This is a genomic window from Gemmatimonas sp., assembly GCF_031426495.1.
Taxonomy (GTDB): Bacteria; Gemmatimonadota; Gemmatimonadetes; order Gemmatimonadales; family Gemmatimonadaceae; genus Gemmatimonas.
In genome coordinates this window covers 1-57671 of record NZ_JANPLK010000009.1, presented here as the reverse complement: position 1 = coordinate 57671, position 57671 = coordinate 1, and the positions used below count along the sequence as shown (strand labels likewise).

Below are 57671 nucleotides of genomic sequence, written 5' to 3'. Positions count from 1 at the left end.
GTCGATCCGAACGTCGGCATGGTCGAAGTGCCCGACGCCCGTCTGGCGAAGCTCTCGGACATTGTGCAGCCCAAGCGCACGCTGCCGGCGGCGGTACAGTTTGTCGACATCGCCGGGCTCGTGAAAGGCGCGTCGCAGGGCGAGGGACTGGGCAACAAGTTCCTGCAGAACATCCGCGAAACGGACGCGATCGTGCACGTGATCCGGTGCTTTGCGGACGACGACGTCACGCATGTCATGGGCTCGCCTGATCCAGCGCGGGACAAGGAAACGATCGAGCTCGAACTCGCGCTCGCCGACTTGGCCGTGGTGGAGAAGCGCCTCGACAAAGTGAAGCGCGCGGCCAAGGCGAACGACAAGGACGCGTTGGCGGAGTTACCGGCGCTGGACGCCGCCTTCGCGACGCTGTCTGAGGGCATGCCGTTGCTTCGTGGCGGACTGTCGTCGGAGCACATGCTCTCGTTGGCCGGGCTGCAGCTCATCACGGCGAAGCCGGTGCTCTATGCGGCGAACGTGACCGACGCCGAGTTGGCGGGTGACGAAGGACCGTATCTCAAGGCGTTGCGCGCGGCCGTGGCGGCCACCGGTGAACACGCCGAAATCGTGGCGTTCTCGGCCAAGATCGAAGCCGAGCTCTCCGAGCTCCCCCCCGAAGAGCGGAGCGAGTTCCTCGCCTCGCTGGGCATCGAAACGGCGGGTTTGGATCGCTTGATTCAGGGCGGCTATCACCTGCTCGGACTGCAGACGTATTTCACGGCGGGCGAGCAGGAAGTGCGCGCCTGGACGATTCATCGCGGGGATACCGCGCCGAAGGCGGCGGCCGTCATCCATACCGATTTTGAGAAAGGCTTCATTCGGGCCGAAACGGTGTCGTACGTGGACTTCATCACGCACGGCGGATGGAAGAACGCGCGCGAGAAGGGCGCGGTGCGCTCGGAAGGCAAGGAATACGTGGTGCACGACGGCGACGTATTGCTGTTCCGCTTCAACGTCTAGCCGACCTTTTTCGCGAAACATGGGTAGCACGTCGCCATGAGTCTCGTATCGAAAGGCACGGCACTGGTCGCCGCGGTGGTGCTCGCGTGCGGTTCGTCCCCGATCGCCGCCCAGGCCCCGGACATCGCGGAGAGTCGCGTCATCCAGCGACTCCCCGCGGGAGCGCTGTCGGTGCCGTTCAAGGTCGGTGAACGACTCGACTACGAGGTGCGTTTCGGCTCGCTCAAGGTCGGCAACGGCAGCATGGAGGTGCGCGAGATTACCGAAGTGCGCGGACGCGCCGTGTGGCACACGGTGTTCAAAATCAATGGCGGCATTCCGCTGTATCGGGTGAATGACTTGTACGAGTCGTGGTTTGACGTCACGACGCTCAACTCGTTGCGCTACCATCAGGATGTCGACGAGGGCAGCTACGAGCGCACACGTCGCTACGAGATCTTCCCTGAGCGCGGCATGTTCAAGGAAAATGACCGTCCCGAGGAGCCCACGGTGGCGAGTCCGCTCGACGACGGCTCGTTCCTCTATTTCGTGCGCACCTTGCCGCTCGAAGTGGGCAAGTCGTACGAATACGCCCGCTACTTCAAGGCGGCGGGCAATCCCGTGCGCATTCGCGTCGTGCGCCGAGAGACGATCACGGTGCCCGGTGGCACGTTCAAGACCGTCGTGCTGCAGCCCACGTTTCAGACGAAGGGCATTTTCAGTAAGAACGGCAAAGCCGAGGTGTGGATCACCGACGACGATCGCCGGATGATGGTGCAGATGAAGTCGAAGCTGAGCTTCGGCTCACTCAACTTGTACCTGCGCGGCTCAAGCGGCACCAAGTAGTCAGTCGTCGAAGAACTGTTCGCTGCGGTGCGCGTCCGAGCGCACCAGCGGGGTGGCACACTGTGGGTCGTCGTTCCGCGTGGCGTTCACCCAGGTCTTCACCTGATACGCATGTAGTGGCCCCTCGTACGGCCGAAGCAGTCGCGCCGCGTCGGCCGGTGCGGTGGCAGGATCGAGCCACGCATCGACGTCAGTGAGCGGCAGAATCACCGGCATGCGATGGTGAATCGGCTCCATCGTGGCGTTCGCGTCGGTGGTGATGACGCAGCACGTCAGCACCGGATCGGCGATGGGATCATGCTTCGGCTGCCATAAATCCCAGAGCGCCGCCATCACGAACGGCGCGTCGTCGGGCAACCGGATGCACCACGGCTGCTTGCCCTGATGCCCGGGCACCACCTGCCATTCGTAGAACAGGTCGGCCGGCATCAGGCCGCGCTGCGTCTTGAAGGCCGCGCGAAACGCCGGCTTCGCGGCGATGCCGTCGGCGCGCGCGTTGGCGAGCTTGTGGCCAATGCCCGGGTCGTCGGCCCAAAATGGGATCAGCCCCCACTTGGCCGTGCGGAGCTCGCGCGCCCGGCCCTCCTGCAGCACCAACGGCACCGCCTGCGACGGCGCCAGGTTGTAGCGGGGAGCGAGCGCAGGGAAGGTGACGCCCAGAGGGAGCGTCCCGAGCCGCGCGGGGTTGCCGAAGCCGTATCTGCCACACATATGCCCGCAATGTACGGCAGGCCTCCCTTCCCTTCCATCCCCGCTCGGGCTAGGCTTAAAGGCTCATCTGGAACTGATCACCGTTCCTCTGACCCTCCTCCCGCGGATCGGCACTTCGGGGGGCACCTTAGACCACAGGGAGGATTGCCGAGTGGCAAAGCTCAAAATCCGCCGCAACCCTACGCGGCGTTACGAAGCCGTGTATATCGTCGATAGTGCTATCGAAGATGCGGCCATTCTGGAAAAGTTGGACAAGTTGCAGAGCCTTCTGAATCTCGCCGCGCCGGCTGAGATCGAGCATTGGGGCCGTCGCCAGCTCGCGTACAAGATTGGTCGCCACGACACCGGCTACTACGCGATCGCCCGCTTTGAAACGACCCCCGCCGTGCTTCCCGAGTTCGAGCGTGCGCTCAAGCTCGACGAAGGGATCATCCGCTATCTCATCTCGCTGGCCGAGCATGAGTTGGGTGCCCCGAAGCTCAGCGATGAAGAGCTCGCTTCGCGCCGTCGCGCGGGCGATGACGACGACGACGACGAGGATTAAATCATGCGCCGCCAAAAGAAGCCCTGCCCGATCACGGAAGCGGGCATCCGCTACGTCGATTACAAGGATGACCGTCTGCTCGCCCGTTTCATCACGGACTACGGCAAGATTCTACCGAGCCGCCTGAGCGGTGTCGACGCGCGTCACCAGCGTCAGCTGTCGAAGGCCGTCAAGAAGGCGCGGTTCCTCGCGCTCCTGCCGTACGTGAAGGGACAGACGGGCTGAGTATGACCGGAGCGTTCGCGTCGGAGCTCGCCGCGACCGCTCCTCAGGAGCGTGGGTGGCGGTGGTTCGTGTTGGCGCTGGTGCTGATGGTGCTGGTCACCGCAGCCCCGGCCTGGCCCGCCTCACTGTCGCTCCTTGCCGGAGCGATCCGGCTGTTGCTCCCGGTTGAGCAGTTTGCCCTGCTGGTGCTGGTCGCGATCGCGTCTTGCGCGGTCATCGGCTGGTGGTCGGGTGGCCGGCTCGTGGTGGCGCTTCTCTGGGCCGCCGGAGCCGGATACGTGATCTGGAAAGTACCGCTTCCCTTCTCAGGCTACGGTGCGTTCGGACGCGGATGGGCGCTCACATTGGGCGCCGCCTTCGGACTCGTCTGTTTGGTGTCGCCCCGTCGGGCGCTCCTGATGAGAGCCCTTGGTGCGATTGGCGTGGCGGCCATGATCACGGCCGCCGGCTTCACCACCCGCACCAACGGTGGCAGTACGCTGTTCGACGGACCGGCGCAGATGCTCTCCCGGGAGTATCAGCGTCGACTCGGCGAGTCGTTGCAAAGCTGGCGCAGTCGGTCGGACACGGAGTCGTGGCGCGCGTTCGCGCAGCGCTTCCCCGAGGCCGCTGATCGCGCCAACCGGATGGAAAACCTGCTGGTCATCTTGGCTGAACCGCTCTCCGGAGCCGGGTCGGCGCGAGGACTGATCCCGGGTCCGCTGGTATCGATCGCGCCGGCCTTATTGGCGCTCGAGTCGCTGTTGGCGTTGGCGTTGGGGTGGGCGGCGTATCATCGCTTGTCGAGGGTACGTATAGGTCCGCCGCTCGGTGCGCTGCGCGATGTGCGATTCAACGATCAGCTGGTTTGGGGATTGGTGGTTGGTGTGACCGTGCTGCTGTTGCCGACGCTCGCCGAGTGGCGAACGGTTGGTGCCAATCTGGTCTGTTTTTTCGGGTCGCTGTACGCCTTTCGGGGCGCCGGCGTACTCACGTGGTGGACCCCCGACCGACTCGCCGTTCCGGCGCTGCTCGCGTTGGTGGTGTTGGTCCCGATCCTGGGTCCAGTCTGGGTCGTGGTCGCCGTGTTGGCGGTCACCTTCAGCTTGGGACTGGGTGACACCTGGCGTGACTTCCGAGCCGGCGCGCAACCGCGCCGATCGTCGCCCCGCTGAATTCACACACCTTTATCGCAGGACCCGGAGCTCCCATGGAAGTCATCCTTCGTAACGCCGTCGACAAGCTCGGACATCCTGGTGACATCGTCTCCGTGTCCGCCGGTTTCGCCCGCAATTTCCTGATTCCCCGCGGCTTCGCGTTTGAAGCCACGACGGGCAATCGCAAGCGCATTGCGCTGGAAAAGGGCCGTCTCGAGGCGCTCGAGTCGGAGCGCGTCGCCGCCGCCCAGACCATCGCCGACAAGCTGGCCGAGGTCTCGGTGACCTTCGCCGCGCGCGTCGGAGAAGAGGGCAAGCTGTTCGGTTCCGTCACCACGGCCGACATCGCTCATCAGCTGGAAGCGCAGGGCTTCCACATCGAAAAGCGCCAGATCGAACTCAACGAGCCGATCAAGACCCTCGGCGTTTACCGCGTTGGCATCCGCCTGCACGCCGACGTGAAGCCCGAAATCAAGGTCTGGATCATCAAGCAGTAATCGGCATCACATTGCCGGCATGGGGGGAGTCCGGACTCGGACTCCCCTTTTTTTGCCCCTGTCCGAGTCACTGTCCAGCGCGCAACCTTCATTCACACGATGGGGTACCGCATTCAGACGGTGGCTTTCCATCACTCGCATTCTCCCGACTCCATACATGGCAGAACGTCCGCCAAGCCCCGGCGAATCCATTGCGCGCCGCGCCGCCGCACTCGCCGGTGACATGAAGGCCAACGATATCCTCGTCCTCGATTTACGCGGAGTGACGGATATGACCGACTTCTTTGTTATAGCCAGTGGCACATCCGACACCCACGTCCGCGCCGTAGCAGAACACATCCAGGCAGGGTTGAAGGACGGTGGGGTGTCTACCACTATGACCGAAGGCCTCACACAGGGACGCTGGGCGCTGCTCGACTATGCGCACACTGTCATTCATGTATTTCATCCGACGCTGCGTCAGTACTATCAGCTGGAACGGCTGTGGGGCGACGCAACACCGGTACCTCTGAACACCGAAGCCACGCAGGGAGCCCGGTAAATGCCGCAGGCGCAGCGCTGGACACGATGGGGAGCGACTCTGGTTCTCGCGATCATGTCGATCGCCTCGCCGCTCCATGCTCAGAACTTTGGGCAGAATCAGGTCCAGTACGATCGGCTGCGCTGGCGCGTCATTGAAACCGAGCATTTTCAGATTCACTACTATCCGCAGATCGCGGATGTGGCGCCTGATGCGGCGCGTATGGCCGAACGGTCGTACGCGCGACTGTCCCGCCTGATGGCCCACCAGTTCCGCGAAAAGAAGCCGGTCCTCATTTTCGGGTCCTCGGGCGACTTCGCGCAAAGCAACGTCTTCGGCGACCTCGGCGAAGGCACCGGCGGCGTCACTGACCCGCTGCGTCAGCGTATGGCGCAGTTCTTCAGTGGCGATTGGGCCAGCTTCGAACACGTGCTCATGCATGAAATGGTGCACGTGTTCCAGTTCGACATTTTTTCGCGTGGTCGTGCCGGCGCCGGTTTGCAGAATCTGGCGATGGTCAATCCTCCACTCTGGTTCATGGAAGGTCTCGCCGAGTATTTCTCGATCGGCCCCGTCCACCCGTGGACCGACGCCTGGGTACGCGACGCTGTGACGAACAACTCGCTCCCCACCATCGCGCAGATGACGGAGCGCCCTGACAAGTACTTCCCGTATCGCTACGGGTTGTCGGTATGGCAGTACGTGGGCGCGCGGTGGGGCGACGAAGTGATCGGTGAGATCATGAACGCGGTGCCGAGCGTCGGGATCGATCGCGCGTTCCGTCGGGAAATCGGATTGTCACTCGACGAGCTGAGCGCCGAGTGGAAGCAGGCGATGCAGAACAAATACCTGCCGACGGTCGCGGAATTGCAGCGTCCGCGCAGCTTCGCTGAGCCGCTGCTCTCGCAAAACCGCTCGGGCAGCATCGCCAGCCTGTTCGTGGCGCCCGCGCTGTCCGACGACGGCAAGTACATCACGTACATCGCCTACGGCAGCTTCCTGCGCGGCGAAGTGTTCCCCGAGATGTATCTCGCCAACGGCGAGACAGGCAAGCGCATCGCGCGCCTCGTCAAGACGACCACCAATCCCGACTACGAGCAGCTGCGCTACATCTACTCGCAGCCGTCGTTCTCGCCGGACGCGAAGCTGCTCGCCTTCACCGGGCAGAGCGGTGGACGCGACGTGCTGTACGTGATGGACGTGAAATCGCGGAAGATCCTGAAGAAGTTCGATTTCGAACTCGATCAGGTGCTGAGCCCCAGCTTCTCGCCCGATGGACGTCGCATCGTGTTCAGTGGCATGCGGCACGGCATGAGCGATTTGTATATCGCGTCGCTCGATGCCGGCGGTTATACGCAGGTCACCAAGGATCCGTTTGGCGATCTGCAGCCGCAGTGGTCGCCCGACGGGCGCACCATCGCGTTCGTGAGCGATCGTGGTGACGATACGGATCTCGACATCCTGAAGATTGGCAAGTGGAAGCTGTCGCTGCTCGATCTCGAGACACAGAAGGTGTCGATCATCGAAGGGCAAGGCGGACGTGCACTCAATCCGCAGTGGGCGCCCGACGGCAAGTCGCTCGCCTACATCACGGATCGCACCGGCATTGCCAACATCTTCCTGTACGATTTCGAGGCGAAGCAGCACTATCAGCTCACAAACGTATTGGGAGCGGTCACGGCGGTGGCGGAGCAGTCGCCGGCGATCACGTGGGCGCGCGGCGCCGACGTGTTGGCCTTTGTGTACTACGAAAAGACCGACCACGCGATCTGGAAGATCAAGAATCCGCGGTCGCTGAAGAAGGAGCCGTATCGCGATCCCGTCGTCGTGGCGCAGGGTGCGACGCCCGTGAAGCCCACCACCGGGCCAACCACACCGGTCAAGGTCGACCCCACGGCGCACCTGAATCGCGCTACGCTCACGGATACGGCCGCGGCCCGTCAGTCGTTCTACCGCCCTACCGTGGGCGCGACAGCGCGCGCGTCAGACGATCTGCCGGTGTCGGTGGCCGCCCGTCTCGCCGAGACGGTGAGCGTGCGCGCGCTGATGGACAGCTTCGATTTCAATCTGCCCGACTCCACCAAGTTCCGAGACTATCGCTACAAGGCTCGTCTCACGCCCGAGTACGTGGCGCAGCCGTCCATCGGCTATCAGCAAGGCGGATTCGGGCAAGGCACGTTCGGCGGTACCACCGTGGTGCTCAGCGACCTGCTTGGCGATCGGCGTCTCGCGCTCTCGGGCTCGATCAACGGGCAGCTCAGCGACGCGCAGGTGTTTGTCGGGTACACCAGTCTCGGCCGGCGACTGCAATACACCACCGGAGTGATTCAACAGCCGATCTATCTGCTGTCGAACTACACCCAGGAAAACCTCGGTAACGATCAGTTCTCAGAGTCGCAGGAGATCACGCGGCTCGTCGTGCGTCAGGTGTTCGCCGCCGGCCTGTATCCGCTCAATCGCTTCACGCGATTCGAGCTGGGGGCGCGCTTCCAGAACATCGATCAGCAGGTGTTCCCGTTCACGCGTCTGGTCGACACCCAGCAAGGGTACGCCACGGGCTTCGAGCGCGGGCCCACGCGCAACGTCGCGTCGGCCAATACGATTTCGCCGTATCTCGCCTTCGTCACCGACAACACGCTGTTCGGGTACACCGGGCCGATCTCCGGCCGTCGCATGCGTCTCGAGGTGGAGCCGAGTGTCGGCACGTGGAAATGGACCGAGTATGTGGCCGACATCCGCGGCTACTACCCGATCCTCTTTAACTACGTCACCTTCGCCACCCGCTTCTCCACCAGCATGTCGGTGGGTCGCGACGAGTTACGATTCCCGAAATGGATCGGTCGTCCCGACTTCATCCGCGGCTATAATCGCGAGGATCTGGGCGCGATTGCCTGTACGGGCCTGCCCACCGACGACGGCAGCTCGTGCAACTCGGTCGAGTTGATCGGCAGCCGGGTGGCTTTCGCCAACGCCGAACTGCGCTTCCCGATCATCCGGAGCTTCGGTGGCGGTCGCCTCCCGATCGGCCTCCCGCCCATCGACGGCCTCTTCTTCTACGACGCCGGTGTGGCCTGGTCGAAGGGGCAGCAGGTCATCGCCAGCCGTCCCGAGGGATACGACTTCTCGAAGCAGCGGGCGCTGTTGCAGAGCTATGGCTTCGGTGTGCGCCTGAACCTGTTCAACATCGCCATCGTGCGCTGGGACTGGGCGGTGCCGATCAGCCGCCCCGGCACGAAGGGCTTCGGGACCTGGTTCTTCGGCGCCAGCTACTGAGCCACCGCCCCCGTCGGGTTGGGGGCTGAGAACAAGGGGGGACGATAGGGGATTTCCCCTGCCGTCCCCCCTCCCTGCTCCTGCCTCTGACAGGTACTTTTCGCCCGTGCGCACGCTCATAGCGACGGCGCTCGTGCTCCTCGCGTGCGGTGTTGCCGGCGGCTGTGCCGATCGCTCGTCCCGCCCTTCCGGAGCCGACGCCACTCCTAGTATCCCCGGTGGTCCGGACCCGATCGTGTTGCGCGTTTCGCGCGACGGCGGTGTCATGACGGCTACCCGCTACCCGGACCTCGATTCCACACTGTGGCGGTCGAGTGCCCGGCTTCCGGCGCTCGATCGCATCATCGGATTCGGTGCGGAAGACGGTTATCTCGCCGCCGTCGATACCAGCGGCGCGCCCGTGCGCATCGACATCCGCTTGGGCACCGTGACCACGTCGCGAAAGGATGACGTGGCCGTGGCCTCGTCGGCCGATGGCGGCGCGATCTACGCGCTCACGACCGACGGCGAGATCACGCGCTACACACCGAGTGGCGGCGACTGGCGCTTCACTCCCACGCTTCCCGCGCATGCGCTCTACGCGCAAGCCGACGGTTCACTGATCGTGGCCGGCGCCAAGGGAGATCGCGCCATCGTGTGGCGTGTGCGACCTCCCGGACAGGACGTCACCGACAGTTTGTCATTCAATATCGGCGGCGACGAAACCACGTTGCGCAAGTCCCTTGGCGCGACGGCCGGTGCCGTCGGTGATCGCGTCTTCTTCGGCGGCAACGACGAAGTCATCGCCGTACGCACGCGCGATCTCGCCAAGGCGCTCGAAGTCGATATCGGTGATCCGGTCACGGCTATCGCCGCCACGCCAAGCGGTGACCGCTTGTTCGTGGCGATCGAGCATGAAGAACTGCTGCGCGTCGTGGATCGCTTCGAGGAAGGCGTGAAGGGCAAGATCACGCTGCCCGGCGTACCGCGTGCGCTGCGCATGGACCCGATGGGTCGCGTGCTGCTGGCGCGTGGCGGGGCCGACTCGGTGTATGTCATCAGTCTTGGCAGCGATGCCGTGATCGGCGTGGTGCGCAGCGAGTGGCGCGGCGACCTGCCGCTCGTGTTACCCGATGGCGCGATCGCCACCACGCGCGGCGAGGACGTCGTGTTCGCGCATCCGTCGACGTTAGCCGACATGCGCACGGTAGACGGTGGGGCGAATCAGTTCTGGTACACGCTGCGATGGAACGGCTTCCGCCCGCGTGCCGCCGGCCTCGATCAGCCTGTACAGTTCCGCACCAGCGCCCCGCGTGACTCGGTGGACTACGCCGACAGCGCGGCGGCGCGTGACCCCGCGCGTGACCCCGCGCGTGACAGCGCACGCGGTGGTGCTGGCGCGATCGGCCGCGCCGACACGCCGGTGGCGTCGGCGTTCACCGTGTCGTTTGCCGCGGTACTCGACGAGAAGCAGGCACGTCAGGTCGCATCGCGCATTCGCGCGGATGGTGAGACGCCGCGCATCACGACGTCAGACCGTGCCGGAAAAACCCTGTATCGCGTCGTACTCGGTCCGTACCTAACGCGCGCCGACGCCGAGCGCGTCGGCAAAGCGTCGGGACAGAGTTACTGGATCTTCGAGGGGGCACCGTGACGCCGCTCAGTCTGACCGAATCGTGGGAGATGGAGGGCCGCCGCTTGGCGCCTCTGCTCGACGGCATCTGCTCCGTGGTCATCGCCGCGACCGATGCGTCGCTGGCGACCTCGATGGCGCTCGGCGTCGCGCGGGCGCAGGGACTGCGCCGACGCGTGGCCGTGGCTGACTTGATCGGCGAGGCGCCCGCGATTGAAGCGCTGCTGACCGGCGATGATCCGCATGGCATTTCGGACAGCTTCCTCTACGGTGTGTCGCTCAACAAGATCGCGCGACCAATGGCCGGCGCCGAGAACGTGTTTCTGATGCCGAGCGGCACGGAAGCGGTGGCACACGACGCGGTGTATGCGAACGAACGGTGGCGCCGCCTGGCGGCGGGCTTTCATCAGGTCGGCGCGCTGCTGGTGGTGGTCGCCAACCCGGCCACACCCGGCTTCGCCGACTTGTGTGCCTACGTCGGCGCGCTGATGCCCGTCGGCGACACCGTGTTCCCCACCCCGCAGGGGGTGCCGCTCATTGCCCCGCCTGCACCGCCCAAGCCCGAGCCGCTACCGCCCACGCCGCGTCCGAACGCGGCGCGCGCACGCGCTGCCGCCGCCGAAGACGAGTCGAGCCGACGCCGTCGTTTCATCGCGATCGTGTCCGTACTCGGCGCTATTGCCGTAGCACTGGGCGCCTTCTGGCCACAGCTCATGGCACGCCTGCCCGAACCAGTCGCCGAACTGATCACGGGCAAGCAGCGTGAACCCGACAGTACGGCGGTCGTCGTACCGCCCACACCGATGGACACCTCGGTGCGCAGCGACAGCGCCAAGCGCGACTCGCTGCTGCGCGACTCTACGGGCACCATCATTCCGACACCGGACAGTCTTCGCACTGCGAGTCCGCCGATGACCGTGGAAAATGCCGCCGACTCGGCGTCCGCGTCGCGATTTGCCGTGTATTTCGCCACCGCCAATACGCGCGCCGCCGCGATGCCGGATGCCCGCGTGCGTGCGCTCGACGCCGTGGCGCTGTCGCCGGTGGCGGAAGGCAACGAACAGTGGTTCCGCGTCACGATTGGTGCATCGTCCACGCGCGCGCAGGCCGAGTCGCTGCTGACAAAGCTACGCACGCAGAAGATCGTGGGATCGGGGAGCATCGTGTCGGTGCCGTATGCGTTGCGCCTCGCGCGCAGCGTCACACCGACTTTGATCCCCACGCGACTCGCCGAGCTGGCGAATCGCGGCATCATCGCGTACGCGTTGCTGCAACCTGATGGCAGCGCGACTGTGTATACCGGCGCGTTCGAATCGCCGATGCAAGCGACCCCGCTTGCAGATTCTTTGCGCGCCCTGCGCGTCGCGCCTGTGTTGGTTTATCGAACTGGGAGAGCGTTCTAGTGCGTCTGACGAAGCTCGAGGTCCATGGCTTCAAGGCCTTTGCCGATCACTTGGAGTTCGTGTTCGAAAAGGGTGTGACGGCCATCGTCGGCCCCAACGGAAGCGGCAAGTCGAATGTCTCGGATGCCGTAAGATGGGTGCTGGGCGAGCAGCGCGCGCGGGCCATGCGCGGCGCGAAGATGGAGGACGTGATCTTCCACGGGTCGTCGGCACGCAAGGCCGTGAACATGGCCGAAGTGTCACTGCACTTCGACAACACCGAAGGCGAACTCCCGGTCCCATTCAAGGAAGTCGTCATCACCCGGCGCTTGATGCGCTCGGGAGAGAGCGAGTATCTGCTGAATCGCGCGCCGTGCCGTTTGCGCGACATTCAGGACCTGGTGCGTGGCACCGGCCTCGGCGCCGACTCCGGCGTGGTCATCGAAAGCAGGATGATCGATGCCCTGCTCTCCGACCGCCCCGACGAGCGCCGCGAGCTGTTCGAAGAGGCGGCCGGTGTCGGCCTGTATCGCGATCGGCGCCGCAGTGCCGAACGCCGTCTCGAAGAAACGACCGTCGACCTGGCACGCCTCGATGACCTGATCAACGAAGTGCAGAGTCAGGTGCGCTCGCTGGCACGTCAGCGTCGTCGCGCCGAACGGCACGCCGAATTGATGTCGCGTCGGTTCCAGGTCGAGATTTCGTTGGCCACCCGAGAGATGGCGGCGTGGCGCGAAGAACTCTCGGCGCTCGATGGCCGTCTCGAAGAGCTGCAGCTGGATGTCCCCGGTGGCGAAGAAGCCATCACGCAAGCCGAGATGCTGCGTGAGCAGGCCCATGGTGCGCGCTCCGCGGCCGAAGCCAGCCGTCTCGAACTCGCGCGTCTCTCTACCGAGCAGCGCGACAAGACGCAGAAGCTCGAGCGCGAACTCGCCGTGAGCGAAGAGCGTCAGCGCAGCACGACCATGCGCAAGCAGCGCGCCGAAGAGGAACGGAAGGAGAACGAAGCGTTCGGCCGCCGTTTGCGTGAAGATCGCGAGCGCGCCGTGGGTGATCGGACCACGCTCGAGAAGGAACTGGCTGACGCGGGTGAAGCGCTGCAGGAACGCCTCGCCGCCGAACAGACTACGCGTGAAGCGGTACAGCAGTCGCGCGCCGTGCTTGAGCAGCTCGAACGTCAGGTGCGCGAACACCGCGACCAGGCCCGCCGCATCGAACTCGATCGCGACGGCGCATCGCGTGAACATCTCGAGACGCAGAATCGTCGTGAGGCGCTGGAGATCGAGCGTCAGCAGCTGGCCGATGCCCTCGATGTGACCGAACGCGAACTGATCGCCGCGCGCGAGCAGGTGTCGATCACCCAGGCGAATGCGCAGGATGCGCTGCACGCGCTCGAAGGCGCGCGCTTGGCCGCCGCCACCGCGCGCACGGCCGATGCCGAGTCACGCAGTGCGCTGGCCAGCGCCGTGCAGTCACGCACGGCACTCGAAGGCCGCTTGAATGCGCTGGCGGCACTCGAGCGTGAACGCGTAGGTCTGGCCCCGTCGGCGGCCAAGCTGCTCAAGGAACGCGAGCGGTTCGGCGACGGGGCGGTGCTGGGTCCGCTCACCGACTTCCTCACCGCCGACGGCGAAGCGGCGAAGCTCGTGGAACGCTACCTCGGCGCCACCATGCACGCGATCGTTGTGCGCGATGCCGATGCCGCGGCCGCCGTGCGTCGTTGGCACGCCGATACGCAGCCGGGGCCGCTGCTGCTGCTCCCGCTCGATGTCGTCACCGACTTGGGTGCCGATGCCGACGCGTTGGCGGGCAGCGTACAGTCGTCTGGTGCCGCGTCGCGGTGGGTGCGCGCGTTGCTCGGCAAGGTGCGCGCGATCGATAGCGGTGAAGCGTTCATCGATGAACGTGGCGCCGTGTTCCTGCCAGGCACGGCCACGGGCCCCGGCCCGCTGCAGCGTCGCGCCGAGATCACGCGACTCGAATCGGATCTTGCCGCCGCGGATGCGCGCCGTGATGAATGCATGATGGCCGCTGAAGCGGCGCGGTTGGCGCTCGGTGAAGCGGAGCGTGCGCAGCAGGCCGCGATGGAAACGTCCAACCGCGCACAGCAGGAATCGCGTCGCGCGGCCGATGTGCAGCAGGAAGTCGAGCGTCGCCGCGAGCGCGCCGAGCGCGAACTGCAGCAATCGAGCGCGCTCGCCGAACGTCTCATCTCGCGTCTCGAGGAGCTCGACTCCCGCACGAAGCAGCTGGCGCAGCAGGCCGAAGCGCTGCACGCGCGTGCCGGTGAGGCCGATGCTGATATCGCCGAGGCACGTGAGGCGATGTCGATCGCGGAGCGCGATCAGGAACAGGCACGCGAAGCGCGGGCCACGTGGCAGGTGGCGCAGGCCCAGGCGCAGGCGCGTTTGTCGGTCGCCATCGACCGCGAGAAGCGGTTGAACGAAGAAGACTCCACGGCTGCGGCGCGCCTCGAGTCGTTGGCGCGCGAGCTCTCGAATCTCTCCGAGGCCGACCAGAATCTGGCGCAGCAGCTCGACGGCTGGCGCTCCGAGCTGGAAACAGAACAGAAGACGCTGGCTGATGCCGACGCGCGCCTGGCCGATGCCGAGCGGGCCGTGGCCGCGGCCACCGGTGCACTCGACGAGGCCGAGCGCATGCTCGATGAAGCCCGCCGCCGTGCGTCGGCGCTGGGTGAGCAGCTGCACGGGGCGCAGCTGCGACACACCGAGCTGTCGGGCCGTCGCGAAGCTATCCGTCAGCGTCTCGAAACCGAATGGCGTCGCACGCTCGAGGATTTGCTGGCCGGATTCGAAGAGCTCGACCTCGAAACCGATGTACTGCGCACCGAAGCCAAGCAGTTGCGGGAATCGCTCGACGAGCTGGGCCCCGTCAACCCGTTGGCGATCGAAGAACACGAGGAAGAGCAGCGTCGTCTCGAGTTCCTGACCGGGCAGCGCAACGATCTCGTGGCCGCCAAGCAGTCGCTGCATCAGGCCATTCGTGAAATCGACAGCACGGCGCGTGAGCTGTTCCTGGCCACCTTCTCGCAGGTGCGCGAGAACTTCCGTCAGATCTTCCTGCGCATGTTCGGTGGTGGCGAGTGCGACCTGCGACTCGAGAACCCCGACGCGCCGCTCGACTGCGACATTGAGATTCATGCGTCGCCGCGCGGCAAGAAGACGCAGCGCATTCACCTGCTCTCCAGCGGTGAGCGCGCCCTCGTGGCGTTGTCGCTGCTGTTCGGCATCTTCCTCACCAAGCCGAGTCCCTTCTGCCTCATGGACGAAGTGGACGCGCCGCTCGACGATCAGAACATCGGCCGTTTCGTGAAGATGCTGAACGACTTCAAGTCGCGGACGCAGTTCATCGTGATCACGCACAACCCGCGCACGACGTCGGAAGCCGCTGATGCGGTGTACGGCGTGACGATGCAGGAGCCGGGCGTGTCGTCGATCGTGAGCGTGCGCCTGCGCGGCGGCCAGCAGGTGGACGAAACCATCGTGCCTGACGACGCCATCGCGGGCGAGATCGGCGGCGACGAGGTCGATGATGCCGTCGACGGCACCGCCGACGAGGACTCCGCAGCGGAACCGTCGCCGGCGTGATTTCGCGCCCGCAGCGGCGATGGTGGAGCGCCGCAGCGCTGTGCTGCGGCGCCGCGTTGGTGACGATGCCCCGGCTGCTGTCGGGGCAGTCGGTGGTCGTAGACGGTCCGACGGCGGTGGCATTGCCGACGCTCACGCCATCACTGGTCGTGCGCGCGCTCGGTTTCGCCAATCAGCGCCCGCTACGCGTGCGGGTACAGATCGCCACGACCGTGGACTTCGCTGTCGGTTCACTGGCGGTCGATTCGTCGTTCTCGACCTCCGATACCACAATCGCAGTGCAGATCACGCGCGCCCTGCCCAGCGAAGCCACCGTCTACTGGCGGGCCAGTGTGCAGGGGGCGCTGGGCGCGACCGCGGAGTCGCCGATCACGGGTCCGCGAACCGTACCGACGTGGCTCACGTTGATCGCTCCGAAACCAAATTCGGGTGGCATCTTCGATATTCGCCGACCGCTGTTCGTGTGGCAAAGTGCGCGGATCACACCTGCCGCTGGCCCGTGGACGTATTCCATCGAGATCACGAACGGCGGGCGTCCCGAACAGGCCGCCGCGGGCCTGCGCGATACCACGTTCCGCGCGGCGACCAATTTGCAAGCGGAGACGCCGTATTTTTGGAACGTGCGCGCCACGCTTCCCAACGGCGACTTCGTACGCGTGGCGAGCAGCGCCTCCTTTTCGATTGTCGATCCGCTGCTGCCGACCACCACCATTCTGTATCAGAACTTCCCCAATCCCTTTCCGTCGGCCACGACCTTCAACACCTGCTTCTGGTTCGATCTCGGTCAACCTGGCGGCACGGTGTCACTCGATGTGCTCGATCTTCGCGGCAACGTGGTGCGCACCATCGTGCCCGGGCTCGATGGCGTGATCCAATTTCCCGCCGGCCGATACGGCCGCGGCGCGCCGGGCGCCGGCAGCAACTGCGATAGCCGCTTCGTGTGGGACGGTACGGCCAGCGACGGGCGTACTGTAGCCCCGGGCGTGTACGTGGCGCGCTTCCGCAGTGGCAGCGGCACGCCGACGTTCCGGCGCATGCTGTTCAAGGGACGCTGACCGTGGCGTCGACGAGTCGCCGCGCATGAAGCTCACGACCATCGGCACCGGCACGGCCGCGCCGCACCCGACACGCGTGAGTGCCGCACATCTGGTGGAAGCGGGCGACATCCGACTGCTGCTCGATTGCGGCAGCGGCTCGGTCCACCGTATGGCCTCGCTTGGCGTCGACTGGTCGGCCATTAGCCACGTGGCCATCACGCATTTTCACGCCGATCACATCGCCGACCTGCCTCTGCTGCTCATGGGCTGGCGCTGGGGCCAGCTGCCGCCTCGTAGTGCCCCCGTCACGCTGTACGGACCGCCGGGGACCGGTGCCTTGATCGAACGCATGGCGGGCGTGTACGGCGCCTGGATGCTGGCCCCCGGCTTCCCTTTCACCGTCCGTGAACTCGTCCCCGACGAGATCGTGAAAGTCGGCGACCACGTCACGCTGAGCGCGCAACCGGTACCACATACGGCTGAGAGCGTAGCATATTCCGTGAGTGACGGGGAGCGACGTCTCGTGTACACCGGTGACACCGGCGTGAGCGAGGCGCTCGGGGCGTGGTCGGCGGGATGCGACCTGCTGTTGGCCGAGTGCTCGTTGCCTGACACGATGGCCATTCGCGAGCACCTGACCCCGCGACAGGCCGGACAGCTCGCCGCGCACGCGGCCGCGTTTCGGCTCGTGCTGACGCATTTCTATCCGCCCGTGGAAACCGTGAACATTCTCGGCGAAGTGGCGGAGTGCTACACCGGTCCAACGGTCCTCGCGACCGACGGCTGGTCCATCGAATTCTGAGGACGTGACATGCTGGTCGTAATGCAGCCCAATGCGAGCGCCGCCGACATCGACAAGGTCTGCGACGAGATCGTGCGACAGGGCTTCAAGCCCCTTCCCATGCCGGGCGCCGTGCGCACGGCGATCGGTCTCCTGGGCGATGACGCGCAGGTGGATTGGTCGTACATCGAGGGGCTGCCCGGCGTGGCGAACGTCCTCATCGTGCAGAAGCCGTATCGCCAGGCCTCGCGCGAATGGAAGAACGAGAACACGATCGTGGAGATCGCGCCGGGCGTGCGCGTGGGCGGCAGCGATGTCGTGGTGTTCGCAGGGCCGTGTTCGGTGGAGAGTGAAGCGCAGATTCTGGCGTCGGCCCATGCGGTACGGAACGCCGGTGCGCATGCCCTGCGTGGCGGCGCCTTCAAGCCGCGTTCGTCGCCGTACGCCTTCCAAGGCCTTGGCCTCGAGGGGCTCAAGCTGCTCGCCCTCGCGCGCAATGAAACCGGCCTCGCGATCGTCACCGAAGCGATGGATGAGCGCGGCGCCGACATGGTGGCCGAGTATGCCGATTGCATCCAGATCGGCGCGCGCAACATGCAGAACTATTCGCTTTTGCGTCACGTGGGCAAGCTCGGCAAGCCGGTGTTGCTCAAGCGCGGTATGGCGGCCACGATCAACGATCTGCTGCTCAGCGCCGAGTACGTGCTGTCGGAAGGCAACCCGAACGTGATTCTCTGTGAGCGTGGCGTGCGCACCTTCGACAGCGCGACGCGCAATCTCTTCGATCTCACGGCCATTCCCGTGGTGCAGAAGCTGTCGCACCTGCCGATCATGGCCGATCCGAGCCATGGCACGGGACTGCGCGACAAAGTGACACCGATGGCGCGCGCTGCGGTCGCCGCCGGTGCCGACGGCATTCTCGTGGAAGTGCATCCCACGCCCGACAAGGCGCTCTCCGATGGCGCGCAGTCGCTGTATCCGGAACAGTTCTCCGAGCTCGTTCGGCAGCTGCGTCTGATCGCCGGAGCCATTGATCGTCAACTGGCACCGACGCCGGTTCAGTGACACGCAGTACGATCTGACGTTCAGCAGGTGTCCGCCACGGGCACCTGCTCTGCCCCCGCGTGTAATTAGTCCTATGATCATCATGAATCGAGTTCCGGCCCGCGCTCTCGGCCGCGCGCTGTCGGCGGCCGTCGCCATGGCCCTGCCCGCGACAGCGGCGCTCTCAGCCCAGACCGTTGCCGACGCCGAAGCCGCCTACGCGCGCGTGGCGAAATCCTGGTCGACCACGCGCACGCTGCAGGCGAACTTCGATCAGAAGATCAGCAATCCGATCTTGGGCCGTACCGTCGCTTCACGTGGTGTGTTCGTGCAGGAGCGGCCGAATCGGGTTTCGATCACGTTCACCGATCCGGCCGGCGATCGCATAGTGGGCGACGGCAAGAGTCTGTGGGTGTATCTGCCCAGCAGCACGCCGGGCCAGGTGTTGAAGCTGCCAGCCGATGCCGACGGCGCCATTGTGGCCGATCTGCTCGGTCAACTGCTCGACACGCCGCGCCGCGCGTTCACGATCACGGGCGGCGAGAACATGCCCATCGACGGCCGCGCCACGCGTCGTGTGCAGCTGGTGCCCAAGAGCGCGAGCTCGGTACCGTTCAGCAAGGCGGTGCTCTGGCTCGACGACAAAGAGGCACGACCGGTGCGCGTGCAGGTGCTCGACAGCCAAGGCGTCGATCGTACCATCACGCTCACCAGCTGGCTGCCCGACGCGACGCTCCCGAAGGACGCATTCAAGTTCGTCACACCCAAGGGCGTGAAGGTCTCGACGAAGCTGCCCGGCAGTCGTTAACGCCTTTCGCTAGCGAATGGCGGCCGGTACTTCGACCGCGCGCTTCTCGAGCTTCGAGAACACATCACGCGGGCTGCGCGCACCCTGGAGCAGTTGCATCGCACGATGGAGTGCACTGTCGTCCTGCGTGCGCCGCAGGAAATCAGCATCCGCACCGAAGGCCACCCGCGTCATCTCGTAACCGAGTGACCGTGAGATCCACGGAGACGCGCTGTCGAACACGGAGCGCGGCGGCGCCACGCCGCGGCCCACCAGATCGGCATACAGCGCATCGAGCATCGCCGGCGTGACCGGGTCGCCCGGACCGATCAGCTTCCGCTTCTGCGCTTGGGCCTGTTTGGCGACGGCGTCGCGATAGGCTCCCGCGTTCTTGCCCATGGCGCGCGCCAACGACTGTACCTGCATCGGCGCGGTGGTGTCGCTCATGATCACGTCGGGCGTGATGCCACCACCGCCGAACACGGTGCGCCCCGCATCGGTACGAAAACGCGGACGGATCGTATCGGGTAGCGTCACTTCGGCGCTGTCTTCGGGCTCTTCGTCGCGGTCGCGCGGTGCCGGACGATTGATGCTGCGACCGACCGGCGTGTACCAGCGCGCGGTGGTGAGTCGCAGTGCGCCGCCGCTCGAGAGCGGATACACGTTCTGCGCACTGCCCTTTCCGAACGACGTCACGCCCAGCACAATCGCGCGATCGTGATCCTGCAACGCGCCAGCCACGATCTCCGAGGCGCTCGCGCTGGCGCGATCCACCAGCACCGCCAACGGTAACGTCGGCCAACGCTGCGGCTGACTATCCGTGAACACCTGCGGTTGCGAGCCCGGACGCGCGCGAAGCTGCACGATGCTCTGCCCGCGATCGAGGAACAGCTCGGCCACTGCGACACCCTGCTCCAGCAGTCCGCCCGGATTGCCACGCAGATCCATGATCAGCGAACGCGCGCCAAGCTTCACGACGGAATCCACCGCCACGCTCAGCTCCGTGGCCGTCTGCGCGCTGAACACGTTCACATCCACATAGCCCACGCCGTTCTGCAGCAACTGCACGCGCTGCACCGCGCGCAGATGCACCTTGTCGCGCAACAACGTGAAGTTCACGCGCGAGTCACCGCGTTCCACGGTAAACGCGACGCTCGATCCCGGCGCCCCGCGCATCGCCTTCGACGTTTCCTCGCGCGACCATCCCCGCGTCGACTCCTTGCCGACCAGTACGATGCGATCGCCCACCAGCACGCCAGCACGTTCCGAAGGACCACCAACGATCGGCTCGATCACCACCGGCCAGCTATCGCGGATGTCGATCTGCAACCCCACGCCGGCATAGGTACCGCTGATCTGCTCATTCAACCGGCGCAGGCGGTCGTCGGTGAGATACGATGTATACGGGTCCTTGAGCTCGCGCAGCAATCCGGATACCGCCTTCTCGTACAGCGCGCTGCCATCGAGCGAGTCCACGTATTTCTGCGCCACCGCCGCGACGACCTGATCGAATAGGCGTGCACCGCCGAGTGGCGCACGGACCTGTCGAGTACCGGCGGTCAAATCACGACCGGCCCACCAGCCACCAAGCGACAGCAGCGCGACGAACAGCGCAGCCGCCGCGATCGTTCGCGATCGACGCCGGGAACTGCGCGGCGTATCCGGCAGCGTCTCAGCCATGGGTCACCTGTACGGCAGACAACGGACGCTCCACCTGCACCTCGGAAAAACGATGAGGCCACTTCGTGGCCAATGCCGCCAGACAACGCGTTGTTACCACGTCGGCGTCGCCGCCCGCCTCGATGGCGACGACGGGGCCGATCTCGGGATGCTGGGCCTGCCATGCTGGATCGAGCGCGTCGTCGAACGCCGCGCGCACGCGGCGATGAAACGCAGCATCCTCACGCTCCATACGATCGGCACTTCCGCGCGCATGCATGCGCGCCATCGACTCGTCGAGCGGCAGGGACAACAGCAACGTGAGATCAGGGGCGAGTCCAGCCGTCGCGAACGCATTCACATCACGCAGCGCCGCCAGTGACAGCGCGCGACCGCGACCCTGATACGCGTAGGTCGACAACAGGAACCGATCGACCAGCACGACCGCACCGCGGCGCAGTGCCGGTGTGATCACATCGCGCACCAACTGTGCGCGCGAGGCGGCGAACAACAGCGCCTCGGTTTCGGGCGTGAGTGCCGACGACGGTTCGAGCAGCACGGCGCGCAGCGCGTCTCCCGCCGGCGTACCTCCGGGCTCGCGCAGTGGCACCACATCGTGACCGGCCACGGTAAGCGCGTCGGCCAGCCGACGCCACTGCGTCGTCTTGCCGACCCCCTCACCGCCTTCCAATACGATGAAGCACCCGCCTGCGACGCCCGACATGACTGGCCGATCAGCCAAGAATGATCGAGCTGGTGGCACCCGTACGGATGCCATCGGCGATCCACTGATTCACGCGCAGCATCAGCTTGTCAAAGTTGTCCTGCGCCGAGATCGCGGCCTGATAGGCGCTGTTCACCTGCACCTGCTGCAGCAGCGTGTCGAGCTGCTGCTCCATCTCGTTCGTCGGCTCTTCGCCGCGATCGATCATCGCCTGCGCATCCTGGCGGATCTTCTCCATCTGTCGCAGCACCGTGGTCGCTTCGCGATCGGCGTTCAGCGCCTCGCTGCTGCGCTTCACGGCCTTGTACTCGTCGCTTTGACCGATCGTGCGGCCGAGGTCCTTCGCCTTGCTTTCGAGCATGGAGATCGGCCTCCTCGGCCGAGTAGAAGCAATGAAGTGAGAATTATGCCGGAACGTGCTGCGCGAGCACCACGCGTTCGCGACCGGTGAGATCGCGCACGACCTGTACCTGCTGATACCCACGAGTGATTGCCAGGGCCGCGGTCTGTTGCGCGCGCCGGGCATCCACCTCGAACACCACCCAGCCGAACGGCTCCAGCAGGCGGTGAGCGCCCGTCAGGATGGCATCGTAGCGCGCCATGCCGTCATGAGCCGCCACGAGCGCGACCGTGGGCTCCCAATCCCGCACACTGCGCGGTAGGCCGGCCGCTTCGCTGTACGCAATGTAGGGCGGGTTGGACACAATCACACGGGCCTGGACTCCTCCAAGCGGGGCCAGATCAGCCCCCTGCCGGAACTCCACGGGCGCCGCTGCGGGCTGCGCAATGGCCACCTGCGCCGCGTTCGCCGTTGCCACGGCCAGTGCGTCGTCGGAGAGGTCCGTCGCGATCACTCGCTCGAACCGACCTTCCGTGGCCAGACTCAGGGCGATGGCGCCGGACCCAGTGCCGATATCGACCGCCGTCCCGCCCGGGCGCCCTGACGTGATCCGCAACGCCTCACCGACCACGATTTCCGTTTCCGGACGCGGAATGAGCACCCGCCGGTCGACCTGCAGGACCAGCTCCCGAAAGGGGGCGCTGCCCACACAGTAGGCGGCTGGTTCTCCGGTCGCCCGGCGACGCGCGGCCGCTTCGATGTGCGCCGACCGTACGCTGGATACGCGGTAGCCGACCGACAGCAGTCGTCCCACTTCGCCCGGTGCGATATCCAGCACCGCCGACACCAGCCAACGGGACTCGCGGTCGGCATCGAGCGATGCGCCCTCCGCATGGGCTTCTGCGGTGAGCGACGTCGACTCCGAGAGCAGCCGCGCGGCGTCGTGCAGCACATCACGCAGCAGCCGCGCGGTGTCAGCCACTCAGGCTCTCTTCCGCGTTCGCCAGCGCGATCGCGTCGAGGAACGGTCCCAGATCGCCGTCGAGCACCCGATCGATATCGTACAGCGTCACGCCCACGCGATGATCGGTGACCCGACCCTGCGGAAAGTTGTAAGTGCGGATCTTGGCCGACCGGTCGCCGGTGGACACCTGCGATTTGCGCATGCGCGACCGCTCGGCTTCCTGCTCGGACAACCGGAGATCGAGCAACCGCGCGCGCAGCACTTCCATGCCCTTGGCCTTGTTCTGCAGCTGCGACTTCTGGTCCTGCTGCGACACCACCAAGCCGGTCGGAATGTGCGTAATGCGCACGGCGGAGTCGGTGGTATTCACGCTCTGCCCTCCGGGTCCCGACGAGCGGAACACGTCGATGCGAAGATCCTTGTCTTCGATCTTGACGTCGACTTCTTCGGCTTCCGGCAGCACCGCCACCGTAGCCGCCGAGGTGTGAATACGGCCCTGCGATTCGGTGGCCGGCACGCGTTGCACGCGATGCACCCCCGACTCCCAGCGCAGCATGCCGAATGCACCGTCGCCGATCACCTTGAACACCGCTTCCTTCACACCGCCGAGCGTGCCGTCGGAGTACGAGATGCCTTCGATACGCCAGCCTTTCCGTTCGATGAAGCGCGTGTACATGCGCAGCAAGTCGGCGGCAAACAGGGCGGCTTCGTCACCACCAGTGCCGGCCCGTAATTCGAAGATGGCAGGTCGATCATCGAGCGGGTCGCGCGGAATCAGCAGTGGCAGCAGCGCCTTCTCCAGCCCCGTGCACTCCTGCTCGAGCCGCTCGACTTCGGCTCTGGCTTCAGCCGCAAAGTCGGCGTCGTCACCATTGGCCATCTCTCGCGCATCGGCGAGTTCGGCCTCGGCCTTGGTGTAGCGGTTCACTTTTTGAACAACTTCGGCCAGGCGATGATGCTCGCGACCGAGTGCAGCAAGCCGCGGCGCGTCCTTCACCGTTTCCGGGTCGGCCAGCAGCTGCTCCACTTCGGTGGCGCGACGCAACGCGTCGGCCATGCGGTCGCGAAGATGGGTCAGCATTGAGAGGGTGTGCTCGAGTTCGAAAGGCTTCGTGATACCGGTCACGGCGAGGCACGTGACGTGCATCGTACTCTTCTTGCGGGTCGGAAATATCGACCGAAGCGCGGACCTACACGGATGTCCCGGGTATCACCGAAAGATAACCGCGTTCGACACTCCAGAGCAGGTTCGGAGGCCTCGGCTGTCCGCTTGCCTCCTTTCTCCACCTTGGTACCTTCACGGGACACCCGCGAGGGCACCGGCCCCCCGAGGTGACACACGATGGTAACGTTCGGAACTACTCCTCTGCGATTCACACCGCCCACGATGAGCGTTTCGCTCGATCGGATCACCGACTTTCTGGCCACCGTCCCGCTATTCCGCGAACTCGAGCGGTCGGCTGTGCGTGGCTTTGCCGAGCTCACGCGTGAGCAACGCTTTGCCAAGGGGGCGATGATCGTCACCGAAGGCGACCCCGGCGACGCGCTGTTTGTCGTGCGTTCAGGTGAAGTCAAAGTCGTGCTCATCGGCGACGACGGCCGCGAAGTCATTCTCAACGTCCTCAACGTGGGCGACCACTTCGGAGAGCTCTCGCTCATCGACGGCCGTCCGCGTTCCGCCCACGTGGTCGCCACGCAGCCGTCCAGCCTGTTGGTGCTGCGCCGGGCCGATTTCCGCCGTCAGGTAGAAACGAGCCCGCAGGTGGCGTGGGGCTTGATGGTCGAGCTGTCGCGCCGCCTTCGTCAGGCCGATGGTACGATCGGCAGCCTGGTGCTGCTCGACGTGCCGGGTCGTGTGGCCAAGGTCCTGCTGGAGCACGCGACGCCCGGTGAACCGGCCACGCTGGTCAAGCAGCTCACGCACCAGACGATCGCGCAAATGATCGGCGCCAGCCGCGAGACGGTGTCGCGTGCGATGGCCGAGTTCCAGGAGAAGGGACTGATCTCCGTGCAGCGTCGCGTGGTCACGATCGTGGATCGGGCGGCGCTGGAAGCGCGCGCCCGTCCGCGCGGCTGATTTCGCCCCCGATTCGTCACAGATGCCGTCGGGGGTCCCGCCGCGGTTCCGGATACGCTTCTGGGGAACCAGAGGTACTTGTCCCAGTCCGGGACCGCGCACGGTGCGGTACGGTGGCAACACGCCGTGCGTCGAGCTGCGCGCACACGACGACGGCCTGTTGATTCTCGACGCCGGCACCGGCATCCGGGCGCTGGGTGCGCAGCTCATGAGCGACGGCGACGATCGCACGGCACACATTTTCCTGTCGCATCGGCACAGCGACCATGTGCTGGGATTGTCGCATTTCGCGCCGCTGATCACGCAAGCGCGCGAAGTCGGGATCTGCTGCGGCGACGGCGAAACGGCCTCGCTGCAACCGTTCGTCGATGCCCTGCTCTCGCCGCCGATGTTTCCCTACGTCGACGGCATTCGCAGCCGACTCGACGTGTGCGACTGGGACCTCTCCAACGCTCGCCAGGTCGGCACGTCACATGTGCATCGCTTCGCCGCGCGACATCCGGGCGAAGCGGCCGTGTTGCGCTTCGATGACGAGCACGGGCCGGCGGTGGCGTACGCGCCTGACAATGAACTGGGGTATGCCGACGAGTCGGAGGCCGCCGGGGCGTGGCGGGTCAAGCTCACGGCGTTCCTGCGCGACGTCCCGGTGCTCATTCACGACGCCACGTATCTCGACAGCGAATTGCCCAAGCATGTCGGCTGGGGTCACTCCTCGTCGCTCGAGGCCACGCGCCTGGCGATCGAATGCGGCGCCGGCATGCTGGTCTTGTTTCACCATCATCCCGATCGCGATGACGACACGATAGAGCGCATGGTCGAAGAGAGCCGCGCAATGGCGACCGCGACTGGGAGCACGCTGCGGGTACTGGCGGCGTGGGAAGGACTGGCGCTTACGGTGTGATAGCTGGGAACTACGAGAAGCGCTAAGAGTGAACGGCGCTAAGAATCAACGGCGCTAAAAGTCAACCGCGCTAAGAATCAACCGCGAAGGAACAGCAGCGCGCTTCGCGCTTCTCATTCTTAGCGCAGTTTATTCTTGGCGCTGTTGATTCTTAGCGCAGTTCACTCTTAGCGCCCCTAGCTGTTCCCCAACCCCCATCCTCCGCCTCCTGGCGTCTCTAGCGTCAGCACGTCGCCCGCGCTGATGTTCACGCGGCACTTGGCCGGCAGCAGCTCGCCGTTCAGCAAGTTCCGCCCCGGCAGCGCGTCACCACCACCGTTCGCTCCCGGCGGCGCCACACGCCGACGTTCGGTAAGCAGCGTGGCCGTGCACGGCACCATCGCCTGATAACGCCTCACGATACCGTCGCCGCCGCGACTGGCACCGGCACCACCGCTGCCGCGACGCACCGAGTACTCCACCACCCGCAGCGGATACGCGCGCTCCAGCGATTCCACCGGCGTGTTGCGCGTGTTGCTCATGCCCACGTGTACGGCATCGGGTCCGTCGCCGCGCGCACTACCCCCTTGTCCGCCGCCAAGCGTCTCGTAAAAGCTCCAGCCGGGAGCGCCGAGCGTGACGTTGTTCATCGTGCCCTGACCGCAGGCTGGAATCGGCAGGTCATGTACACCAATGCTGGCCGCCGCTGCCGACAGCGCCGCGAAGCAGACATCCGTCATGCGCTGTGACAGTTCCACGTTGCCCGCCGCTACGGCGCTGGGCCGCTTCGCGTTCGCCACACAGTCGTCGGGAATCGTGAGGGCCAGCGCGCGCGCCACGCCGTCGTTCACCGGCACGTCATCGTCGCACAACACGCGAAGCACAAACACCGCGGCCGCGCGCGCCACCGCCGGTGGCGCGTTCACGTTGCCGCGCACCGCGGGTGACGTGCCGGTGAGATCGAGGTGCAGCGTTGCGTCCTTCACGCGCACGTGCACCACCACCGGAATCGGCGCGTCGCTCACGCCGTCGCCTTCCAACGCGTCGGCGGCGCGGCCTTCGGCGCCCTCCAACAGCTCCAGGCGCGCCCGCACGCGACGCTCGGTGTAATCGAGCAGTGCGTTCACGGCGTCGCCCAACGCGTCGGCGCCGAGTCGGGCGTGCAGCGCCTGCCAGCCCGTGCGTCCCGCCGCACACGCCGCGCGCTGCGCGCGCAGATCACCTTCGCGCTCTTCCGGCGTGCGCACATTGGCGAGCACCAGCCTCATCACATCGTCTTGCGCCACACCGGCGCGCTCGATGCGCACCGGCGGCACAATGATGCCTTCCTGAAACAGTTCCGTAGCGCCGAACGGCATGCTGCCCGGACTCATACCACCGACATCCGCATGGTGCGCGCGCACGGCGGCGTACCCGATGATGCGCTGCGCATCGTTGGCGTCAGCGATCACCTCGACCATCGTGAGGTCGGGCAAATGCGAGCCGCCGTGCGACGGATCGTTCAGCAGAAATACGTCGCCCGGGGCCGCACCGCAGGCGCGTACCGCCGCCACCGACTCCGGCATCGCGCCCAGATGCACGGGGATGTGCGCCGCCTGCGCCACCATGCGTCCATCGGCGTCGAACAGCGCACAGCTCGCATCACGACGCTCCCTGATGTTCGGCGAAATGCTGCTGCGCTCCAGCAACCCGCCCATCTCCTCGGCGAGCATGGCCACGCCCTGCGAGAACACCGTGAGTTCGAGCGCGTCGAAACGCGCGCGAATCGACGTCACGACGGATTCGCCTCGGGCGCCGGATACCCGGCCTGCAACACCGCATACTGACACCGGACCATCCACGCTTCCTGCAGGTCAGCCATCTTCGCGCCCTTGCCGCGATCGGGCGCCATCGACAACAGCCCCTGCGCCGACGGATGCGGCAGCGCGCGGCGCGCCAGGTCCGGCATTGGCGTGCGCTTGAACAGGGTATCGACCGTGCGCGTGGCCACGCGACCAAGCGTCACGATGCCTTTCAGTCCGCGCGTGCGCAGCATGGTGATGTCCCGGGTCAGACGACCAAGGTTCGCGACGCCCTCGAGCTCCGAGCGCATGGGCGCGCGAAAGGACGCGCCGTCGTCGGTCGGGCAGCGGTCGAACGCATTGCCGAGCGCGATACCCTGCGCGATCGGCACGATGCTGTTGGCCACGAACAGCGAGCCGTCCCACTCCATGCTGTCGATTTCCGGCGGCAAGGTCATGGCCCCCATTCGCACGAGCACGTCGTACAGCACCTTGCCCGCCGCGTCGCCCAGAAACGGCACGCCGCTCTTGTCGGCACCGCGCGGTCCCGGTGCCTCACCGATGAGCAGCACATGCACTGGGCCGTCCAGCGGCATCAGCATCGGCACCGGCGTGCCGAGAATGCGTCCGATATGCGTCGTCTTCGATATGGTCATCGTTGCTGCTCCAGCATCCACCCTCCGATTTCCAGCGATCGCGCCGTCCAACCCGGCGCGATCCGCATGGTCGCATCCGGCAACCGCACGACTGCCGGACCCTCCAACACCCGCGCCATGGCGCGTCCGTCGTCCACACCGTCCGCCAACACACCATCGCGCTTGGGACGTGCGAAGTGCACGGGCCACGGCGCACTGCTGAGTGTCGTGCGGGCACTGATAAACTCAACTGCCCGATCGAGGACAAAACCCGCGCGCTGATCATGCCGCGCCACGAACCGTTCCGCTACGGCGCCCGGTGTGTCGCCGGGTTGCACCGGGACGTCGAGCTCGTAGCCTTGGCCCTCGTACCGGGCACGCAGCCACCAGCGCACGTTGAGCGGCACCGCGTCGTCGCCGTCAGTGCGCATGGCACGCGCCTCCTGCTCGAGCAGCGTGGCGAATGATGCCGCGCTCATGTCATCAGCGCGTTGCATCACGCTCACCAACGACTCGCGACGTTCGGGCGCCAGCGCGAGACCCACCGCGCTCAACACGCCCGCATGTGGCGGCACGATCACCTGCCGCATGCCCAAGCGCTCCGCCAATCCACAGGCATGCAGCGGACCGCCGCCACCGAACGCGATCAGGGGGACGTCGCGCGGATCGACGCCGCGCTCCACCGACACGCGGCGCAGCGCACGCGCCATCGTGGCGTCGGCCGTGGCGATGATGGCTTCGGCCGCCCGTTCGAGCGACACGCCGAGCGGTGCCGCGATGGTGTCGACCGCGGCCCGCGCGTGCTCCAGACTGATCGTGACGCCGCCGCTCCACTCGCCCGGGGCGATCGTGCCCAGCACCACGTGCGCATCGGTAACCGTGGGGCGCACGCCCCCGCGACCATACGCCGCTGGGCCGGGTGACGCGCCAGCACTCATCGGTCCCGTGCGCAGCGCACCGCCATCGTCGAGCCAGGCGATGCTGCCACCGCCGGCCGCGACCGCCTCCACCAGCACGCGTGGCAACGCGATCGGGACACCGGCCACCGCACCACCACGCTCCACCAGCGGCTCGCCGTCGTCCACCAATCCCACATCGGCGCTGGTGCCCCCGATATCGATCGTCAGAGCCCGCGACACCCCGAGGGCACGCGCAATTGCTGCCGCCCCCGTCACGCCGCCAGCGGGGCCCGAGAGCGCCAGCGCGGCCGCATGCGACGCGGCGTCGTGCGCTGACAGCGTGCCGCCGGCCGAGGTCATCACGCGCGGCGCCGGATAGTCGTGCTGCGCCAGTCGTTCCGAGAGCCCCGCCAGATACCGGCGCACCGCCGGTCGCGCGTACGCTTCGGCCACCGTGGTCGCCATCCGCTCGTACTCGCGGATTTCGGGCAGCGCCTCGTGGGAACACACCACGTCGACCACCAGTCCGGCGACTGCGAGCGCCGCGACCAGCGCGTCACGTAACGCACGCTCATGCGACGGATCGCCATACGCGTGCAACAGCGTGATCGCCACCGTGTCCGGCTGCTGCGCCGTCACCGCGGCGATCACCTCGGCAATCGCCTCGTCGGTAAGCGCCAGCGTGACGCCATCGGGCGTGATGCGCTCGCGCACCGGAATCACCTGCGCCGGCTCCACCAGCGGGCGCGGGTGCTGCTTGGCCAGGTCGTACAGCGCCGCGCGCTCCTGCCGACGCAGTTCGAGCAGGTCGGTAAATCCTTCGGTGGCACACGCGACCACGCGGGCTCCCGCGCGTTCGAGTAGCAGATTGGTGACCACTGTCGTGCCGTGCGCGATGTGCGCAATCTGCGACCCATTCAGCGCCGCCACACGGAGCGCTTCCAACACACCGGCCGCGCGATCCGTCGCGACGCTCAGCACCTTCGACGTGTGCACCGTTCCATCGGCGTGCAACGCAGCGAGGTCGGTGAACGTCCCGCCCACGTCGATGCCGACGGCGATGCGATGCGTGGTCATCGCGTGGCGCTGTCGGAACGCACGCGCGACCGAAGTCGCAGAATGGCCACCGCAAATGCCGCCTGCACCGGCACGATCACGGCGAGTACGACACCGCTCTGCTGATACAACGACGGCACCAACTGGAGGGCCAGTCCCACCAGCGACAGCACGGCGATCACGAGCGACACACCGAGCGCCGCGCGCGTGCGCGCCCCGCGCCACAGCGACGCCGTGACCACCACGGCCGCCACCAGCATGAGCGGATGCAGCTGCAGCACCGTGAGATTGGCACCCATGTACGGGATGTGCTTGGTGACGGTACCGGCCAACAGCAACGCCGTACCAAGTACGCCTCCGACAGCGAACCAAAGCACCGAGAACACGGCCACCACAACGCGTACCGCCACCGACCCGGCGCGAGACAGCAGCACCACGAGCACGGCGAGCCCGACACCGAGCACCAACGCCATCGGTACGCGAGACGGCGCCACCTCGGGCATCGGGGCGCGGTCGGCGGTGTAGCGCACGGAGTCACTGGTCACCAGCTTCATCGACGCGCCATTCGCATCCTTGACCGAAAGCGCCGCCAGATGATTCGCCAGCAGATCGGGCAGGAACGACTCTTCCCACTTGGTGAGCACGTGATCGGCGTTACGACCGAGGGCAACCTGAATGCCGGGATACACCAGCGGATCGCTGGCCGTGATGCGCGCCGTTTCATTGCGCCAGGTGCGGCCGCTGCCGGGCAACGCGAACGGTGCGTCGAGTTGTCCCTGCAGCGCCCAATTCAACACGTCACGCACGCGCGTGGCGCAGTTGTCGGCGTAGTAATCGTAGCGATAGTACTTGTTCGCGTCCTGCGCATTCCAGCGCACGAAATCGGCAATGGCACCGCGCTGCACGGCGCTGAGCTGCAGCTCGAGTTTGCGGACCGTGCGATTCTCGCGCATGTACGCCGCATTGAAATCGGCGGTACGGTAGCCTTCCATCCAATAGTTCGTATCGCCGGTGAGAAAGCGTCCGAGAAAATTGGGCTGATTGAAGTCGAACATGCCCCAGTTGAAGGCGATGCTCTCACCAGTGGTGCTGTCCGTGAGTGCCAGCGCGATGTGTCCGAACTTCTCGAACACGAATTCGCCGGGCCCGTACGTGATGATCGCCACCGACATGCGCGCGCCGCGTTCAGCGCGCACACTGTCGAGGGATGCCGACACGCCGGGAGCCGGTGGCCGCGGCGTCTGCGTTGCTTCGGTCGACTGTGCCGCCAGCGCCGACGATGCCATCAGCATCGCCGCCGCCAACAGGCGCCGAACAGCGGTCACGACCATCAGAAGCGGATCTCTTTCCCGTCGTCGGCGGCCTTGTAGATCGCCTCGACCACCTTCTGCACCAGTACCTGATCGGTGGGTGGCTCGTACGGGGCGTCGCCGTTGATGACCGCCAGGAAGTGCGCAATCTCTGCCCGGTAGCTCTGCAGGAACGGGCTTTCGCGCGCCGCGGCGCCCGACGGCGACACATCGACTGCGCGTCCGTTCAGCTCCTTCGTGACGCGCAACGGCGCCAATCGCGCGGAGCCACGGGTGGCATGCACTTCAAACCACCAGCGATCTTCGTCGCCGACGTACGACCACGATACATCGATGTTCAGCACGAGTCCGTTGTCGCACTCGAGGAACACTTGCATCGCGTCTTCCACCGAGCCCGACGCGCGACCGCGACGCATCGACGACACGACACGGATCGGATTCGGCCCATCGGCCAGCCACATGGCCAGATCAAGCAGCGGGAACCCGTGCTCGAGGAACACGCCGCCGCCCGATTCGGCGCGACGATTGCGCCACCCATCAGCGGTGTGCTTCATCTGCAACGAACCGGCCCGAATGGAGGTGACCTGACCCAGCTCCGCATTGCGGATGAACTGGTCGAGCGCCTGCACGTCGGAGCGGAAGCGATGATTGTGCCCCACCACCAACCGTCGATCGGCCTTGTGCGCGGCGGCAATACACCGCTCGATGCCGCGCGTGGAGAGCGACAACGGACGCTCACACAGCACGTGCAGCTTCTTGCGCAGTGCTGACAGCACGTGCGGCTCGTGCAAGTGATTGGGCGTGGAGATAATCACCGCGTCGAGTTCGTCGCTGTCGAGCAGCTCCTCGAAGTCGGTGAATACGTCGGGCACCTCGAAACGATCCGCCAGCGCACGCGCTTTGGCCGCATCGTTATCGCACAACGCGACCAGTTTGGCGCCGCGCAGCTTGGACAGTACTGGGATGTGCGTCAGCTGGGCAATCGCACCCGTGCCGACGACGGCTATACGTACGCCGTCTTTCATTCACGCCTCCGGAGATGACAGATCAGTCGGCGAACCCGACGACGGTCCCCGGATAGTAATGACGCAGGATCGTGCGAGCGTCGATGCCGGCCCGTGACCGGCCGATCGCTCCCCACTGACACATCCCCACTCCGTGGCCGTTGCCGTGGCCGCGCAGGCTGACACCGGTCAGGTGTCCACGCGCACGGGATTCGCGGTCGACTGAAAAATACGTGCTGTACAGGATCGCGCCACGCGTATCACGCAGCACATTCCGGATCTCGTTGTTGCGCACGGTCACATCGCCGCGATCGGTGCGAAGTACCAGTGCCGTGGCGCGCCCCGACGCCGTCCGGCCCTCCACCCGCATCTCCGTGACCACACCTGGGCGTGGATCGCGCGCGCCGGCCGCCACCAGGGCCCGCCGCACCGTCTCGCTCAGCTGCGCTTCGTCAAACTCCGCCGTCCAGTGATTCCGGGGCGAAATGTCGCAGTACGGGCGCCCGGTGCGCGGATCGATGTCGTCCACCGACTGCAGATAGGGTTCCTCACGTACCTCCCGCCACGATTCCTTCGGCGCCGCCGTCCGTCCGCCGCATGACGAGTAGTACGGCGCGTCCACCAGCAACCCGTTGTAGCGGATCACCAATCCGGCCGTGTTGTCGATCGCTTCATTCACGATCGGCGCCTCCACATCCAGCCCGGCATACACCTGATTCTGCACCGTGGCCACCATGTGCCACCCCGAGCGCGGCTCAATCGATTCGTCCGACGGCACGCGGATGTACGCGTAGCTTCGCGCGGCAATCGCCTGTGCTTCGAGCGCGGCGCGATCCGCCGTCTGCCGGGTTCCCAATTCGATCGGCACCACGCCTCGCAGGTACTCCTCCACCGGCAGCCGGTTCACCACCAGAATGCCGCTGTCGGTCGGTGTGAACCAGAGCTCACCGCGATAGCGACGGTTGTCGTAGCGTAGCGCCGAGCCGCCGTCGACCGCGCGGGCGACGAACGGCCCCTCGCGCCACGGGGTGGCATCGCCATTGTCACCGGCCACCCGCAGCAACCCGCCCTGCTGCTCCACACGCCAGTTCTCGGCGCCCTGCCCCGTCACCAGCTTCGTGCGCCCACCCTGCTCATCGATACGCCACCGTCCCGTGGCCGACACCGGCGCCTGCGGCGCCTTGCCGGCCAGCGCGATACGCGCCATCCGGTCTCGTCCATCCAGTCGCCCATGCGCTTCGCCCGTGATCGGCCCGTCCATCACCGGCGTCGGCGTACCGGAGCCAGTGCTGCCACCACGCGGCGCGCACGCCACCGTGAAGGCGGCCGCAGCCACTAGCGTACCAAAGGCACCAGCGATGAGCGAACGCATGAACTCCTGGGCTAGTCCCGGTGCGCGACAGCCGCGCCAAGCGCGTCGTCGAGCCGGGTGAGTGTTTCGGCGATTTCCGCAACGCCATGCGCCGACGACATGAACCCCGCTTCGAAGGCCGACGGCGCCAGCGATACACCACGGCGACGCGCCGCATGAAAGAACCGTTTGAACAGCACCGTATCCGACAACTTCGCGTCGTCGTACGTGTGCACGGGCTCGTCCCGGAAGAAGAAGCCCCACATCGAGCCGGAATGGCTGGCCGAGAACGGCACGCCATGCCGCGCGGCGATGTCCCGCATGCCCTGGACGAGCACGCCGGTCTGCGCCGTGATGCCGTCATGCACCTCTTGCGTGAGCGCGCCGAGCGTGGCGAGTCCTGCCGCCATCGCCAACGGATTCCCCGAAAGCGTGCCAGCCTGATACACCTTGCCCGTGGGCGCCACGTTCTGCATGAGCTCACGACGGCCGCCGTAGGCAGCTACCGGCAGGCCTCCGCCGATCACCTTGCCCAGGGCCGTGAGATCGGGGGTGACACCAAAGCGCTCGCGCGCGCCGCCGAAGGCGATTCGGAAACCGGTCATGACTTCATCAAAGACGAGCAACGCCCCGGTTTCGTCAGCGATCTTCCGCAATCCGGGGATGAACTCGGGGAGCGGCTCGATAAAGCCGCTGTTGCCCACGATCGGTTCGAGCATGATGGCCGCCAACGGATGCTCGCGGGCGATGCGGGCCACCTCCTCGAGGTCGTTGTAGCGGCAGGTCAGTGTCAGCTTGGCCAGCGCTTCCGGTACGCCGGGCGAATCGGGAAGCCCAAGCGTGGCCACCCCCGATCCGGCGCGCACCAGAAACGCATCGGCATGGCCGTGGTAACAGCCTTCGAACTTGAGGATGTATTCGCGGCCAGTGATGGCACGGGCCAGCCGGGCAATGGTCATTGCCGCTTCGGTGCCGCTGGAGGTGAAGCGCACCATCTCCATGTGCGGCATCCGCTCGGCGATCTTGTCGGCCAACTCCACCTCACGCTCGGTCGGCATGCCGAAGCTCGTGCCGTCCTGCATGGCGCGCGACACCGCCTCGAGAACCACATCAGGCGCATGCCCAAGCACCAGCGGGCCCCACGACAGGATGTAATCGAGATACTCGTTACCATCGGCGTCCCACACCAATGCGCCTTTCCCGCGCTTGGCGACGAACGGCTCTCCACCCACACCACCGAAGGCGCGCACGGGTGAGTTGACGCCGCCCGGAAAACGAGCGCGCGCTCGCGCCATGATTTCGGCGGAACGCGCGCTCGGGCGCGACGTCAACATGGCTGCGAGTTCTGTCGGACTGCTCATCGGCCGAAACTCCCCACGGAAGAACTGTCAGGAATACCGCTGCCAACCAGCGGCAAGGTGCGCGACGCACGTCGGATCGGTGCCGTCGCTTGCTCGGCCACGCGCAACAGCGTGGCCCGGAAATCATAGTCGTCCACCACGTGCTCGATACGCACGTCGGCGAACGCACCGGGCGTCATGATGCCGGATGCGGCGTTGATCGGCACGTGCACCAACCCATCGATGTCATCGGCCTGCCACGGCGCGCGGCACAGCATCTCACCGGCCACGTCGGAGGCACGCTCCACCAGCACGCGAGACTCGACGCCCAGGAAGCGCTCGTAACGTTCCGACGTGATCGCACGCTGCAGCTCTTCGACGCGCTCCTTGCGCTCCTGCTTGATCGAATCGGCGACGTCGTCTTCCATGCTGTTCGCGCGCGTGCCTTCCTGCGGCGAATAGGTGAACACACCGACCCGATCGAACTGCATCTCCTCGAGGAAGTCGCAGAGAATCTCGAAGTCGGTTTCCGTTTCGCCCGGGAACCCGACGATCACCGAGGTACGCACCGCCAAGTCGGGCACGATCGCGCGATACTGCGCGAGGCGCTCACGGATCGTCTTCTGCCGTTCGGGGCGACGCATGCGCGCGAGCACGGCATCTGAACCATGCTGCATCGGCGTGTCGAGATAGCGCACAATGCGCGGATTCGCCGCGATGACCTCCAGTAAGCGCGGCGTGATGCCGGTGCTATAGAGGTACATGTTGCGGATCCACGGAATCGACGTTTCGCGCACGAGCGCTTCGAGCAGCTCGGGCAACGCCACGCCGTCACGACGGTCGCGGCCATAATGCGCGAGGTCCTGCGCCACGAGATTCATCTCGCGCGCGCCCTGCACTTCCAGCAGCTGCGCTTCCTTGACCAGATCATCGAGCGCGAACGAACGGTGCTTGCCGCGCATGAGCGGAATCGCGCAGAACGCGCACCCGTGATCGCATCCTTCCGAGATCTTGAGGTAACGCACATGCGGCAGATCACCGCCGAACAAACGTACGCCGGGATGCTCCACCAGCGACCCGCCCAGCAGCCCACGCTCCACAAGCTCGGGAATGAGGCGGTCGGTCTCGGAGTTGCCGAGGAAGACGTCCACCTCGGGCAGCGCCTCCTCGAGCTCCGACTTATGCCGTTCGACCATGCAGCCGATGGCGAACACCGCCTGACACTTACCGTCGTCTTTGAGGCGTGCCGCGGCCACGATCGCTTCGATTGATTCGGCCTTGGCGGCGTCGATGAAGCCGCAGGTGTTGACCACCACCACCTCGGCATCACGCAGGTCGGTCACCTGTTCGCCGCCATGGGCGACGAGATCAGCCAGGTACCGCTCGGAGTCTACCGTATTCTTATCGCACCCGAGGGTGACCAAACCAAACTTGAGCATGCTCGAAAGATAGCGAGTCCGGCCGGGACCGGACGTGCCCCGCCGTCGATCAGTCCCCGATCTCTTCCCAGATCGGGCCAAGGCCGAGGCGAAACAGCTCAGGCGCTCCGGCCGGCTCCCAGGTCACCGATTCAATGCAGATCTCCGGGCGGTCAGTGTCGGTCGCCCAGCGTTCCACCAGGTGCGACTCCACGTCTACCAGCCAGCACTCAATGCCCGCGCGTTGGAAACGCGGGCGCTTTTTGAGGCGGTCGTAGCGCGCCGTGCCTGGCGAGAGTACCTCGATGGCGAGTAAGGGCGCCGGCGCCGGCTCCTGGCCGAACAGCACGGCTTTGCTGACCGGAGGCAGCACGAACAGGTCCGGCTGCACCAGCGTGTACGCGTCGAGAATGACGTCGGCCGGCGCCATCAGTGTGAGGCCCACGCCTTTGCCTGGGCCTCGCAACCACGTGCGCAGCTCATGGTGAATGGCGCCGACGACCTGCTGATGGACATACCGCGGCGCGGGGGTCACCAGCAGCTCCCCGTCCACGGTTTCGTAGCGGCTTCCGTCGTCAGGGAGGGCCCACACGTCCTCCACGGACCAGCGGCGCGACTCGGTACTGGACATGCCCATAAAGTGCTCGGCGTTCGGCGTTCAGCGCAACTCGGCGGTGACATACCGCAACATGGGCCAACCGCGGCGCACGGCGTTAACCGGAACTACGCACACGGGCTCAATCGCACGCTCCGCGCGACGAAGCGCCTACCGGAAATTGCCGAACTGCAGTTCCACGCCGAAGTCACCCTGACGCAGCATGGCGATCGCTTCCTGCAGTGCATCTTTGTCGGTGCTCTGGATGCGCACCTGCTCGCCCTGAATGCTCGCTGTGACCTTCTTGATTTTGGCGTCGCGCACCGCGGCGCTCACCTTCTTCGCGGTCTCGCTGTCGAGCACCATCTTCAACTTGATCTCGCTGCGCAGGATGTCGTGGCTGCCCGGCTGCGGCTCGCCGATGTCGAGGTTCTTCACCGACACCCCACGCTTGATCAGCTTGGCGCGCAGCACGTCGAGCAGCGCATCCATGCGCATCTCGCCCTCGGCCTCATACTTGATGATGCTGTCCGTGCGCTTGAAGTCGATGAGCACGTGCGACCCCTTGAAGTCGAACCGCTGGGTCACTTCCTTCTGCGCCTGATTCACGGCGTTGTCGACCTCTTGGAGGTCGCAGCCGGTGGTCACGTCGAACGAGTAACTGGAGGCCATTGAAGCACACGTGGTGCGAAGGGGAAACGGACGGTCAGCCCAGGAAGCTTTCGAGCGACTTGGCTCGTGAAACGTGCCGGAGACGCGACAGTGCCTTCTCCTTGATCTGACGGACGCGCTCGCGCGTGATGCCGAGCAACGAACCGATTTCTTCGAGCGTCATCGGGTCGGTGTCATCGATCCCGAAGTACAGGCGCAGGATCTTCGACTCGCGCTCTTTAAGGCTGCCCAACGAGTCCTCGATCGCTTCGGTGAGCGCCTTCTCGAAGGTCTGCTCGTCGGGCGTCGCGTGGTTTGTGTCGGGCAGGTAATCCAGCAGGCGGTTGTCCTCACCCGGGGTGAGCGGCGCGTCGAGTGACAGGTGCACCTGCGAAATCGACATCGTCTTGGCGACTTCTTCCTCGGTGATGTCCATCCCTTCTGCGATCTCGGCGTGCGTTGCTTCGCGTCCTAGTTCCTGCAGCAGCGTGTTCGCGCGTTTGCCAATCCGATGCAGCGTGCCGGCCCGGTTCAGGGGCACACGCACAATGCGCGACTGCTCGGCCAGCGCCTGCAGAATGGCCTGACGAATCCACCACACCGCATACGAAATGAACTTGATGCCCTTCGTCTCGTCGAACTTATGGGCCGCGCGAATGAGGCCAAGATTGCCCTCGTTGATCAGGTCGGACAACGACACGCCCTGATTCTGATACTTCTTCGCGACAGACACCACGAAGCGCAGATTCGACCGTACCAGCTTGTCCAGCGCTTCCTGGTCACCAACGCGGATCCGGCGCGCAAGCTCCGCTTCTTCTTCGCGGGAGATCAGCGGGTACGCGCTGATGTCGCGCAGATACTGGTCGAGGGAGCCTTCCTCGTACGACACCTTCTTTTTCGGGGGCGTCACAGCCATGGCAGCGCGGCTCGTGTGGCAGAGAGACTGGACATGCGACCGCGCGGCGGGGGGAGCGCGGCGTCCTGCATACAACAACTAACTGGTAACCCCTTAACGGTGAACTACCGAGGCACCATTCGTCAACGCATGCCGCCGCTAAATCGCATGCGAAATCGCGCGCGGCGCGGTCAGCGAACGAGCGCCCCCAGGCGGCCCCACCGGATGCGGGTCAGCCACGGTGCACGCGCCGTGGAGTCTGGCGTGAAGCTGTAGTACACGATCCACGGCGTCCCGCGCAGCAAGCTGTCCGGGACAAATCCCCAATAGCGGCTGTCGAGGGAATTATCGCGGTTGTCGCCGAGCACAAAGAGATGATTGGGCGGGACAACGATGGGGCCCCAGTTATCCCGCGAGGGGCGATAGATCGCCGGCATGCCTGGTTCGGCGGCCGCCGCGGTATTCGTGAGATACCCGCGCTGCCAGCGAAACTCGTCGGTCATTGGATCGACGTCCGGCTCGGTATGCGACACATACTGTTCACGGACCGGTACCCCGTTGCGGAGCAGCGAGCCACCCTGCATCGACAACGTGTCCCCAGGGCGCCCCACCAAACGCTTCACAAAGTTTTTCGTGGGATCGCCGGGCCATTCGAACACCAGAATGTCGCCGAGCTGTGGCGCCCGCACCGCCGGCAGCCTGCGCCGCGTATACGGCACCTCGGCGCCGTACAACCACTTGTTCACCAGCAAGAAGTCTCCCACAAGCAGCGTGCGCTCCATGCTGCCCGACGGGATCTTGTACGCCTCGACCACGAAGGTGCGAAGTACCAGGAACAGCAGCACCGCCGGCGGCAGCACCTTGGCCCATTCCCAGACCCAGCCGAACGACACCGCGCGCCGACGCGAGCGGCCGTTGGCCGCCCGCAGTGCGTTCGCGCGATGATCCTTGTTCGGCGCCATCAGTTAGTAGTTGTCGATCTGTGCGCGCTGGAGTGCTCCAGAGTAGTCCACGTAGCCCACCTTGGTCTCCGAGTAGAACTCGTACACTTCCCATCCACCTTCGCGATGTCCGTTGCCCGTTTCCTTCACGCCGCCGAACGGCAGATGCGCCTCGGCGCCGATCGTCGGGGCGTTCACGTACGTGATGCCGTTGTCGAGATCCTGAAGCGCGAGAAACGCAACATTCACGTTGCTCGTGTACACCGACGACGACAGCCCGTAGCGGACTCCGTTGTTTACTGCGAATGCCTCCTCGACGGTAGCGACCTGGATCACCGACAGCACCGGCCCGAAGATTTCTTCCTGCTCCAATCGTGATCCGGCCGTCACATTCGTGAAGATCGTGGGCTGGAAGAAGATTCCGGCGTCGAGCGCACCACCCGTGGCCCGCGCGCCGCCGCACCGCAGCGTGGCGCCCTGTTCCTTGCCGATCTGCACGTAGCGTTCGACCTTCTCACGCGCCGCTTCGTTCACCAGCGGACCGACGTCATGGCCAGCCTCGCGACCGTCGCCGAGCACGAGTGCCTGCGCGCGAGCCACGAGCTTCTCCACGAACGTGTCGTGAATGCCGGCCTGCAGGATCAGGCGGCTGGTGGCGGTGCATCGCTGACCGGTAGTACCGAACGCGCCCCACAACACACCGTCGACCGCCAAGTCCAGATCGGCATCTTCGAGCACGATCTGCGCGTTCTTCCCACCCATCTCGAGTGACAACCGCTTGTGCATCCGGCCGCACGTTTCACCCACGAAGCGACCGGTCTCGGTCGAACCCGTGAACGAAATCACCGGCACCTGCGGATGCTCCACCAGCGCCTTTCCGACCACTTCGCCCATGCCGTGCACCAGCTGAATCACCTCAGGAGGCAGACCGGCCGCGAGGAGAATCTCGACCAGCACGGTGGCCGTGTGGGGCACATCTTCGGCCGGCTTGAGGATCACCGAGTTGCCGCACAGCAACGCCGGAAACGCCTTCCACGTGGGAATGGCCATCGGGAAGTTGAACGGCGTGATCAGCCCGCATACCCCGATCGGCCGACGCATCGTCATGGCCCACTTGCTGGCCAATTCGCTCGGCACCGTGTGGCCGAACAGGCGACGGCCTTCGGTGGCCGCGTAGTACGCCGTATCGATGCCTTCCTGCACATCGCCACGCGTTTCCGCGAGCGGCTTGCCCATCTCGCGCGTCATGAGGTTCGCGATTTCTTCCTTGCGCGCCGCCATCAGGTCGCCAACGCGGCGCAGCACGTCACCGCGCGCCGGCGCCGGGGTGCGCTTCCAGCGGTCAAAGCCACGCTGCGCACTCGCCACGGCGGCTTCCACGTCGGCCACGCCAGACGCGGGAAAGCGGCCGATCAGGTCCTGCTGGTCGGCCGGATTGCGATTCTCGAAATAGTCGCCGGTCGACGGCGCGACCCACGCGCCACCAATGAAGTTGTGAAAAGTCGTCATCCCTGGAACTTAGCCCGGAATCGGCACCGGACCTACTGAGGGAGGTGCTCCCGAGGGCGCCGGGCAGCTCCAGCCTTCACTCCGCTCCGCGGTCGGGACCGCGTACCCGGCACGGGGCAGCACTTCGCGAGCACCCAGCGCGAGCCCCCAGACTACGACCAACAGCGACGTCACGTGCGCGAGTCCCAAACGGTGGCGCCACGTCCCGAGCGCGCTCCACACGCCGAGCAGCGACACGGCACCGGTGGCAGCGGTAAACCCGATCAGCGGCCCGCCGCACGACGCCGGCCACGGCCAGAACATGAGCCCCGCTGCCGCACCGACGGCGATCGCCACTTTCACCCAGCCTTTCCAGGCGCCAGCCGCCGGCGCCCCGGCCGTGGGGGCGGCCGACCGCGCCGGGGCCGCTACGGTGGGTGCGGCCACCGTGCGCGTCCCGGTCTTAGCCGGGGCCACGGCCTTGCTCTCGGCCAGCAGCGCCTCGTCGGAGACCGACGCCAGCTGCTTGTCGATCTTCGCCATCTCGGCTTCCCAATTACGGTCGCTCATATACAGTCGGGCTGAAGGTCAGGCACAGCTCACGCAGGCGTGCTTTCTCGCGTCAACGCATAACGCTCGATCTTCTTGTAGAGATTCGACCGGGGCATGTCCAGCGCCCGCGCGGTCTCCGATACGTTCCAGTCGAAGGCCCGCAGCTTGGCCAGCAGAAACGCCCGCTCGGCGGCCACCTTGAACTCCTCGAACGTGGCGCAGTCCACCAAGTTGCCCAGTCCCGCCGGCTCAGCCGACCGTTTCCCCACGAGGCGTTCCACATCGGTGGCCGTGATCGTTGCGGCGCTGGCCAGAATCACCAAGCGCTCCACCGTGTTGCGCAACTCGCGTACGTTGCCGGGCCAATCGAGCTCCGACAAGCGCACCAGCGCCTCATCGGTGATGCCCCGCGCCGGCAAGCCGTCGCGAGCGGCGAACTGCTGCAGAAAGTACACCACCAACTGTTCGATGTCTTCACGACGTTCGCGCAACGGCGGCACCGTGATGGGTACCACATTGAGCCGATAGAACAGGTCTTCGCGGAACCGACCGTTCGCGATCTCGTCTTCGAGCAGCTTGTTGGTGGCGGCCAGCACGCGCACGTCGACCTGAATCGGCTTACTGCCGCCGATTCGCGTCACGAAGCCGTCCTGCAACACGCGCAACACCTTGGCCTGCGCGCTCAGCGACATATCGCCGATCTCGTCGAGAAACAGCGTGCCGCCGTCAGCCTGCTCGAACTTGCCGGCGCGATCCGCGATGGCACCGGTGAACGAACCCTTCATGTGACCGAACAGTTCACTCTCGATCAGCTCCGACGGGATCGCCGCGCAGTTCACTTCCACGAACGGCTTCTTCGCGCGCAACGACCCGCGATGAATGGCCCGCGCCACGAGTTCCTTACCGGTGCCGTTCTCACCCGTGATCAGCACGCGGGCCGGCGTGCCCGCCACCTTGTCGATGCGCTCGAGCAACGCGCGAATGCCGTACGTGCGGCCCACGATTTCGTAGCGTGACTCGATCGTTTCGCGCAGCCGTTCGTTCTCTTCGCTCAGCAAGCGCGTTTCAAACGCGTTGCGCAGCAGCACCAACACGCGATCGGTGTCGAGCGGCTTCTCGAGAATGTCGTAGGCGCCGAGTTGCGTGGCTTCGACCGCCGTTTGAATGGTGGCGTGCCCGCTGATCATCACCACGGTGGCGTTGGGATCGGCCTGCCGCAGGCGCTTGAGCACCTCGAGACCATCGAGGCCCGCCATCTTCACGTCGAGAAACACCAGCTGCGGACGGAAGCTGTCGTAGATCGTGATGCCCTCGGCGCCCCCGGTCGCGGTCTTGACCTCGTAGCCTTCGTACTCGAGCAGCTGACCGAGGGCCTGACGGATACCCGGTTCGTCATCGACGACGAGAATGCGACGCGCGCTCATGGAACCACAGCCTTGTAGAGAGTGACCTTCCCGTTGGCGACACGTACGTCGGCCACGGCTTTCGGCAACGGAATCGGTAGCGCATCCGACGGCAGCGAATCCGCCGTGACAGCACGATGCATCGCACCGACGAGCGCCGGAATCAGTCGCGGCGGCACGTCGATGCCCTTGAGGCGCAACTCGCGCACGCGGTACTCGGCCAGACCCGGGCGAACGAGATCGAGCGTACCGGCCATGCGCAACGTATCGCGTCCATCGAGCGCCACGCCGAGCAGGCCGCGTAGCGCGCCGTCGCCCGCCACATCACGCAACGCCACGACCGTGCGCACCAAAACCTGCTCATCGACGATCGCCACTTCCGGGCGCGTGGCCGATGACGGCAGTACCTTCGACATGCCCGTGGCCAGCACGCCGGCGAGTTCGGGCGCGCGCAGCGACACGAAGGCCGGTCCGTTACGCCGCGCTAGTCGTGCGATGGACTCGCCGCCCGCCGATCCCGCCGGCGTGAGCCGCGCCCACACGATCGCTCGCTCGCGCTTCGCCCGTTCGGCCCGGCGCGCGGCGTCGTTCTCGGACGCGATGCGCGCACCCTGGTTGCTGTCGAGCCGCTCACTGGCCTTGGTGGCGGCGTCGGTCACCCGGCTTGCCGCACCGGATGCGGCGCGTGACAGCACCGACGGCAACCGGTCGCCGTAAAGCCAGTACGCGCCAACGCCACCGACGGCGAGGACAACGATGCAGCCGATTCGAGAAAGACAGCCCAAAGGAGACGAGGGTCGGAGGTGGAACGGGAAGGTACGGCCGCCCACCCGCAAAGGGCAGCGGTGCGGCTGCGGTCGTGCCGGGTCACTGCCGGTCAGCGCTCGCTCCGTGGTACCCCGAATCGGGATGACCGGACCGAGCGCCAATCGTCCCTCACTCGTGCCCCTTCCCGCTCCAATTCGACTCCTCATCCTGCTCGTTGCGGGCGCGATCCTTCTCGGCTGCGGCAGCGGCGAGACTTCGATTCCGCGGGCGTGGCGTCCGTTGCGTCTCGGCGCGGCGTCGGGTGATGCCCCGGGCTGTCCACCGGTCGCTGGGACCTACGGCGTTGACTCGGAGCTTCTCTTCGGCACGCTTGTCGGCCAACACCTGCCGGCCGCGGCGCGGGACATTTCGTGGAGTGCGTTTTCCCTGCAGGGCGAGGCCGATTCCGCACTGACGGTCACCGTGATGAACGCCCGGGAGGGCGCGGACACGCTGCGACTGCGTCACGGGGTGGCCTATGCCTGCGCCGACGGGTGGCTCACCCCCACCTTTCCCGCCGCCGGGCTGATAAGCGACGGGACCTACGAGTCATCGAGCGTATTACGCGGCGCCGTGCGAGATGTATTCATCGCGGGCGCGAACGATGGCGCGCTTGTGGCCGCCTGCGTACCAGGACGCACGATGAAATAGCCCTGTGGTGCGGCGACGGCTGCCGAAGCATGCGCGTGCCATTCAGTGAAAAGTCGACGGTGCGATGGGAACGCCAGGCACGACTCACCTCCGACGTGGCCACCATCGATCCCGATGACCCGCGGCTGCGCCTCGACCCGCGGGAAACGCGGGCAACCCGCCGGATTCGCGAGGCGCTGCCACCGTACGTGACATTGCGCGGCGTGGGCCCGCGAGAAGACGGCTGGCACGTCAGTATCGACCTCCCCGACAACGCCAAGTTGGTGGAAGTGCTGCGCACGTTGAACGCGACGCCCGGAATCGCCGACGCGCGCGTCGAGCGGTTGTACGAAACGCTCAATCTGGAAGGCTCGTGGCATGAGGTGCTCTGGCTGCGGGTGACCAGCCGCTGAGCTCACGTGCGGGTACGCTGGCGCGGCGAGTCGGCAGCAGTAGTTTCGTGAGTTCCCCGCGCCGCCTCAGGCGACGCGCCCACGTGAGCTTTGAGTGGAGGCATCGCCATGACCACCCCGCGACGTGACTTCCTGCAGCAATTCGCCCTCGGCAGTCTATCCGCCACGCTCATTCCCATCACGGCGCAGGCGGCGTGGGCCGAGCGGGCGGGCGCCGCATCCCGTGAACCGCGTGATGCGCAGAACGTCGATCTGTCCTGGACGCGTCTGCTCACTGGCAAGTACAAGGCGGTGTACGACAGTCCCGATATCGGCGGCGGACTGGGCGTGTTGCGTGCCGGCATTGTGAGCGCGCAGTACATGGCGGCCTTCAATGTGCCGGCCACGGCGCTGTCGCCGGTGATCGTGTTGCGTCACGACGGCATCGTGCTCGCGATGCAGCAGGAGTTCTGGGATCGCTACAAGATCGGCGAGAAGTACAAGGTCACGCATCCGTGGACGGGCGCCCCGCTTACGCGGAGTCCGGCGCTGCTGCGAGCGGGCGACGGCCTGCCCGCGGGGCTCGAGAACCACGCGCTCGACAAGCAATTGGCGCGTGGGGTGATCGTGCTGGCGTGCGCGCTGGCGTTTCAAGATGTCATCGACACCATCGCTGCGGCCGACACGCTCTCGGCCGACGCGGCGGCGGCCAAGGCGCGCAGTCTCATGCTGCCGGGCATCATCATGCAGCCGTCGGGCGTGTTCGCGACGTCGGTGGCCCAGGACAACGGGTGTGTGTACGTGCGCGCCACGTGAGGTCGTCGCGCGTTTTCGCCTAGGGGTGCGCCAGCGAATGCGCACCGCGCCCTTCCCGACCGCCGAGAAGGGCGTGACCAGCGCCCAACCAAGTTCGGGCACCACGAGGCCGATGGTGCCCGCCTGCTCCCGAAGACGGTGGCGTGCCGGCAGGTTCGACGCGCGGTCGAGCGTCTGCGCGATCGGGATCAGGGGGCCCCGTTCAAGGGGTCAGAGTCGTTGAATGGGTTCAAGGGGACGGAGTCGTTGGAATGGGTTCAAGGGGTCGGAGTCGTTGGACTTGGCCGGGTACGTAGCCGACGAGTTCGTATGAAGACCGAACAATGTTTGAGCAGTGGGCCAGCCGCCTCAGCTTGCCTCTCGGACGGACGAGAACGGTAGTATTTCCCGGTCGAACGTGATGCCACTTTCTTGACTTTTCGCCGCTTTTGCTGAATGCTTTGTTTTCCTACCCAACAAAGTTCACGCGCCGCTCCCCTGCTTGCCTCTGGCTCGGATCCCCGCCGCGCGCTCGGACTCCCTCAATGTCGTGATATCGACATCGCCTTCTGGAGGCACTGCATGCGTATTCCGCAATTCACCCGAATTGCCGTCGCCCTCGTGGCCGGAGCGAGCGTCCTGCTCGCCGGCTGCGACTCGTCGAGCACCACCGAGCCAAAGACGCTTTCGTCGATCGCCGTCTCGCCCACCACCGCCAACCTCGCCATCGGCGGCACGCAAGCGCTGACCGTGACCGGCAGCTACAGCGACAACACGACGGCGGCGATCACATCCGGCGTGACGTACACGTCGTCCGCCAACACGGTCGCCACCGCCAGCACCGCCGGCGTCGTAACCGCGCTCTCGGCCGGCACCGCCACGATCACGGCGTCGGCCTCGGGCAAGTCGGCCGCCGCCACGATCACCGTGGCACCGCCCGCGCCCACGCTGTCGTCGATCGCCCTCACGCCCGCCACCGTGAACCTGCTCGTGGCCGCCACGCAGCAACTCACCGTGACCGGCACGTATAGCGACGCCTCCACCGGCGCGCTGGCCACGGGCGTCACCTTTGCCTCGTCGGCCGCGAATGTCGCGACCGTGAGCGGCACTGGCTTGGTGACGGCCCTCGCGGCGGGCACCACGACGATCACCGCCACCCACACCGCGTCTACGCGCACCACCACGCGTCTCATCACCGTGACGGCGCCAGTTCCGGCGGGCTCCCTGGTGTTCTCCGATGCGTACGACACCGGGGTGAGCTTCGCCGATTTCGGCGGCGCCACCAACGCCGTGACGATCGATGCCACCACGCTGTACAACGGCAAGAAGACGATCAAGGCAATCGTGACCGGCAGCGGCGGCTATTCCGGCGGCGCGTTCGTGTCCGCCACGCCGCGCAATCTGTCTGCGTTCAACGCCCTCACTTTCTGGGCCAAGAGCAGTGTGGCCAAGGGCTCCCTGAAGGTCGGTATCGGCAACAATGCCGCGACTACGGCGCTCAACGCCGAGTCGCTCGACATCCCGCTCACCACCACGTTCACGAAGTACATCATCCCCCTGCCGAATCCGAGCAAGGCGGCGGCAATGAACGGACTGTTCCATTTCGCCGACGGTCCGAACAACTACACGGTGTGGTTCGCCGACGTGCAGTACGAAAGCCTCCCCGCGTCGCAGGTTGCGGCGCCGACCGCCGCCGCCGTGGCGTGGCCGACGCTCAACATCGCCATCGGCACGGCGCAGCAGATGGGCGCTGGTCCGAACACGGTGAACTTCACGACGCCGGCGCTGTCGAACGGCGGGAAGCTGACCGATGTGGCATGGCGCTGGTATACGCTGACATCGAGCAATCCGGCCGTGGCTACGGTGAGCGTGGACGGTCTGGTGACGGGTGTGTCCGCCGGCACGGCGACGATCACCGCCACGATGAACGGCCTGGCGGTCGCGTCCAGTTCGACGGTCACGGTAACCGCCCCGCTGGGGGTGCCGACCACCATCGCCCCGGCGCCGACCAAGGCCGCCGTGGATGTGATCTCGCTGTTTACGACCGCCTACACCAACCGCGGCGTCGACACGTGGCGCACCAGCTGGAGCGCGGCCAACAACGAGCTGACCGATCCGTTCACGGTCGCCGGGCGCAGCATCAAGAAGTACTCGCTGTTCAACTTCGTCGGCATCGAGTTCGGCCCCGCCGTACCGGCCAACAACGTCGATGCGACCGCGATGACCGGCATCCACATCGACGTCTGGTCGCCGAATCCGTCCGCCACGCTCGAAATCCAGCTCGTGAACGATGCGACCGGCACCGCCGCGATCGGCAAGTATCAGGCGGGACAGATCGCGACCGGCAGCTGGGTGTCGCTCAACATCCCGCTCGCCAGCTTTACCGGACTCACCGCCAAGAACAAGTTGCAGCAGATGCTGTTCGTGGCCGGCGCCCCGTCGGTACTCTACATCGACAACGTGTACTTCTACCGGTAGGTCGGTGCGGGTGATGAAGTGATCGCGTTGGTATGACGCAAACAAGAACGGGCGCCCGCGAGGGCGCCCGTTTCTGCGTTGGCGTTGGAGGGATAATGCCCGCCGCATTCGGATGACAGTGATCGGCGCCCTGCACCGTACTGTCTTCCCATGCTTGCCGCCGCCCCCTCCGCCGCCGTACTCGGCATCGATGCCCTCGACGTGCTCGTCGAGGTGCATGTAGCCAATGGGCTACCTCAGTGGACCATGGTGGGGATGAAACCCCACTGCTTCACTAGCCGCGGGGGAATGCGCTCGATCCCTTCACTGACAGAGCACTTCATGTGTACGCTACGAACTCAAGCCTCGGTGGACACCCAAGACCGGAAGAATCATGAGGGATGAGGTTCGGTTACCACGTTCGGAGGCTGGAACGCCCCGCAGAAGAGCATCGAACAATTCGCGCACGATGCGACACAATACCCGCGAACTGAGCGCGCCGCTCACACCGACCGTTGCAACTATTGGTTCGAATCCGATACCGTTATCTGCAAATGGTTCGTCATATGTACTCGGCTTGTCACATAACGACATCGACGCGCTACATCCGACATCAGTTGTATCGGGTCCCCCAACGGTTCCCCAGCACCGGGGCCTCAAACGCGCTGAACACCGCGCCCGCTTCACTCCTCCGCATCTCGATGTCCGAGTGCTGTGCGTTCACGGCAGTCGTGTTAGCGGTTGAGTGAACTGTCGACGATGGAGGTCTCCTCCGTCGCGCGCTTACGCTCGGTGTGCGTTGAAATCCACGCGCACGCGTTCTGCCGCGACTCACGCACGAGAACTTCACGCCCGTTCGCTCGCTAGAGGGATCTTCTCGGGCATGTACGCCACCACTCCTGTGCGCTACGTCGCTGTCACCCGTCAGCTTGGCGACCAGCACCTGCTTGGTCAGCGGGTACGGCGTTCGCACCTCCGCGGTCGTAGGAGGCGATTTGCCAACGCCGGCGTCAGCATCTGGCAAGTCGATGTCGCTGCCGAGCTGACGACGACTTTTGGTCCGAAAGCGTCGGAAGAAGAATATTCCGAAGAGATACGCCGGCCCGTGTAGCCTGTGGCGCTCGTCAGCGGCGCGGCGGCGGAACTGGAAAGCCGAGATTGAACTGGGAGTCTTTTCGGTCCTTCGCCAAGGTGTTGAACATCTCCTGCAGCTCATTCAGCAGTTGGAGTTGTCGCGCATCAACTAGGGAGCGGAGCGTAGGGAGTTGCGCCCAGAACAGGTTCAGGTACAGCGCATTAGCGCGCGCCACGCGCTGCAACCCAGAAGTGCCCACCCGGGAACCGCTCTCGTAAAGGTCCTGCGCCAGCCCGCGGTAGATCGTCCGCACGCTGTCAGCATAGGCGCTATCCGCGCGTTCAAGTGCCTGCTGCTGCGCCCCCGTGAGGAACAGGGAATCGCTGTACGCCAATACGAACCGATACACGCTCGCGGTCGTGCGCAGGTACGCGACGTAAATCGAGTCCCGGCTGCGCCGCTCCCACCCGGCGGTTCCCCGTAGGGGCTCGACGGCCCGCCGGAGCTGCTGCACGTCGTACGCCGTCGAAAGATCGACGGACATGTCCAGCGACACTCGAAACAGACCCGGCGCAAAGTCCTGCCCGCCGAGCGCTCGCCCGAATCTCGCGTTCACGGCGTAGGTATAGGCACCGCTGGATCTGTCATACCCCGTCGCCGAGAGGAGGAGGGGATCCGGAATGCGTGAGTCACCCCACCCCCTCGCGCGTCCCTGGCCGTGAAGTAGCCCGTCCAGTCCCGCGCCGATATTCTTCAAGGCCAGCGCGACGCGGACGGTTCGCCCAGCCACGTGGAGACCGACACGAGGTATGATGAGGGCGTCCACCAGGGCGACTCCCGGCCCTCGACACGAGCTTTGCGCCGCGACCTGCCGTTGCTGGGTCAGCAGACAGCGACGTGTCTCCCCAGCCAGCGACGGCAGCAACGCATTTAGCGCGCGCGCCGTACCGGAGCCCGTCGACGTTAGCGAAGGAATGAAGGCCCGGTCGCCGCCCACTCCGTCGCCGTTAATGTCGCCCGCCACCTGCAGGGTGAATGGCGAGCCGGACTGGAATCGCCCCGTTACGGTGATGGTCGCGAGATGCGGCAGCAGCAGGCCAGCTTGGACGATGGCGCTTTGGCGGACGTCCATCGGAGAGGCCGCCCAGCGTCGCGACACGCCGCGCGCGGCCGACGCGCCCTCGTAATCATGAAATTGCATGTCCGAGCGCTGGAGCGTCCAAGCAAGCTGCGCGTACAGCAGTCGGCCATCTCCGAGCGACTGGGTGCGCGGGGTGAGTGTCACCGTGGCCGTCCGACTCCGAACGCCTAAGTCGCTGCGGAGCTGCGTGCTCGGCCCGAGTAGCGGCAGAATCCGGGCGTCACGGGCGTCTGGGAGGCCCGTGGCGACGTCAATCGCCAACGGGGACACGTAGAGCGGGCGCTGGCCTTCCGCGCCCAACGCGCTGAGCCGGACGAAGCGGAGATTGCTCGCCACCGCATCTGCCACGCCGGTCGTGACTGCGCCTTCGAGATCGAGACGGAGAGAGAACGCCCCGAAGCGTTCACCCCAGCCCATTGATGCCTTCCAGGTCGCGGGCACGCGATAGCTGCTGGCCATCGTCGACGTCACGGCGCCCGCGTCGCTCAGCTCGCCCGCGCTTTCTAAGCAGCGCAGCGTGCTCGGGTCGCTAGCGTCCTGCCCCAGCTCGCCCCACACGAACGGGCTGATTGCCGATCCGACGCAATAGCTCCGCGTGACGCCGGAAACGCGGTCGCGCCGTCCGACCCTAGCCAGCTGGTCTGGCACGAGCAGCGACCGGAAGCGGCCGATCCCCCCGCGCAGATAGCCGACTGGGAACTGATAAAGGGTACCAAGGCCGTTGACGGCCGCGCGCGGTGGCATCGTGCCCTTGCGGGAATAGGCGTACGTGAAGCCGACACGCGGCAAGATCTCGCGCGTCGCGTCAAGGCGACGGACCTGCAGCGAATCCCGACCGACAGACCCAATGGTCACTGGCGTGAAGGCCTGCTCGGTCTCTAGGCGCACACCGGAGATCAGCTTGAGATAACGCGAGGAAGTCCATTCGTGCGACAGCGCCAGCGCTGCGCTCCCGACGCGTGCTGCGGTACGTGGCACCGCCCCCAGAAGCTCGAGGGACGACGGTTGATTGGCTACGAGCGCGTCGACCGAGGCGTACGTGAGCAGGCGCCGGCCATCCATCGAGGCCTCGGTCGCCACGGCCTGTACGCGCGCGGCGAGTTGTGCGCGTAAGCGGTGCGCGGTGCCGCGCTGGTTCGACGTCAGATCCAGACTGCCCTCGGCGAGGTCTCGTGTTACGTGGGACCCAGGCAGCGCTGTGCCGCCCAGCTGTACGGACGTCCCTTGGGCGGCCGCCGTGGCATCGTCCGCCGTCAGGACGACGAGTGTGGACGGCAGGGAGCTCAGGGGTATTCGGTTCTCACCGCGGTGACTGAGCAAGAGGCGAGTCTGCAGCAGAGTGGTGCGCCGGGCACCGATGTAGGAGCCCGTGCTCACCTGCGCGCCGGCCGAGCGCGCTTGGCGCCGGCTTCCAGTCGACGCCGTGGCGAAGCGGCCGACTGCGCCTCCTGAGGCGTCGGTCCAGTCCGCGAACGCGAGGAGCGTCCGCTCAGCGAGCGAGTCGGCGGTGAGATCGAAGCGGCCGACCACGGTGCCAGCGCGACTCACGACGGCAAGATCGCGCGCGCGCGTGGGACCAGTCCCGCCTTCCGTCGCGACGGCGCGCAATGTGGCAAGGGTCTGCGGCCGAACGACATCGCCTCCCAACGCGCGGTCATTGTCGCCGAACAGACTGAAGGGCTCACCGACGTTGACGACCCCTTGGGCGGCCACGTTGTAGGTCATTCGCTACTGAGCGTGGACAGGCCGACGGGCCGGGAGTTGGCCTTTGCCGAGGCGAGGAACGGAGTTCCGGAGAGCGTCCCGAACGCCGAGCGCCGCTGGTAAGTGCGCGAACCGGGACCAAGGTGGAGATCGACAGCGGCGCCAGCGAAGCCCCCGCGTGTCGCGTCGAAGGTGCTCGTCTGGACGCGGGTCTCGACGCGCGCCGCGCGCGGTAGGCTGCCTGAGGAGAACTCCCCACCATTGAGGCGAACCGCGTTTTGGTCGGCGGACAAACCGTTAACGCTTAACCCAGTCGAGCCGGCCACGGTGCCCGGCACCGTCAACGCAAGCGCGTCAATCGAACCTGCCAGCTCTGGCGTCACGAAGCCCGTGACGCCACCAACCACGCCCGGCACGTCGCCCGGCTGTTGGTCGAACGAAGAGCGATGAAAGGGTGGCGGCGCGTCGCGCGCGGCTCGCACGCGGATGGCAACCAGCCGCGTCGTATCCGGTTTTAGCAGGAGGGTAATTCGGAAACGATGCTCCCCCTCGGCGGCCGTGATGCGGCGACGCACCGCCGCATAGCCGGCGGCCTTCGCAGACACGAGGTAGTCGCCGGTGCCGTCCGCGAACTCCACGGACGCCACGCCGGCGGAGCCCGTGATGACCTGCTGGGATGCACGATCCGGCCCTCGAACCACGATCACCGCCACGCCGGCCAGGGCGCGCGCACTATCGTTCTGTACCCGAACGACGATGGATTCGCGCGGGCCTTGCGCCGCGAGGAGGCGGCCGTACACCGCCCCGATTATCAAGCCGACTCGCAGCGTACTGCGCCACCTTATCGTCATTGTCCGTCGCATCTCATGGAGTATTCGCGTCCGGTCGGCGAGAATGGGTCTCGCCGACCGGACGTCGGCCCCAACGAGGGGCGGGGCATCTGCTGAAACCTGAGACGCGGGGCGCCAGTTCAATGTCGTAGGACCAGCAGCACGCCACTAAATCCGTCGGAACTTCGAACACAGAACGCCGAGCAACAGAATTCGGGACGGTCCGCGTAACAACGGGAACCGGCTATGGAACAACGCGGCGCCGCACATGCCACGTTCGATTCGGCAGAGGCTGCCGCCAGATGACGGCGCCGAGGACGAGAGAGCACACACGCTCATGATGCGCGCAATGTGGCACGTGGTGGAGATTGAAGCCGCCGCGCGCCTACTGAGACGCGAGATGCCTACTCGATGGCCGCGCAGACGCCTTTGGTATCGTCCGCATGGGCGAGGTTGCAGACCGCCGTGCAACACGCTCCAGCGTTGCTCGCCAAACATACGGAACCGTTCGACGAACACCGCGGCGCCGCAGCCGCGACGCTCGATTCGGCGGCTGCGGCCAGTAGGATTGCGGTGCCGAGGACGAGGGAGAAAGCACGCTTCATGGTTGGCTCCAAGGGATACGTTGTGTGCAATGGGGGCGGTCCGCACGTCGTGCACGGCCGCCGTGTGTCTACTGATACTGGGCTGCCTTTACCAGCTCTTCCAAGCGCTTCTTTCCAGGGAATCCACCGATCACTTGATCATTGATGATCAACGTCGGCGTGCCATCAACCGGTAGGCGCGTACCGCGAATACGGTCCACTTCGACGCGTGCGACCGTGGCGGAGTCTGCCAAGCACTGGCCAAACCGCCCCGTGTCCGCCACCCCGGCACGTACGGCAAACGCCGCGAATGACGTCTTCCCGATAGAATCGGCGTTCGCAAATAGCTGATCATGGTACTCGAAGAAGCGACCCTGATCTCCCGCGCATTCGGCCGCGGCGGCACTTGCTACTGCGAACTGATGCCCTGAAATGGGGAAGTGCCGATACTCTAGGCCACTAGCTCAGGATAGCGAGCGACCAAGTCTTTGAGATCGACCGCCGCCTTCCTGCAGTACGGGCATTGAAAGTCCGAGAACTCAATGATGCGGACTTTCGCGGCCGGGTTGCCCAGGACGTGCCGCGAGCCGGCGAAGGTCGCCGCATTCGAGATGGAGCGCGGCTCAAGCGGATCGGCGGGGCGCTTCACCCAGTCGATGACGCGTATGGAGGTGACCGCCACCGCGCACACTGTTAGCACGGCGATGGCCACGTTCAAGAGCTTCTCCCCAATACCTTTGACGGCGTTGGTTGTCATACGAGGCTAGTCGTCAGCGTCGTCGCCGTCCGCGCTATTCGTCGCTTACCGCGCGGCACTTGCCCGCGATGTCACCGGCCGCGGCCAGGTCACAGTTCCCAGAGCAGCACGCCTGAGGGTTGTTCGCCCAGCACGCCGACCCGTTCGAGTGGCACCGCACCGCCGCCTCCGCACGCTGCGGCGCCGTGAGGAGTCCGGCACCTACGACGGCGGCCATTCCGAGTACCCAGAGCTTCTTTTTCATTGCGTAGATCTCCTTCGAAGAGTGTGCAACGCATTCGACCGGGGAGGTCCCGTTCAATTGCAGGAGGCGGGGCGGCGTGATTCGCTGTCCGCGAGCGACGCCGGCCGGTGCTGGTCCCGGTCGCCCCCCATACGCAACGCATCTACTATCAGAGCGGAGACGCGCACGTGTCATCCTCCGCACGCCCCACCGACGCGAATGTTCGACACCAGCGACCGTCGCGCCAGCGGCCAGCTTTCGCTATCCGGCCCTTGGTATGGGCGAGCAACAGTTACCGTCCTTCGCATGCTCGCGCGTGTGCGTCGTGCGTCTTGCGTCGTGCGTCGTGCGTCGTGCGTCCAATTTGCGTTGTCCAACACGGGGAAGATTTGCGCGCTGTCACCAACAAGGGCGCACCACCCGCGAGGGCCGACTTAATCCCGGGCAACGCATCGCTATCACGACCGTAGAGAGAGGTAGCGCGTAGTGCTGATCTACACGCCAACGGCTCCAACGCTGCCGCCGGAATTGCGCAATCAGTTGAACGCGGCATCGCGAGAGGCTGAGGGCGCGTTCTTCGGCGGGTGTCCGATTCAGGTGCTTTTCTTTTCGTGTCGTCGACGAACTGATCCAGGCTGGTGATATCAAGCGGTCCGTTCGTAGTGCCTGCTCGTCGAGCGCAATGCAGTTCGCGAAGCATTGTAAGACTTCGGTCGTCTGACTCTTATTTTGTTCACGTCGTTGGGCCGTTTATGTAAGCCTGCCCTCTCGTGCGCCTCCATGACGAGCATGAGGTTCTAACTAGCGCGGCGTTTACGCCCACGGAAGCCGCCGCGTCCACCTTACGTTTCCTCCAATGACAATTCGACTCCAACTCGCAGTGCAAGGAGGAGGCGCCAAGCTGTGCGGCCTCCTCGCGGCACTGGACGCAGTCCAGCGCCTTGAAAAGCTTGGGCTCATCAAGGTGACTCGAATTGCAGGCACCTCGGCGGGGGCCATCGCCGCCGCTCTCTTCGCCGCAGGCGTGAACTTTGAACATCTGCGCCGACGGATTATTGACAATCGAAAAGGCCTGGAACGCATTGTTCCGCCTCCGAACGCCTGGCAATTGGTGCGAGCAGCGCGCGGTCAGCCGATGGTGGCCATTGATCCAATTCGCGACGCGCTACGGGCTGTGCTGGCGGAGCATAAAGTTTCGTTATTCAAGGATCTCCGGATTCCGCTGCACGTCGTCGCGACTGATCTGACCAACGGTCGAGCGCACGTCTACGCAACCGAGAAGGACCCGCAGATGGACGTTGTGAACGCCGTGCTTGATTCGTGTGCCATACCGTTCTATCTGCGTGGGCCAAGCACGGCAAATGGCGGCATGTTGCTCGTTGATGGCGGCATCTGCGAGAATTTCCCGGTAGACGTCTTGGATTCGGACGAGAAGACGCACGGTCTGATCACTGGTATCACGTTCCGGACGGGATCGCGCGGGGCGCCGGAAAGCGTGCTCGATTTCGCCGTGTCGTTGCTCGACGCAGCCATTGCCAACTCGGTGCGACGGGCGCAGCGGACGGTTCTTGAACGACGTTTGTTGCTACTCGATCCAAAGCCCGAGACGTTGAATTTTCATTGGGCGTTGCATGAAGGAATGGAGGGACACTATCACGCCACGCTGGCGGAATCGGATCGCTTCTTCCGAACACTGGCCGACGTGGAGTCGCCCCCGCCCCCCTCCCCGGCCGTGAGTCCTGCCCCTCCCGCCATCCCCGATATCGTTGACGTCGAGGAGGATGTCGATAGTCTGGATACGTTGCACCGTCACGATGAGCTGTTTCGAGCCCAGCATGCCGACGTCAAGGTTCGATATCACGAGGTGCGCATGCTTGTGCGTGCAGGGGGATCGCTCGTCGGCCAACGGGCACCAGACTTTCTCCAGTATCAGATGCAATTCAGCGCATTTGAGCGACCGTTGGAGTGCGTGCGAATTGGCGTTTCGGGTGATACGCCGTACGAATTCCTTCAAACGCTTCGGACGGAGGTCTACGACCATAAGCACGCGCGACGACGAACCATCCAGCTAAAAGCGCGAGACCCCCAGCGACCAAGCTATCGATCCTATCTGCTGTTCTTTAGTCCGGCTATTCACCCCGAAGAGACAGGCGCACCATTTCGGCTTCAGTACTCTCATGAGCTCCGAGGAGTATTTCGCGAGTTACATCGTACCGGCGTGGACTGCATGCAACTGTCCACCATGCGGGCGGGTACCACAACGCCGAAGATCACGCTACTCACGGTCTTGCCAAAGACTCACCCGGGCTACTATCTCCGGCAGTCCGTGAAAACCACTGGAAAAAACCCCGGTCGGCCGATGACTCCCGAGGAAACGAATGCTGTCGTTTTGGAGCTGGCGCTCACCCCGGCGGAGTATCTGCTTGGCTGGATCGGCGAAGACATCGCACCGGGCACTATTTTCTCCGCGGAAATCTGTGCACCCGGATACTGATCCATCCGTTGCGAATGGGGCCTACTTGCCGTCAGACATGGAGACATCTTAAGCTTCGATGTGGGGTACGAAACTAAGACTCGAACTCGAGGAAGCAATGCGCATTACGGTTGAGATCTAGCTCTCGAACGGCGGCTTAATTCCCCCTCGACGAGGCCGTCGCATGCAGACGTCGAGGGAAGCTGTAAGTTGAGTCACATCAACAGGTTGTGCTGATGGTTCCTTTCCGGAAATCGAGTGGCGGCCATTCCGCGCTCGTGGGTCCACTCGCTTCTATAAATTAGATGCGCGCGGCGGACTTAGGCGGCAAACCGTTTGCGACTGTGAATACCGATAAGCGCCGGTAGGCTGTGCCGCTGGAGCGTACGTCGCTTTCGGATTCGAGCGGATCGGCCACCTCTGAGGCATGCTTTCCCAAGCCGAGGATAGGTGCGGCGCTGGGACGGAGAAGTCGGCGCGTAGAAGCGTTCAGCCGCGCGCAGACCACAGTCCTCCGATAAAGCTGCGGACCTGCGAGATGTCCTGCATCACAGAGTTGCCACGAAGCGTGCTGTCGGTTCGGGCTGTCCCAAAGCACGATCAGCGAGTGCCTACGCCACCTTCGGGCGTCGCGGCTGCTGTGCCCACTGGCACCGGACCCCGGAGAGGTGGTCGTAGCCACGTGCCTCTTCACGGATCACAGACCGCCGACCGGGGCGCGGCTCCAGCCGGACTGGCCGACGATCCACGCCGAGCTCAAACGGAAAGGTGTGTTACGCTGTAGGGCCCGGCACTCAGCCAGGTCCACATCGTAGTGGCGAAGCGCTTCGCCACAACGCCGGGCGCACGAGGCCGGGCGTCG

At 65.5% G+C, this 57671-nt stretch carries 48 protein-coding genes and 1 pseudogene (1 of these 49 running past the window's edge); 23 read left to right on the top strand and 26 right to left on the bottom strand.

Annotation, left to right across the window (positions count from 1 at the left end; translation table 11 throughout):
• Together ychF and RMP10_RS02990 are read left to right on the top strand one after the other, a co-directional pair.
• Positions 1-996: the 3' portion of a redox-regulated ATPase YchF gene (ychF, locus tag RMP10_RS02995; protein ID WP_345785772.1), read on the top strand. It extends 108 nt beyond the left edge of the window; only the last 996 of its 1104 coding nucleotides appear in the window; its start codon lies off the left edge, out of view; it ends in the stop codon at positions 994-996.
• Positions 997-1032: 36 nt separating this feature from the next.
• Complete coding sequence (locus tag RMP10_RS02990) at positions 1033-1821, top strand: DUF3108 domain-containing protein (RefSeq protein WP_310568978.1); 789 nt, start codon at positions 1033-1035, stop codon at positions 1819-1821.
• Here the strand turns inward: RMP10_RS02990 and RMP10_RS02985 are convergent, their stop codons facing one another.
• Positions 1822-2532 (bottom strand): SOS response-associated peptidase, encoded by a 711-nt coding sequence (locus tag RMP10_RS02985; protein ID WP_310568977.1) that lies wholly within the window; start codon positions 2530-2532, stop codon positions 1822-1824.
• 151 nt (positions 2533-2683) lie between these two features.
• On the opposite strand from RMP10_RS02985, the gene rpsF reads away from it, so the two are divergent.
• The 13 genes from rpsF to RMP10_RS02920 all read left to right on the top strand — a co-directional run bounded on the left by rpsF (position 2684) and on the right by RMP10_RS02920 (position 18999).
• Positions 2684-3076: a 30S ribosomal protein S6 gene (gene rpsF / locus RMP10_RS02980; protein ID WP_171224948.1), complete on the top strand. Its 393-nt coding sequence runs from the start codon at positions 2684-2686 to the stop codon at positions 3074-3076.
• A 3-nt stretch (positions 3077-3079) separates the two neighbouring features.
• Positions 3080-3301 (top strand): 30S ribosomal protein S18, encoded by a 222-nt coding sequence (rpsR, locus tag RMP10_RS02975; RefSeq protein WP_171224949.1) that lies wholly within the window; start codon positions 3080-3082, stop codon positions 3299-3301.
• 2 nt (positions 3302-3303) lie between these two features.
• Positions 3304-4455: a DUF2232 domain-containing protein gene (locus tag RMP10_RS02970; protein WP_310568976.1), complete on the top strand. Its 1152-nt coding sequence runs from the start codon at positions 3304-3306 to the stop codon at positions 4453-4455.
• A 35-nt stretch (positions 4456-4490) separates the two neighbouring features.
• Positions 4491-4934 carry a 50S ribosomal protein L9 gene (gene rplI / locus RMP10_RS02965; protein WP_309673477.1) on the top strand — a complete coding sequence of 148 codons (444 nt, stop codon included), beginning with the start codon at positions 4491-4493 and terminating at the stop codon, positions 4932-4934.
• A 157-nt stretch (positions 4935-5091) separates the two neighbouring features.
• Positions 5092-5475 carry a ribosome silencing factor gene (gene rsfS / locus RMP10_RS02960; protein WP_309673476.1) on the top strand — a complete coding sequence of 128 codons (384 nt, stop codon included), beginning with the start codon at positions 5092-5094 and terminating at the stop codon, positions 5473-5475.
• Entirely contained in the window at positions 5476-8727 is a 3252-nt protein-coding gene (locus RMP10_RS02955; protein WP_310568975.1) for a hypothetical protein, read from the top strand.
• 106 nt (positions 8728-8833) lie between these two features.
• Positions 8834-10360, top strand: a complete 1527-nt coding sequence (locus RMP10_RS02950) for an SPOR domain-containing protein (protein WP_310568974.1) — start codon at positions 8834-8836, stop codon at positions 10358-10360.
• Positions 10357-11742, top strand: a complete 1386-nt coding sequence (locus RMP10_RS02945) for an SPOR domain-containing protein (protein ID WP_310568973.1) — start codon at positions 10357-10359, stop codon at positions 11740-11742. Before RMP10_RS02950 ends, RMP10_RS02945 begins: the two co-directional genes overlap by 4 nt.
• Positions 11742-15329, top strand: a complete 3588-nt coding sequence (gene smc / locus RMP10_RS02940) for a chromosome segregation protein SMC (RefSeq protein WP_310568972.1) — start codon at positions 11742-11744, stop codon at positions 15327-15329. Before RMP10_RS02945 ends, smc begins: the two co-directional genes overlap by 1 nt.
• A 59-nt stretch (positions 15330-15388) precedes the next feature.
• The gene (locus tag RMP10_RS02935; protein ID WP_310568971.1) at positions 15389-16384 is read left to right on the top strand and encodes a hypothetical protein; all 996 of its coding nucleotides are present in this window, start codon (positions 15389-15391) and stop codon (positions 16382-16384) included.
• 25 nt (positions 16385-16409) lie between these two features.
• Positions 16410-17168 carry a ribonuclease Z gene (locus tag RMP10_RS02930; protein WP_310568970.1) on the top strand — a complete coding sequence of 253 codons (759 nt, stop codon included), beginning with the start codon at positions 16410-16412 and terminating at the stop codon, positions 17166-17168.
• A 9-nt stretch (positions 17169-17177) separates the two neighbouring features.
• Entirely contained in the window at positions 17178-18212 is a 1035-nt protein-coding gene (gene aroF, locus RMP10_RS02925) for a 3-deoxy-7-phosphoheptulonate synthase (protein ID WP_309673468.1), read from the top strand.
• A gap of 82 nt (positions 18213-18294) precedes the next feature.
• Positions 18295-18999, top strand: coding sequence for an outer membrane lipoprotein carrier protein LolA (locus RMP10_RS02920; RefSeq protein WP_310568969.1), 705 nt, complete (start codon positions 18295-18297; stop codon positions 18997-18999).
• A gap of 9 nt (positions 19000-19008) precedes the next feature.
• Here the strand turns inward: RMP10_RS02920 and RMP10_RS02915 are convergent, their stop codons facing one another.
• From RMP10_RS02915 to prfA, 5 genes are read right to left on the bottom strand one after another with little or no spacing between them, the layout of a single operon-like run.
• Positions 19009-20658 (bottom strand): S41 family peptidase, encoded by a 1650-nt coding sequence (locus RMP10_RS02915; RefSeq protein WP_310568968.1) that lies wholly within the window; start codon positions 20656-20658, stop codon positions 19009-19011.
• On the bottom strand, positions 20651-21361 hold the full coding sequence (gene tmk, locus RMP10_RS02910) for a dTMP kinase (protein WP_310568967.1): 711 nt from the start codon (positions 21359-21361) through the stop codon (positions 20651-20653). The genes RMP10_RS02915 and tmk overlap by 8 nt, the downstream gene beginning before the upstream one ends.
• 10 nt (positions 21362-21371) lie before the next feature.
• Complete coding sequence (locus tag RMP10_RS02905; RefSeq protein WP_309673464.1) at positions 21372-21722, bottom strand: YlbF family regulator; 351 nt, start codon at positions 21720-21722, stop codon at positions 21372-21374.
• A 43-nt stretch (positions 21723-21765) separates the two neighbouring features.
• Positions 21766-22683, bottom strand: a complete 918-nt coding sequence (prmC, locus tag RMP10_RS02900) for a peptide chain release factor N(5)-glutamine methyltransferase (protein WP_310568966.1) — start codon at positions 22681-22683, stop codon at positions 21766-21768.
• Positions 22676-23746: a peptide chain release factor 1 gene (prfA, locus tag RMP10_RS02895; protein WP_309673497.1), complete on the bottom strand. Its 1071-nt coding sequence runs from the start codon at positions 23744-23746 to the stop codon at positions 22676-22678. Before prfA ends, prmC begins: the two co-directional genes overlap by 8 nt.
• A 306-nt stretch (positions 23747-24052) precedes the next feature.
• Here prfA and RMP10_RS02890 point away from each other — a divergent pair, with 306 nt between their 5' ends.
• Both RMP10_RS02890 and RMP10_RS02885 read left to right on the top strand, forming a co-directional pair.
• Positions 24053-24742 (top strand): Crp/Fnr family transcriptional regulator, encoded by a 690-nt coding sequence (locus RMP10_RS02890; RefSeq protein WP_171224966.1) that lies wholly within the window; start codon positions 24053-24055, stop codon positions 24740-24742.
• Between the two features lie 103 nt (positions 24743-24845).
• Positions 24846-25643, top strand: a complete 798-nt coding sequence (locus RMP10_RS02885; RefSeq protein WP_310568965.1) for an MBL fold metallo-hydrolase — start codon at positions 24846-24848, stop codon at positions 25641-25643.
• A 176-nt stretch (positions 25644-25819) separates the two neighbouring features.
• Here the strand turns inward: RMP10_RS02885 and RMP10_RS02880 are convergent, their stop codons facing one another.
• The 16 genes from RMP10_RS02880 to RMP10_RS02805 all read right to left on the bottom strand — a co-directional run bounded on the left by RMP10_RS02880 (position 25820) and on the right by RMP10_RS02805 (position 43726).
• Positions 25820-27397, bottom strand: coding sequence for a hydantoinase B/oxoprolinase family protein (locus RMP10_RS02880; RefSeq protein ID WP_310568964.1), 1578 nt, complete (start codon positions 27395-27397; stop codon positions 25820-25822).
• Positions 27394-28059, bottom strand: a complete 666-nt coding sequence (locus tag RMP10_RS02875; RefSeq protein WP_310568963.1) for a uracil-DNA glycosylase family protein — start codon at positions 28057-28059, stop codon at positions 27394-27396. Before RMP10_RS02875 ends, RMP10_RS02880 begins: the two co-directional genes overlap by 4 nt.
• Complete coding sequence (locus RMP10_RS02870; protein ID WP_310568962.1) at positions 28056-30014, bottom strand: hydantoinase/oxoprolinase family protein; 1959 nt, start codon at positions 30012-30014, stop codon at positions 28056-28058. The genes RMP10_RS02875 and RMP10_RS02870 overlap by 4 nt, the downstream gene beginning before the upstream one ends.
• A complete protein-coding gene (locus RMP10_RS02865; protein ID WP_310568961.1) occupies positions 30011-31318 on the bottom strand; it encodes a DUF4105 domain-containing protein in 1308 nt (435 codons plus the stop codon). Before RMP10_RS02865 ends, RMP10_RS02870 begins: the two co-directional genes overlap by 4 nt.
• A gap of 5 nt (positions 31319-31323) precedes the next feature.
• A complete protein-coding gene (locus tag RMP10_RS02860) occupies positions 31324-32328 on the bottom strand; it encodes a Gfo/Idh/MocA family oxidoreductase (protein ID WP_310568960.1) in 1005 nt (334 codons plus the stop codon).
• A gap of 22 nt (positions 32329-32350) precedes the next feature.
• Complete coding sequence (locus RMP10_RS02855; RefSeq protein ID WP_310568959.1) at positions 32351-33679, bottom strand: SpoIID/LytB domain-containing protein; 1329 nt, start codon at positions 33677-33679, stop codon at positions 32351-32353.
• Positions 33680-33690: 11 nt separating this feature from the next.
• Positions 33691-34992, bottom strand: coding sequence for a glutamate-1-semialdehyde 2,1-aminomutase (hemL, locus tag RMP10_RS02850; RefSeq protein ID WP_345785771.1), 1302 nt, complete (start codon positions 34990-34992; stop codon positions 33691-33693).
• A gap of 23 nt (positions 34993-35015) precedes the next feature.
• Entirely contained in the window at positions 35016-36437 is a 1422-nt protein-coding gene (gene rimO / locus RMP10_RS02845) for a 30S ribosomal protein S12 methylthiotransferase RimO (protein ID WP_309673284.1), read from the bottom strand.
• A gap of 49 nt (positions 36438-36486) precedes the next feature.
• A complete protein-coding gene (locus RMP10_RS02840; protein WP_310568957.1) occupies positions 36487-37047 on the bottom strand; it encodes a Uma2 family endonuclease in 561 nt (186 codons plus the stop codon).
• A gap of 135 nt (positions 37048-37182) precedes the next feature.
• Complete coding sequence (locus RMP10_RS02835; RefSeq protein WP_309673282.1) at positions 37183-37683, bottom strand: YajQ family cyclic di-GMP-binding protein; 501 nt, start codon at positions 37681-37683, stop codon at positions 37183-37185.
• 34 nt (positions 37684-37717) lie between these two features.
• Positions 37718-38578: an RNA polymerase sigma factor RpoD/SigA gene (locus RMP10_RS02830; RefSeq protein ID WP_309673281.1), complete on the bottom strand. Its 861-nt coding sequence runs from the start codon at positions 38576-38578 to the stop codon at positions 37718-37720.
• 170 nt (positions 38579-38748) lie between these two features.
• A complete protein-coding gene (lepB, locus tag RMP10_RS02825) occupies positions 38749-39519 on the bottom strand; it encodes a signal peptidase I (protein WP_309673280.1) in 771 nt (256 codons plus the stop codon).
• 3 nt (positions 39520-39522) lie between these two features.
• Positions 39523-41007, bottom strand: coding sequence for an aldehyde dehydrogenase family protein (locus RMP10_RS02820; protein ID WP_310568956.1), 1485 nt, complete (start codon positions 41005-41007; stop codon positions 39523-39525).
• Between the two features lie 9 nt (positions 41008-41016).
• Positions 41017-41556 carry a hypothetical protein gene (locus tag RMP10_RS02815; RefSeq protein WP_310568955.1) on the bottom strand — a complete coding sequence of 180 codons (540 nt, stop codon included), beginning with the start codon at positions 41554-41556 and terminating at the stop codon, positions 41017-41019.
• Between the two features lie 29 nt (positions 41557-41585).
• Positions 41586-42962 carry a sigma-54 dependent transcriptional regulator gene (locus tag RMP10_RS02810; RefSeq protein ID WP_310568954.1) on the bottom strand — a complete coding sequence of 459 codons (1377 nt, stop codon included), beginning with the start codon at positions 42960-42962 and terminating at the stop codon, positions 41586-41588.
• A complete protein-coding gene (locus RMP10_RS02805; protein ID WP_310568953.1) occupies positions 42959-43726 on the bottom strand; it encodes a hypothetical protein in 768 nt (255 codons plus the stop codon). Before RMP10_RS02805 ends, RMP10_RS02810 begins: the two co-directional genes overlap by 4 nt.
• 124 nt (positions 43727-43850) lie before the next feature.
• Here RMP10_RS02805 and RMP10_RS02800 point away from each other — a divergent pair, with 124 nt between their 5' ends.
• From RMP10_RS02800 to RMP10_RS02780, 5 genes are all read left to right on the top strand, one after another.
• Positions 43851-44399 (top strand): hypothetical protein, encoded by a 549-nt coding sequence (locus RMP10_RS02800; RefSeq protein ID WP_310568952.1) that lies wholly within the window; start codon positions 43851-43853, stop codon positions 44397-44399.
• A gap of 35 nt (positions 44400-44434) precedes the next feature.
• Complete coding sequence (locus RMP10_RS02795) at positions 44435-44791, top strand: hypothetical protein (RefSeq protein WP_310568951.1); 357 nt, start codon at positions 44435-44437, stop codon at positions 44789-44791.
• 108 nt (positions 44792-44899) lie between these two features.
• The gene (locus RMP10_RS02790; protein ID WP_310568950.1) at positions 44900-45586 is read left to right on the top strand and encodes a hypothetical protein; all 687 of its coding nucleotides are present in this window, start codon (positions 44900-44902) and stop codon (positions 45584-45586) included.
• Positions 45587-46147: 561 nt separating this feature from the next.
• The gene (locus RMP10_RS02785; protein WP_310568949.1) at positions 46148-48043 is read left to right on the top strand and encodes an Ig-like domain-containing protein; all 1896 of its coding nucleotides are present in this window, start codon (positions 46148-46150) and stop codon (positions 48041-48043) included.
• 862 nt (positions 48044-48905) lie between these two features.
• Positions 48906-49133, top strand: coding sequence for a hypothetical protein (locus RMP10_RS02780; RefSeq protein WP_310568948.1), 228 nt, complete (start codon positions 48906-48908; stop codon positions 49131-49133).
• A 13-nt stretch (positions 49134-49146) separates the two neighbouring features.
• Here RMP10_RS02780 and RMP10_RS02775 read toward each other — a convergent pair whose 3' ends face one another.
• The 4 genes and pseudogenes from RMP10_RS02775 to RMP10_RS02760 form a co-directional block, all read right to left on the bottom strand.
• Complete coding sequence (locus RMP10_RS02775) at positions 49147-51963, bottom strand: hypothetical protein (protein WP_310568947.1); 2817 nt, start codon at positions 51961-51963, stop codon at positions 49147-49149.
• Positions 51960-52793, bottom strand: a complete 834-nt coding sequence (locus tag RMP10_RS02770) for a carboxypeptidase-like regulatory domain-containing protein (protein WP_310568946.1) — start codon at positions 52791-52793, stop codon at positions 51960-51962. The genes RMP10_RS02775 and RMP10_RS02770 overlap by 4 nt, the downstream gene beginning before the upstream one ends.
• Positions 52794-53445: 652 nt before the next feature.
• Positions 53446-53796, bottom strand: a pseudogene (locus RMP10_RS02765) (thioredoxin domain-containing protein); the annotation flags it as partial.
• An 11-nt stretch (positions 53797-53807) separates the two neighbouring features.
• A complete protein-coding gene (locus RMP10_RS02760; protein ID WP_310568945.1) occupies positions 53808-54113 on the bottom strand; it encodes a thioredoxin domain-containing protein in 306 nt (101 codons plus the stop codon).
• 1079 nt (positions 54114-55192) lie between these two features.
• On the opposite strand from RMP10_RS02760, the gene RMP10_RS02755 reads away from it, so the two are divergent.
• Positions 55193-56830 carry a patatin-like phospholipase family protein gene (locus RMP10_RS02755; RefSeq protein ID WP_310568944.1) on the top strand — a complete coding sequence of 546 codons (1638 nt, stop codon included), beginning with the start codon at positions 55193-55195 and terminating at the stop codon, positions 56828-56830.
• Positions 56831-57671 lie beyond the last annotated feature (841 nt).

Coding starts and splice junctions, on each gene's coding strand:
- RMP10_RS02860 (WP_310568960.1), bottom strand. CDS start 32,328: ATGAAAGACGGCGTACGTATAGCCGTCGTCGGCACGGGTGCGATTGCC.
- rimO (WP_309673284.1), bottom strand. CDS start 36,437: ATGCTCAAGTTTGGTTTGGTCACCCTCGGGTGCGATAAGAATACGGTA.
- RMP10_RS02955 (WP_310568975.1), top strand. CDS start 5,476: ATGCCGCAGGCGCAGCGCTGGACACGATGGGGAGCGACTCTGGTTCTC.
- RMP10_RS02905 (WP_309673464.1), bottom strand. CDS start 21,722: ATGCTCGAAAGCAAGGCGAAGGACCTCGGCCGCACGATCGGTCAAAGC.
- RMP10_RS02915 (WP_310568968.1), bottom strand. CDS start 20,658: ATGGCTGAGACGCTGCCGGATACGCCGCGCAGTTCCCGGCGTCGATCG.
- aroF (WP_309673468.1), top strand. CDS start 17,178: ATGCTGGTCGTAATGCAGCCCAATGCGAGCGCCGCCGACATCGACAAG.
- RMP10_RS02820 (WP_310568956.1), bottom strand. CDS start 41,007: ATGACGACTTTTCACAACTTCATTGGTGGCGCGTGGGTCGCGCCGTCG.
- RMP10_RS02780 (WP_310568948.1), top strand. CDS start 48,906: ATGTACGCCACCACTCCTGTGCGCTACGTCGCTGTCACCCGTCAGCTT.
- RMP10_RS02790 (WP_310568950.1), top strand. CDS start 44,900: ATGACCACCCCGCGACGTGACTTCCTGCAGCAATTCGCCCTCGGCAGT.
- RMP10_RS02830 (WP_309673281.1), bottom strand. CDS start 38,578: ATGGCTGTGACGCCCCCGAAAAAGAAGGTGTCGTACGAGGAAGGCTCC.
- RMP10_RS02855 (WP_310568959.1), bottom strand. CDS start 33,679: ATGCGTTCGCTCATCGCTGGTGCCTTTGGTACGCTAGTGGCTGCGGCC.
- RMP10_RS02870 (WP_310568962.1), bottom strand. CDS start 30,014: ATGACCACGCATCGCATCGCCGTCGGCATCGACGTGGGCGGGACGTTC.
- prfA (WP_309673497.1), bottom strand. CDS start 23,746: ATGCTGACCCATCTTCGCGACCGCATGGCCGACGCGTTGCGTCGCGCC.
- rsfS (WP_309673476.1), top strand. CDS start 5,092: ATGGCAGAACGTCCGCCAAGCCCCGGCGAATCCATTGCGCGCCGCGCC.
- RMP10_RS02920 (WP_310568969.1), top strand. CDS start 18,295: ATGAATCGAGTTCCGGCCCGCGCTCTCGGCCGCGCGCTGTCGGCGGCC.
- RMP10_RS02800 (WP_310568952.1), top strand. CDS start 43,851: ATGACCGGACCGAGCGCCAATCGTCCCTCACTCGTGCCCCTTCCCGCT.
- RMP10_RS02875 (WP_310568963.1), bottom strand. CDS start 28,059: ATGACCATATCGAAGACGACGCATATCGGACGCATTCTCGGCACGCCG.
- RMP10_RS02990 (WP_310568978.1), top strand. CDS start 1,033: ATGAGTCTCGTATCGAAAGGCACGGCACTGGTCGCCGCGGTGGTGCTC.
- RMP10_RS02760 (WP_310568945.1), bottom strand. CDS start 54,113: ATGACAACCAACGCCGTCAAAGGTATTGGGGAGAAGCTCTTGAACGTG.
- rplI (WP_309673477.1), top strand. CDS start 4,491: ATGGAAGTCATCCTTCGTAACGCCGTCGACAAGCTCGGACATCCTGGT.
- rpsR (WP_171224949.1), top strand. CDS start 3,080: ATGCGCCGCCAAAAGAAGCCCTGCCCGATCACGGAAGCGGGCATCCGC.
- RMP10_RS02755 (WP_310568944.1), top strand. CDS start 55,193: ATGACAATTCGACTCCAACTCGCAGTGCAAGGAGGAGGCGCCAAGCTG.
- RMP10_RS02890 (WP_171224966.1), top strand. CDS start 24,053: ATGAGCGTTTCGCTCGATCGGATCACCGACTTTCTGGCCACCGTCCCG.
- RMP10_RS02815 (WP_310568955.1), bottom strand. CDS start 41,556: ATGAGCGACCGTAATTGGGAAGCCGAGATGGCGAAGATCGACAAGCAG.
- RMP10_RS02770 (WP_310568946.1), bottom strand. CDS start 52,793: ATGACGATAAGGTGGCGCAGTACGCTGCGAGTCGGCTTGATAATCGGG.
- RMP10_RS02810 (WP_310568954.1), bottom strand. CDS start 42,962: ATGAGCGCGCGTCGCATTCTCGTCGTCGATGACGAACCGGGTATCCGT.
- tmk (WP_310568967.1), bottom strand. CDS start 21,361: ATGTCGGGCGTCGCAGGCGGGTGCTTCATCGTATTGGAAGGCGGTGAG.
- RMP10_RS02785 (WP_310568949.1), top strand. CDS start 46,148: ATGCGTATTCCGCAATTCACCCGAATTGCCGTCGCCCTCGTGGCCGGA.
- lepB (WP_309673280.1), bottom strand. CDS start 39,519: ATGGCGCCGAACAAGGATCATCGCGCGAACGCACTGCGGGCGGCCAAC.
- hemL (WP_345785771.1), bottom strand. CDS start 34,992: ATGTTGACGTCGCGCCCGAGCGCGCGTTCCGCCGAAATCATGGCGCGA.
- RMP10_RS02835 (WP_309673282.1), bottom strand. CDS start 37,683: ATGGCCTCCAGTTACTCGTTCGACGTGACCACCGGCTGCGACCTCCAA.
- RMP10_RS02985 (WP_310568977.1), bottom strand. CDS start 2,532: ATGTGTGGCAGATACGGCTTCGGCAACCCCGCGCGGCTCGGGACGCTC.
- RMP10_RS02840 (WP_310568957.1), bottom strand. CDS start 37,047: ATGTCCAGTACCGAGTCGCGCCGCTGGTCCGTGGAGGACGTGTGGGCC.
- RMP10_RS02930 (WP_310568970.1), top strand. CDS start 16,410: ATGAAGCTCACGACCATCGGCACCGGCACGGCCGCGCCGCACCCGACA.
- RMP10_RS02970 (WP_310568976.1), top strand. CDS start 3,304: ATGACCGGAGCGTTCGCGTCGGAGCTCGCCGCGACCGCTCCTCAGGAG.
- RMP10_RS02775 (WP_310568947.1), bottom strand. CDS start 51,963: ATGACCTACAACGTGGCCGCCCAAGGGGTCGTCAACGTCGGTGAGCCC.